Source organism: Nostoc mirabile CHAB5784, from assembly GCF_020829645.1.
Classification (GTDB): domain Bacteria; phylum Cyanobacteriota; class Cyanobacteriia; order Cyanobacteriales; family Nostocaceae; genus Nostoc; species Nostoc mirabile.
The window spans coordinates 1-57,671 of record NZ_JAIVFS010000042.1 but is presented as its reverse complement, the minus strand read 5'-3'; the positions used below and the strand labels follow the sequence as shown (position 1 = coordinate 57,671).

General features: G+C 42.9%; 45 protein-coding genes, 1 tRNA gene and 3 pseudogenes (1 of these 49 running past the window's edge). 18 read left to right on the top strand and 31 right to left on the bottom strand.

Translation table 11 applies throughout. From position 1 onward, the window contains the following. The 5 genes from LC653_RS24330 to topA all read right to left on the bottom strand — a co-directional run. A protein-coding gene (locus LC653_RS24330) for an HD family phosphohydrolase (RefSeq protein WP_229497291.1) crosses the window boundary here: on the bottom strand, nt 1–1,498 show its 5' portion. The gene continues 1,193 nt to the left of window position 1, outside the view; 1,498 of the gene's 2,691 nt are visible here — the first part of the coding sequence; the start codon lies at nt 1,496–1,498; its stop codon lies off the left edge, out of view. A 160-nt stretch (nt 1,499–1,658) separates the two neighbouring features. Then, entirely contained in the window at nt 1,659–2,600 is a 942-nt protein-coding gene (locus LC653_RS24325) for an ADP-ribosylglycohydrolase family protein (protein WP_229497290.1), read from the bottom strand. Between the two features lie 204 nt (nt 2,601–2,804). After that, nucleotides 2,805–3,254, bottom strand: coding sequence for a type II 3-dehydroquinate dehydratase (aroQ, locus tag LC653_RS24320; RefSeq protein ID WP_229497302.1), 450 nt, complete (start codon nt 3,252–3,254; stop codon nt 2,805–2,807). Between the two features lie 22 nt (nt 3,255–3,276). Continuing rightward, nucleotides 3,277–3,417, bottom strand: a complete 141-nt coding sequence (locus LC653_RS24315; protein ID WP_167407621.1) for a hypothetical protein — start codon at nt 3,415–3,417, stop codon at nt 3,277–3,279. 257 nt (nt 3,418–3,674) lie between these two features. Continuing rightward, nucleotides 3,675–6,326, bottom strand: coding sequence for a type I DNA topoisomerase (gene topA / locus LC653_RS24310; protein WP_229497289.1), 2,652 nt, complete (start codon nt 6,324–6,326; stop codon nt 3,675–3,677). A 488-nt stretch (nt 6,327–6,814) separates the two neighbouring features. Here topA and LC653_RS24305 point away from each other — a divergent pair, with 488 nt between their 5' ends. Both LC653_RS24305 and LC653_RS24300 read left to right on the top strand, forming a co-directional pair. Further along, nucleotides 6,815–7,108: a DUF8820 family protein gene (locus LC653_RS24305; protein ID WP_193866988.1), complete on the top strand. Its 294-nt coding sequence runs from the start codon at nt 6,815–6,817 to the stop codon at nt 7,106–7,108. Beyond that, nucleotides 7,095–8,129 (top strand): DUF6745 domain-containing protein, encoded by a 1,035-nt coding sequence (locus tag LC653_RS24300; protein WP_229497288.1) that lies wholly within the window; start codon nt 7,095–7,097, stop codon nt 8,127–8,129. Before LC653_RS24305 ends, LC653_RS24300 begins: the two co-directional genes overlap by 14 nt. A 451-nt stretch (nt 8,130–8,580) precedes the next feature. Here LC653_RS24300 and LC653_RS24295 read toward each other — a convergent pair whose 3' ends face one another. Further along, a complete protein-coding gene (locus tag LC653_RS24295; protein WP_229497287.1) occupies nt 8,581–10,215 on the bottom strand; it encodes an iron uptake porin in 1,635 nt (544 codons plus the stop codon). 514 nt (nt 10,216–10,729) lie between these two features. Here LC653_RS24295 and LC653_RS24290 point away from each other — a divergent pair. From LC653_RS24290 to LC653_RS47960, 6 genes and pseudogenes are all read left to right on the top strand, one after another. Then, a complete protein-coding gene (locus LC653_RS24290; protein ID WP_308189134.1) occupies nt 10,730–11,677 on the top strand; it encodes a metal ABC transporter substrate-binding protein in 948 nt (315 codons plus the stop codon). A 92-nt stretch (nt 11,678–11,769) separates the two neighbouring features. Beyond that, nucleotides 11,770–12,546, top strand: coding sequence for a metal ABC transporter ATP-binding protein (locus LC653_RS24285; protein WP_229497285.1), 777 nt, complete (start codon nt 11,770–11,772; stop codon nt 12,544–12,546). Nucleotides 12,547–12,612: 66 nt separating this feature from the next. Continuing rightward, complete coding sequence (locus LC653_RS24280; RefSeq protein WP_229497301.1) at nt 12,613–13,482, top strand: metal ABC transporter permease; 870 nt, start codon at nt 12,613–12,615, stop codon at nt 13,480–13,482. Nucleotides 13,483–13,556: 74 nt separating this feature from the next. Further along, nucleotides 13,557–13,629: transfer RNA gene (locus LC653_RS24275), tRNA-Phe, on the top strand. Nucleotides 13,630–13,816: 187 nt separating this feature from the next. Next, nucleotides 13,817–14,971 (top strand): site-specific integrase, encoded by a 1,155-nt coding sequence (locus LC653_RS24270; RefSeq protein ID WP_229497284.1) that lies wholly within the window; start codon nt 13,817–13,819, stop codon nt 14,969–14,971. Between the two features lie 24 nt (nt 14,972–14,995). Beyond that, nucleotides 14,996–15,106 (top strand): annotated as a pseudogene (locus LC653_RS47960) (IS5/IS1182 family transposase); the annotation flags it as partial. Nucleotides 15,107–15,497: 391 nt separating this feature from the next. Here LC653_RS47960 and LC653_RS24260 read toward each other — a convergent pair. Further along, nucleotides 15,498–17,225 carry an Rqc2 family fibronectin-binding protein gene (locus LC653_RS24260; protein ID WP_229497283.1) on the bottom strand — a complete coding sequence of 576 codons (1,728 nt, stop codon included), beginning with the start codon at nt 17,223–17,225 and terminating at the stop codon, nt 15,498–15,500. Between the two features lie 685 nt (nt 17,226–17,910). Here LC653_RS24260 and LC653_RS24255 point away from each other — a divergent pair. Next, complete coding sequence (locus LC653_RS24255; RefSeq protein ID WP_229497282.1) at nt 17,911–18,231, top strand: hypothetical protein; 321 nt, start codon at nt 17,911–17,913, stop codon at nt 18,229–18,231. Between the two features lie 1,606 nt (nt 18,232–19,837). On the opposite strand, the pseudogene LC653_RS24245 reads toward LC653_RS24255, so the two are convergent. Then, nucleotides 19,838–21,070 (bottom strand): annotated as a pseudogene (locus LC653_RS24245) (glycosyltransferase family 4 protein); the annotation flags it as partial. Between the two features lie 679 nt (nt 21,071–21,749). Here LC653_RS24245 and psaK point away from each other — a divergent pair. Further along, a complete protein-coding gene (psaK, locus tag LC653_RS24240) occupies nt 21,750–22,010 on the top strand; it encodes a photosystem I reaction center subunit PsaK (protein WP_229497280.1) in 261 nt (86 codons plus the stop codon). A 392-nt stretch (nt 22,011–22,402) separates the two neighbouring features. Here psaK and LC653_RS47445 read toward each other — a convergent pair whose 3' ends face one another. The 5 genes from LC653_RS47445 to hemN form a co-directional block, all read right to left on the bottom strand. Further along, nucleotides 22,403–22,747 (bottom strand): hypothetical protein, encoded by a 345-nt coding sequence (locus LC653_RS47445; protein ID WP_372478216.1) that lies wholly within the window; start codon nt 22,745–22,747, stop codon nt 22,403–22,405. Nucleotides 22,748–22,847: 100 nt separating this feature from the next. Then, on the bottom strand, nt 22,848–23,588 hold the full coding sequence (locus tag LC653_RS24230; protein ID WP_229497279.1) for a DUF3891 family protein: 741 nt from the start codon (nt 23,586–23,588) through the stop codon (nt 22,848–22,850). Between the two features lie 505 nt (nt 23,589–24,093). Next, entirely contained in the window at nt 24,094–24,786 is a 693-nt protein-coding gene (locus tag LC653_RS24225; protein WP_229497278.1) for a manganese catalase family protein, read from the bottom strand. Between the two features lie 195 nt (nt 24,787–24,981). Next, nucleotides 24,982–25,200: a GlsB/YeaQ/YmgE family stress response membrane protein gene (locus LC653_RS24220; protein WP_229497277.1), complete on the bottom strand. Its 219-nt coding sequence runs from the start codon at nt 25,198–25,200 to the stop codon at nt 24,982–24,984. 799 nt (nt 25,201–25,999) lie between these two features. Continuing rightward, the gene (gene hemN / locus LC653_RS24215) at nt 26,000–27,382 is read right to left on the bottom strand and encodes an oxygen-independent coproporphyrinogen III oxidase (RefSeq protein WP_229497276.1); all 1,383 of its coding nucleotides are present in this window, start codon (nt 27,380–27,382) and stop codon (nt 26,000–26,002) included. A 401-nt stretch (nt 27,383–27,783) separates the two neighbouring features. Here hemN and acsF point away from each other — a divergent pair, with 401 nt between their 5' ends. Continuing rightward, nucleotides 27,784–28,860, top strand: a complete 1,077-nt coding sequence (gene acsF, locus LC653_RS24210; RefSeq protein ID WP_229497275.1) for a magnesium-protoporphyrin IX monomethyl ester (oxidative) cyclase — start codon at nt 27,784–27,786, stop codon at nt 28,858–28,860. Between the two features lie 595 nt (nt 28,861–29,455). Here the strand turns inward: acsF and LC653_RS24205 are convergent. The 4 genes and pseudogenes from LC653_RS24205 to LC653_RS24190 all read right to left on the bottom strand — a co-directional run. Then, nucleotides 29,456–30,421, bottom strand: a complete 966-nt coding sequence (locus tag LC653_RS24205; RefSeq protein ID WP_229497274.1) for an MvdD family ATP-grasp ribosomal peptide maturase — start codon at nt 30,419–30,421, stop codon at nt 29,456–29,458. Between the two features lie 84 nt (nt 30,422–30,505). Further along, entirely contained in the window at nt 30,506–31,510 is a 1,005-nt protein-coding gene (locus LC653_RS24200; RefSeq protein WP_229497273.1) for an MvdC family ATP-grasp ribosomal peptide maturase, read from the bottom strand. A gap of 175 nt (nt 31,511–31,685) precedes the next feature. Beyond that, nucleotides 31,686–31,973 carry a microviridin/marinostatin family tricyclic proteinase inhibitor gene (locus tag LC653_RS24195; protein WP_229497272.1) on the bottom strand — a complete coding sequence of 96 codons (288 nt, stop codon included), beginning with the start codon at nt 31,971–31,973 and terminating at the stop codon, nt 31,686–31,688. Between the two features lie 424 nt (nt 31,974–32,397). Continuing rightward, a pseudogene (locus tag LC653_RS24190) lies at nt 32,398–32,562 on the bottom strand (transposase); the annotation flags it as partial. Nucleotides 32,563–33,206: 644 nt separating this feature from the next. Between LC653_RS24190 and LC653_RS24185 the strand changes: the two are divergent. After that, nucleotides 33,207–35,450: a DUF1796 family putative cysteine peptidase gene (locus tag LC653_RS24185; RefSeq protein WP_229497271.1), complete on the top strand. Its 2,244-nt coding sequence runs from the start codon at nt 33,207–33,209 to the stop codon at nt 35,448–35,450. Between the two features lie 786 nt (nt 35,451–36,236). Here LC653_RS24185 and LC653_RS24180 read toward each other — a convergent pair. The 7 genes from LC653_RS24180 to LC653_RS24150 all read right to left on the bottom strand — a co-directional run bounded on the left by LC653_RS24180 (nt 36,237) and on the right by LC653_RS24150 (nt 41,466). Then, the gene (locus tag LC653_RS24180) at nt 36,237–36,416 is read right to left on the bottom strand and encodes a hypothetical protein (RefSeq protein WP_229497270.1); all 180 of its coding nucleotides are present in this window, start codon (nt 36,414–36,416) and stop codon (nt 36,237–36,239) included. 57 nt (nt 36,417–36,473) lie between these two features. Beyond that, nucleotides 36,474–36,641, bottom strand: a complete 168-nt coding sequence (locus tag LC653_RS24175) for a PIN domain-containing protein (RefSeq protein ID WP_229497269.1) — start codon at nt 36,639–36,641, stop codon at nt 36,474–36,476. Between the two features lie 126 nt (nt 36,642–36,767). Beyond that, entirely contained in the window at nt 36,768–38,246 is a 1,479-nt protein-coding gene (locus tag LC653_RS24170; RefSeq protein ID WP_229497268.1) for an amidase, read from the bottom strand. 262 nt (nt 38,247–38,508) lie between these two features. After that, nucleotides 38,509–40,485, bottom strand: coding sequence for a pentapeptide repeat-containing protein (locus LC653_RS24165; protein WP_229497267.1), 1,977 nt, complete (start codon nt 40,483–40,485; stop codon nt 38,509–38,511). A gap of 40 nt (nt 40,486–40,525) precedes the next feature. Beyond that, complete coding sequence (locus tag LC653_RS24160) at nt 40,526–40,813, bottom strand: hypothetical protein (protein WP_229497266.1); 288 nt, start codon at nt 40,811–40,813, stop codon at nt 40,526–40,528. Between the two features lie 222 nt (nt 40,814–41,035). After that, nucleotides 41,036–41,251, bottom strand: coding sequence for a hypothetical protein (locus LC653_RS24155; RefSeq protein WP_229497265.1), 216 nt, complete (start codon nt 41,249–41,251; stop codon nt 41,036–41,038). After that, nucleotides 41,248–41,466 (bottom strand): antitoxin family protein, encoded by a 219-nt coding sequence (locus LC653_RS24150; RefSeq protein ID WP_229497264.1) that lies wholly within the window; start codon nt 41,464–41,466, stop codon nt 41,248–41,250. The genes LC653_RS24155 and LC653_RS24150 overlap by 4 nt, the downstream gene beginning before the upstream one ends. Nucleotides 41,467–41,638: 172 nt before the next feature. Here LC653_RS24150 and LC653_RS24145 point away from each other — a divergent pair, with 172 nt between their 5' ends. Further along, the gene (locus LC653_RS24145; RefSeq protein ID WP_229497263.1) at nt 41,639–41,818 is read left to right on the top strand and encodes a hypothetical protein; all 180 of its coding nucleotides are present in this window, start codon (nt 41,639–41,641) and stop codon (nt 41,816–41,818) included. 234 nt (nt 41,819–42,052) lie between these two features. Here LC653_RS24145 and LC653_RS24140 read toward each other — a convergent pair whose 3' ends face one another. The 3 genes from LC653_RS24140 to LC653_RS24130 form a co-directional block, all read right to left on the bottom strand. Then, nucleotides 42,053–43,609 (bottom strand): acyl-CoA synthetase, encoded by a 1,557-nt coding sequence (locus LC653_RS24140; RefSeq protein WP_229497262.1) that lies wholly within the window; start codon nt 43,607–43,609, stop codon nt 42,053–42,055. 110 nt (nt 43,610–43,719) lie between these two features. Continuing rightward, nucleotides 43,720–44,700, bottom strand: coding sequence for a magnesium transporter CorA family protein (locus LC653_RS24135; protein WP_229497261.1), 981 nt, complete (start codon nt 44,698–44,700; stop codon nt 43,720–43,722). 678 nt (nt 44,701–45,378) lie between these two features. After that, nucleotides 45,379–47,439: a serine/threonine-protein kinase gene (locus LC653_RS24130; protein WP_229497260.1), complete on the bottom strand. Its 2,061-nt coding sequence runs from the start codon at nt 47,437–47,439 to the stop codon at nt 45,379–45,381. A gap of 460 nt (nt 47,440–47,899) precedes the next feature. On the opposite strand from LC653_RS24130, the gene LC653_RS24125 reads away from it, so the two are divergent. Next, nucleotides 47,900–48,196: a hypothetical protein gene (locus LC653_RS24125; protein ID WP_229497259.1), complete on the top strand. Its 297-nt coding sequence runs from the start codon at nt 47,900–47,902 to the stop codon at nt 48,194–48,196. Here the strand turns inward: LC653_RS24125 and LC653_RS24120 are convergent. From LC653_RS24120 to LC653_RS24105, 4 genes are all read right to left on the bottom strand, one after another. Further along, entirely contained in the window at nt 48,145–50,037 is a 1,893-nt protein-coding gene (locus LC653_RS24120; protein ID WP_229497258.1) for an aspartate kinase, read from the bottom strand. The genes LC653_RS24125 and LC653_RS24120 overlap by 52 nt on opposite strands. Before the next feature lie 448 nt (nt 50,038–50,485). After that, nucleotides 50,486–51,457: an N-acetyl-gamma-glutamyl-phosphate reductase gene (argC, locus tag LC653_RS24115; protein ID WP_229497300.1), complete on the bottom strand. Its 972-nt coding sequence runs from the start codon at nt 51,455–51,457 to the stop codon at nt 50,486–50,488. A 50-nt stretch (nt 51,458–51,507) separates the two neighbouring features. After that, a complete protein-coding gene (gene glpK / locus LC653_RS24110; protein ID WP_229497257.1) occupies nt 51,508–53,016 on the bottom strand; it encodes a glycerol kinase GlpK in 1,509 nt (502 codons plus the stop codon). Between the two features lie 571 nt (nt 53,017–53,587). Beyond that, the gene (locus LC653_RS24105; RefSeq protein WP_229497256.1) at nt 53,588–55,534 is read right to left on the bottom strand and encodes an APC family permease; all 1,947 of its coding nucleotides are present in this window, start codon (nt 55,532–55,534) and stop codon (nt 53,588–53,590) included. Between the two features lie 278 nt (nt 55,535–55,812). Between LC653_RS24105 and LC653_RS24100 the strand changes: the two genes are divergently transcribed. The 4 genes from LC653_RS24100 to LC653_RS24085 all read left to right on the top strand — a co-directional run bounded on the left by LC653_RS24100 (nt 55,813) and on the right by LC653_RS24085 (nt 57,504). Further along, nucleotides 55,813–56,001, top strand: coding sequence for a hypothetical protein (locus tag LC653_RS24100; protein ID WP_229497255.1), 189 nt, complete (start codon nt 55,813–55,815; stop codon nt 55,999–56,001). Between the two features lie 620 nt (nt 56,002–56,621). Beyond that, the gene (locus tag LC653_RS24095) at nt 56,622–56,840 is read left to right on the top strand and encodes a hypothetical protein (protein ID WP_229497254.1); all 219 of its coding nucleotides are present in this window, start codon (nt 56,622–56,624) and stop codon (nt 56,838–56,840) included. Beyond that, nucleotides 56,833–57,144: a type II toxin-antitoxin system RelE family toxin gene (locus tag LC653_RS24090; RefSeq protein WP_229497253.1), complete on the top strand. Its 312-nt coding sequence runs from the start codon at nt 56,833–56,835 to the stop codon at nt 57,142–57,144. The genes LC653_RS24095 and LC653_RS24090 overlap by 8 nt, the downstream gene beginning before the upstream one ends. A gap of 174 nt (nt 57,145–57,318) precedes the next feature. Further along, entirely contained in the window at nt 57,319–57,504 is a 186-nt protein-coding gene (locus tag LC653_RS24085) for a hypothetical protein (RefSeq protein WP_229497252.1), read from the top strand. The last annotated feature ends 167 nt before the right edge of the window (nt 57,505–57,671 follow it).

The following is a 57,671-nucleotide window of genomic DNA, read 5'->3' as shown; positions in this document are numbered from 1 at the left end:
TTACCAACCCTGGCACACTCAAAGTCAGCAATAACACCAATAAGCGATCGCGTTGTCGCAATTCGTAATCGATATGCCGTTCTACCCAGACAAAAATGCCAATGGCGATCGCAATAACACCTGCTAACTTCACTAAGGAATGCCATTTTACCTCCCGGCGAACTAGGTGATAATGCTCCAGCACCTTAAAGTTCCATGCAGTAATCTGCGCTCCTTTTCTGACAATCACCTGGCCATACCGTACCTTCACCATCACGGGTGGCACTCCAGCAGCAGCCTTTTGAGCATATTGTCTGGTTTGTTCTTCATCTTTTTGCAGATTCGGCTTGAGTACAGCTAACAACAGGTTCTTTGCCAAAGATTCGGCGGATTCTGGTACAAAGGACTGCAATTGTAAACTCACCGCATCCTGTAAGATATTTTTTGGCAGTCCTTGTGGGATGCCTTGGGTGAGAATCCGCTCTGCACTCTGATGGATTCCCATTTGTGTTTTTTCCCATTCCCCATCTGACAAATCCAAAAGTAGGGATTCCTCGTATACTACCTCTGGGGTAACACTCTCTAACTGTAAAAGTTTGGCAGTGGCTTGGGTGTATCTTTCGCGTGCTTGGGAAATTTGGGCAATCACTAAAGACAAGTTTTTCTCAGAAGGTGTGACGCGGTAAGATTCTAGTTCTGCTACTGCTTGAGTAAAGTCAGTGTTTTGAGAAAAATCAACAGGCTTTGTCTTCTGTGGCGTTGGTGTCTGATTGGGTGCAGCTATAGATGATCGACGGGATGAGGCGGCGGTTTGTCCTGTTCCTTTCTTATGCTGATTTTTAGTATTTTCTACAGCTACTAGCAGTACTTGCCATTCCGACTCAGGACAAGAACGGAGGTAACGCTGGGTAGAGATGGACAAAACTATAGGATCAAAAAAAGGAAAAGCTCCAGCAACGGCGCGAATTTCGTTGCCATTATCTAGAAGTTGTTGCAAATTTTCGTTGATTTGTTGGTTCATTCGCGCATCAACCATCAACACTTGTAAGGATGTTTGACTAACGGCTTGGCGCTGTGATTCTGTTTTTTTTTGATCTTCGATGCTAGCTGTGTAAGGCGCTGTAATCGTTTGGGGCGCGGGATTTCCTACTTGGAGTTGAGTTTGGTTGTATAATTTATGCCCCATAACGCCAGTGAGGGACACTAAAGCGATCGCTAAAATTACCAAGGAACGCTGTTCATGCAGCCAATCTAAACAGACTACATAAATACTACTCTTAGTTTTGACCGATTTTGTTTTTGACTGGAGCGCTCTTCCTTGTTTTCGGCGCTCGCTTTTATCGTTGGTTTTTGATAAAAATAAGATTATATTCTTCAGGATAGTCCTTAAAAGTTCCCTTCTATGGGTTTTGCTTTTGGGACTTCTCATTAACTTTCCCTTACGGCGTAGTCCTTTGTACTGTCGCCGCCAGTTAGTCAATTGCTGGGTTAAGAACTGCAAAAATTGCTTTATTTTCATTATTTCTGCCTGTAATTGCTGACTTTGATGGCTCAAAATAAGACAATCATCAGGGAAGTTTGATTTGCGCCAGTTGCAACTACGGTGGCGGGCGCTAATTACAAATTACGAATTACGAATTACGAATTACGAATTACGAATTACGAATTACGAATTATTGTTAACGCGACCGAATAACGCGAGGAGCTGCGTAAACTGAAAGTAAAGCCACCTCGCATCCTTCCTCTGTTAACTCCCTTGGATTTAAGGCAATATCATACACTCCTGACCACACCGCCACAAATGCATCGATCAATTTTAACATTTGGGAAAAGCTAGTTAGTCCCCATATTGGAGAATTCCTTTGCAAGAGCAAGACTTGCCAATTTACGGGAATTGCGCTTATACCGTTATATGCTCCTGATAAAGCACCAGTAATTACACCTGTAGCCTGTAAGCTTAGAGGCGTAGCATCTTGCACTTTAGAATTGCCATTGTAAGTAGCCCGCAAAACTGCCAGACGAAAGTCTTCCAAGGTACTCAAAAAGCAGTAAAATGCAATAGCAATAGTGTTACTGAGTTGTTCTTCCCTAGCAAACTCAGCTTGCGCCCTTGACAATCCCGCCCCTTGCTCTAATAAATTCTGAACTATTAATAATTTTTTTGGTATTGATGTCGGTGTTTCTGTGAGAAAAGAAATTGTTTGTGGGATGAGGGTTAGAGGGTTGAGTTTTTCAGTTAAGGCAAGAGCGATCGCATATCCTACTGCTAGTGTTCCATCCCTTACTACTGGGTCATCATCCCAGATTTTTAGGACATGCAGCAAGTTTTGTCGGAGCTTAATTGGATTTTCGTGAAAAAAAAGTGCTACTGGTAGTGTCGCAAGAATTATTTTTATCGATATGTCATTAGTTGCTGCTAAATGAAGAGATTCTTGTTGCTGACGCGCTATCCAATCATCTAAATCTAATCTACCCAACGCAATCAAACTCTCAGTACCTAGAACCGCCATTCTGCCCAAATCTAGGTAACTCTGAGACTGTATATCAGCAGTGGCTAAACTTCCCCCCAGGAATGCTCCGAGTAAAGTACCTCTAAACCGACTTATAGGAGAGTAACGCATAAATTATGTAGTTAAAACTGAGGAGTGAGGAGTTAATGAAATATTGCTAATTCCTAACTTTACTACCAACTAGCAATTCCTAACTCCTAACAGACGCGATTAATCGCGTCTCTCTTGTACAGACGCGATTAATCGCGTCTCTCTTGTACAGACGCGATTAATCGCGTCTCTCTTGTACAGACGCGATTAATCGCGTCTCTACTCCTAACTCCTAACTCTCAAATGATTCACCAAAGCTTGTAAGCCCAACAAGTAACTTTGTCCGCCAAAACCACTTATTTGCCCGATCGCTACTGGGGCGATGTACGAATGATGGCGAAAATCTTCCCGACGGTAAATATTACTCAGATGTACTTCGACTGTGGGCAAGTTAACAGCCGCGATCGCATCTCGCAATGCCACACTTGTGTGGGTATATGCCCCTGCATTAATCAAAATCCCATCATGTTGTCCTAATGCGCCATGAATAGTATCTACTAAAATTCCTTCATGATTTGACTGCACAGAAAAAACTTTCGCCTGTAACTTGAATCCCTCTTCTTCTAACAGGCGGTTAATTTCAGCTAGAGTCAAGGCACCATAAATTCCTGGTTCTCGTTGTCCTAGCAAATTTAAGTTTGGCCCATGCAGTGCCAGAATGCTTAAGGGTTGCAACGTCGAGTTGAGCACTTTGAGATTAGTGGCGACGACGCGAGCGATCGTTCACAGGAATCGGAATCAGTTCCGGTTCCGGTTCTGCCTCTGGCCCTAACAGGCTCTCAATTAGCCTCCGTGCTAATTCCTTAACCTTTTCCAGCACCTTTTCTATATAATCCATGAACTGACCGCTCCTGAGATACTACCTCAATTTTTGATTAACAGGTACGCAGAAAATGGCATATTTTCGCACCTCTGGCTTCCAAACGGGCTGATACACAATTCCCTATTTGGGACATAAGCCACTTCTAAAATTTGGCATTGTGTTTTCCCTTACTTTTTAGAGTATCACACTTGCACCTACCGAACTGCATCCTATCAAGGATGGATATCAAGGGTCAATAGTTAAGGATCGGACTTTGGACTCTTAACTTGCAATTAACCTTCTGTCCCCTTTTTTTTCGTAGCCGTCGTTGATGACTTAGCAGTTGACTTAGATTTGGAACTCGTTGATTTACTCGTTTTCCGAGTCGATTTTGCTGTCGATGCTTTAGCTGACAACAAGTTCAGCGCCTCAGGTAGGGTTATATTTTCTACCGTTTGACCTTCTGGGATACTCACATTAGTTTTGCCATGCTTGATGTAAGGGCCATAAGGGCCATCGTAGATGTTAATTGTTTCTCCATCATCTGGATGTGTACCCAATTCGCGTAAGGCTGCCTTGGACTTGCTGTTGGTGGAACTGCGTCCCTTTTTTGGCTCAGACAATAATTCCAATGCACGTTCTAAGCTAATTGTCAATACATTATCAGCAACTTTCAGGGAACGGTAGTCTTTCCCCTCCTTACCTTGGTCATGAACCACATAAGGGCCAAAGCGCCCCAAACTTGCTTGGATTTTGCCGCCAGTGCCTGGATGAACTCCTAATGTCCGGGGTAGTGCCAACAGACCAACAGCCATTTCCAGGGTAACGGTTTCTGGGGTGACACCTTTGAGTAGGGAGGCTTGTTTCGGTTTGGGGTTTTCGTCGGTTTTGTCACCCAATTGGACATAAGGCCCATAAGCACCAATTTTCACATAAATCGGTTCGCCAGTTTCGGGATGCCGACCTACCTGGTCAGGCCCTGTGATTTTTTGTCGCAGCAATACTTCTACCTGTTTGGGGTCGAGGTCGGCTGGTGTCAGGTCTTTGGGAATTGAAGCGGTGATAACTCCGTCACCATTTTCGACTTCAATGTAGGGGCCATATTTCCCAATGCGGACTTTGGCATCTAGATTCTCCAGTTCTACAGTCCTAGCTGTGGTGGCATCAATTTGACTTTCTCGTTCTTTTACCAGGGTTTCCAGCCCTTTTTCTCCCAGATAGAATTGCTGCAAGTAGGGTAGCCATTTTGCTTCACCTGTGGCAATGTCATCAAGGGTTTGCTCCATCTTCGAGGTGAAACTGGGATCAACGATGTCCGGGAAATGTTTTTCCAGCAAGTCGGTGACGGCGAAAGCGGTGAAGGTAGGAATAAGAGCGTTACTCACCAAATGGGCATAACCCTTATCAATGATGGTGCCAATGATGCTGGCGTAGGTACTGGGACGACCGATACCTTCGCTTTCTAAGGTTTTTACTAAAGTTGCTTCGGTGTATCTAGCTGGCGGTTGGGTTTCGTGCCCAACTGCTTCTAAGTCTGTACAATTCGGATGATCTCCCACCTTTAGATTCGGCAAAATCACTTCCTGGTCTTCCAGTGCTGCTTCTGGGTCGTCTGAACCTTCGACGTAGGCACGTAAGTATCCTGGAAATTCAATCCGTTTGCCAGAAGAACGAAATCCAGCATCCTCGACTTGCAATTGCACGGTAATTTGAGTTTGGCGAGAATCAGCCATTTGACAAGCAACAGTCCGCTTCCAAATCAGATCGTAAACGGCAAGTTCCCGACCGCCCAAACCAGTTTCTTGAGGCGTGCGAAAACTGCTACCTGCTGGACGAATTGCTTCGTGCGCCTCTTGTGCGCCTTTAGATTTGGTGGTGTATTGCCGAGGTTGGGGACTGAGGTATTGTTGACCGTAGAGCTTTTCTACACAACTCCGAGCAGCTGCGATCGCTTGATCTGACAAATGTACCGAATCTGTCCGCATATAGGTAATATACCCCTGCTCGTACAAATTCTGGGCAACCCGCATTGTGTCACGGGCTGACAGGCGCAGCTTCCGGTTAGATTCTTGTTGCAACGTCGAGGTGGTAAACGGTGGCGACGGTTTGCGCGTCACTGGCCGTTCCTCGATGTCAGTAACACTCCAGGTTTTCCCAGTTAGGCGTTCCTTGAGGGCTACCGCTTGGTCTTCGTTGAGCAACAAGACATTGCGACCTGCGGTAATTTGTCCGGTCGTTGCGTCAAAATCGCTGCCGTTAGCGATTTTGGTTCCTGCCAGTGTTACCAACTGGGCAGCAAAGGGGGGTTTTTCCTTTGAGAAACTGGCTTTCAAATCCCAGTACGTACCCTCATGGAAAGCGCGGCGTTGGCGTTCCCTAGTGACTAAAAGCCGCACGGCTACAGATTGCACTCGCCCAGCAGATAATCCCCAGGCGATTTTTTTCCATAGCAGTGGAGACAGGGTATAGCCCACCAGTCGATCTAAAATCCGCCGTGTTTCTTGGGCGCGAACCAACTGCTCATCGATATTGCGGCAGTTTTTCAGAGCTTTTTTGATAGCCTCTTCGGTTATTTCGTGAAACACCATCCGTTTAGTCAGAACTTTCGGCTTCAGCAATTGGTATAAATGCCAACTAATGCTTTCGCCTTCCCGGTCTTCGTCCGTTGCCAGAATCAGTTCATCTACATCTTTGAGGGCTTCTTTAAGCTGGGTGACAATTTTCTTTTTGTCTTTCGGGACAACATATACCGGTTCAAAGTCGGCATCCACATTTACCCCTAGCTGCGCCCATGATTCCCCTTTGACGGCAGCGGGAATTTCACTAGCCGACTGGGGGAGGTCACGCACATGACCCATAGACGCCTCCACCCGATAGCTTGATGGCAGGTAGTTGCGAATGGTACGAGCTTTGGCTGGAGATTCGACGATGACGAGAGTTGACATGGAAATTTCAATAAAAAGAAGAGCTACTAAGCTAAACAGTCAAATTGAGGTAATTTTTGCAAATTGTCAAGATAAAAGGTCACGCTTAGGGCGGTGATTTAATCCTCACATAAACTGCCTGCTTGGGAGAAAATTCGCTGAACTTATTGCCCAGTCTATCCCAGAGGTTAGGGCAGGGAAACGCTGGGTGTGAATTTCCAGCTATTTCAATCTTTAACTTATCTAACGCATAATTGGCGACTACAGTTTTCAAAATCTCATTGGGGAATGGGGAGTGGGGAGTGGGGAGTGGGGAGTGGGGGATGAGGGAGCAGGGGGAGAAATCAATTCAAAATTCAAAATTCAAAATTCAAAATTAAAGAACTTCTGCCTCCTGCCTCCTACGCCCAATGCCCAATGCCCAATCCCTAAGAGCTTGTGCCAAAATTAAACCAAACTTGAGAGCAAAAGCGAAGTGGGGTTTGTACCCATGCCAGGAAAGCAAAACTATGAAACCGATTCGTCAAGGTGATGTAATCTTACTGCCTGTGCAGCAAATTGAAGGACAAAAAATACCTCACTTAACTTTGGCAGAAGGCGAAGTTACGGGGCATAAGCATCGCATTACTGAGGGAAACGCAGAATTATACGAAAAAGATAGCACACTCTATTTGCGTGTGTTTTCAGAGTCGGCATTGCTTGCCCATGAGGAGCATAAAGCTATTTCTATTCCCCAAGGTGACTGGATGGTGAAAATTCAGAGGGAATACGAGCCTGAAGGTTGGCGATATGTCGCTGATTGAAAAGTTAACGCCTGAGCAAGAGGCTTTGATTCCAGTTTATCGCCAGAAGTGGAGAGCGATCGCACTTTCAACTGAGCGAATTGATCGGGGAAAAGCGGCGGAAGCGGTAAAAGCTGGGTATATAGCAATTCGTAAACAAGAGCCTGAAATTATTTTTTGTGATAGTCCGTATGCTGGTCTAAAAATTGTTATTCAAAGACAATTAAAGCAGCGATTAAATACTGAATTCTACCAGCAGTTATTGTACGAATTTAGAAATGAAGTAAGCGAACAACTAGCATATCAGCTAGACAGCCAAGTTATGAACCAAATACTTACGATTGTACCACCAGATTTAAACATATTGGAAGACATATTAAGAGGCGAATTAAAAATTCAACTTCAAGAGGCAACTAATCTTCGTAGTCCTTGGTTTAAAGCTCAATTATATTCGTGCGCGTGCAGTTACTTAGATTTTTATATTTCGGTCTTAAATTGCTCTTACAACCAAATAAAATGGCAAGCTTTGCAGTCGCTACTAAAGTATTGTAGCTGGATTTTGCCTTACGAAAAAATTTGTATAGTATGCGATCGCCCCCTTCATTTGCGCTTCGACAATCAAAATCGTCTCCATGCTGAGGGCGAACCCGCGATTGAATTTATTGATGGATATAGCCTCTACTCTTACCACGGCGTAACTTTGCCTGGAAAATATGGTAAAATGCACCCGCAGCAATGGCAATCTCAGTGGCTTTTATCGGAGGAAAACGCCGAACTACGACGAGTGTTAATTCAGGGTATTGGTTACGCCCGAATTTGCCAAGAATTACAAGCTATCGAATTAGATTTTTGGCAAGAATATACTCTACTAATAATAGATAATGATGTAGATGAAGAACCAATTTACTTATTAAAAATGACTTGCCCCAGTACAGGGTTTATTCACGTCTTGCGAGTTCCACCGAATATAAACTCAGCGCGTGAAGCAATTCGCTGGGTAAATTGGGGAATAGAACCAGAAGAATTTGCTGTGCAAACATAATTGCTTAAAGGACTTTCACCATTTAGAACCCAATACAGTTCAGTTAGCGTCAAAAACCATAAACTGCTCCCGGTTGGGTTGTAGCAATATCCCCGTAGGGGCAGGGCTATTTCATTCTCCGAAAAGCCCGCCTCAGAATGAATTCTGAGTCTAATAGCGAAAGTAATCTTTAGATGACTGAGAAAAGGTTCTAGTCCGTTTTAACGGACTTTAGCTAAAAGCCAAAGAACTTTAGTTTTGGGCGGTTTATGTATACAGGACTTACGCAAAGTCTACGAATTCTCGGCGCTCTTGGCGTCTTGGCGGTTCGATAAATTAAGCTTTTTAGCAATTTTTGCGTAAGTCCTGGTATAGAATGAAATAGCCCTACCGTAGGGGTACGAAGTGAAACCCTCACACAAAACAAAAGACGCAAATGTTAAATTTGCGTCTTCTTTGGAGATTTTGAAAATTAGAAACTGAATGTAGTTCTCAGTGTGCCAATAACAACATCATCGTTGTCATTGTTATGATCTGGGGATGTTAACCAGATGACTCCTGGGGTAATGGTGATATTGTCACTCAGCTTATACTGGTAGAACCCCTCAAGATGATAGGATGTATCAGGATCACTATCCAATCCTGCGATGTTGGAGCTTGTTACTTTCGGCTCCACACCAGCGATGATACCTGCTAAGTTACCTTCTTTACCAAGGTCGGGAAAGCCGAGAGTGACGGCATAGTTCCAAATGTCAGCCTCTCCACGGTTCCCATTTAATGTGCGGCTGTTGGTGTATCCAGCCCAACCACCCAAGACTATGTTATTAGTGATGCCGATGGATGCTTGGACACCGTAAGAATTACTGGAAAATGCTACTTCCTCTTCCGGTAAAGCCTGGATAGTTGCTATATTCTGAAATGTTGCCGCATTGCTACCAGTGAGTAGTGGCTGATTGTAAGAATTGATGTAAGTTAAACCAATAGTAATGCGATCGCTTGGTTTAACAGTCAACTGTGCTAGCGCACCGTAAGAACCATTAAACAAACCATTATTGGGGGTAGGGTTATTAGCTGTACCACTCAAATACCCTAGACTTAGTGCCAATTTGTCACCGAACTCGTGCGTTACTCCCAACCCCGCGCCGCCTATCTGATAATAAATTGGGTTGCGTGTACCAAAGGTGGACAAAGCACCAAAAGCACCATCACCGTCAAAGAGATTAACAGTACTGGTCAGGTCATCTGCTGCACCTGCGTTGGCAATAGCGATAACCTCTGTTCTTTCGCCCAACGGAAATCTGTAGAACAGTGCATCTATAGAAGCATTATTATTAGCTTCTGCACCACTATCACCACTGGCAAAAAACAAGTTACCCTCTAGGGTGTTAATGTTAGGGCTAACAATATTATTAGTTTGGATTCTGGTGAACAGCGTATCTTGTCCTGTGAAGCTGGTCACAAGTTCTATCCGCGCCCGTACCCCTAAAGTTGTATTCTCGTCTGTAATTTCCTCACCGTTGACTGTATTTCCTGACAAAACATCACTGACGACTGCGACAACTTGTCCTTGCAGTTTGGTTGTGGTTGAGAACTGATTCGCCTCTAATTCAGCAGTGCGTGCTTCGACTGCATCTACACGACCTCGGAGTGTCGCTAGTTCGGCTGAAAAATCTTCTTGCAGCTTTTGTAATGTGGCTAAATCTTGTTTGTTAAGTAAGTCGCCAGTGGCTGTAGCAATAAGTTCGTTAACCCGATCGAGGCAAGCATTCAAACCAGCCGCAAACTCATATCGCGTTAATGCCCGATTACCACGATAAGTGCTATTTGGGTATCCTGCAATACAGCCATAGCGCTCAACTAAGGATTGCAACGCTTGAAATGCCCAGTCGGTGGGTTGTACGTCGGAAAATTGAGACACGGAGGTAACTTGCGCCATTGGATGAGCTGGCGCTATGTTCGTAGCTCTTGTATCTGGATTAGCTGAAACTTGCGGTTGATTGATTTCAGACTTACCCGATGTTTCACCTGCAAATGTAGCAGTATTAAAAAATAGTATGACACCGCAGACTGCTGGACTAACTAGCAGATATTTCCAGAATTTTTGCATTTCTCTCCTCACACTGATCTCCAACTCACACCCAAACCACGTTTTTTTAAACGTGTATTTTATGAGAATATTTCTCAGCAATTTTATCAGAAGTAAGCAACCTTTTTAACAAAAAAAGTCAAGAAATCCTAATTATTCAGGGAAAACTAATAGGACTTACGCAGTGAAAACCTGAAACCTCGATCCCCCCTAACCCCCCGATAAATTGGGGGGGATCTGAAAAGCCCCCTTTTTAAGGGGGTTGGGGGATCTCTTCTGCGTAAGTCCTAACTAAATTGCAGAGGGCTGTACCGTCTGAAAAAGTTTTGTTGTTACTCATTACACAGGAAACCCAGAATGATATTATGTACCTAAAATGAGAATGAGAATTATTATAGTATAAAGTTGTCAATAGGAATTATGACAGAGGCAGAGTCAGCATCCGTTTTGAGGAGAAAATACCGTGATTGTGAATTGGAGAGAAATTAGAACAGGCAGGCAAAGAAGCGGCATCTTGCCCATAATTGCTTTGCTGATGTTGTCAATGGCTGCTGGCTGTAGCCAATCGAATCCGAATCAGGGAACAACTTCCGAACAGTCGCCGCAAGCACAGGAAGCTGCCTCTACCCCATCGGTGCAGCCGGGAAAAACTAAAGTAGTGACAACATTTTTGCCGATATATTTGTTTACTAAGGCAGTAGCTGGAAATGTGGCAGATGTAGAAATTCTAGTGCCACCTGGTACGGAGGTGCATGAATACCAAGCGACACCACAAAATGTCAAAGCGATCGCTACTGCAAATGTGTTAGTAAAAAATGGTTTAGGTTTGGAGGAATTTCTGGAAAATACTGTCAAAAATGCCCAAAATCCCAAATTAGCCGAAATTGATGCTAGTAAAGGTATTAAACCCTTAAATGAAATTTCACCCGTTGTAAAAACGGCCCAAGAGGAAGAAGACCACGACCATGAACACGTCCAAGGTAATCCTCACGTTTGGTTAGATCCAGTTTTGGCAAAACAGCAGGTAACTAATATTCGGGATGGATTAATTGCTGCTGACCCAGCGAACAAAGCAACTTATGAGGCGAATGCTGCGACTTATATTAAAGAATTAGAAAGTTTAAACAGCGAATTTCAGCAGACTTTGCAGAAAACTCCTAGTTGTACCTTTATTACCTTTCATGATGCATTTCCATATTTAGCTCAACGCTATAACCTCAAGCAAGTTGCTGTGGTACAAATTCCCGAAGATCAACTTTCACCAACGGATGTGCAAAATGCAGTCAATGCAGTGAAAAAGTACAACGTTAAAGCTTTATTTAGTGAACCAGGAGTAGATAACAAACTTCTATCTAGCCTCTCCAAAGACTTGAAGTTAACTTTGCGTCCTCTGGATTCTCTGGAAACTGGCGAAACAGATCCACAGCATTATTTCAAGGCTATGAAAGCTAACTTGCAAACTCTGCAAACGGGATGTAAATAGGTTTGTCATTTGTCAGTTGTCCTTTGTCCTTTGCAAATGACCAATGACTAATGACCAATGACCAATGACCAATGACTAATGACCAATGACCAATGACTAATGACATTGCTATTTTGAAAGTAGAAGGATTAACTGTCTATCAAGGCAACTATCTAGCTGTTCAAGATGTTTCTTTTGAATTATTGCCAGGAACAGATACAGCCATCGTCGGCCCCAATGGTGCTGGTAAAAGTACTCTGGTAAAAGCGGTTTTAGATTTGATCCCTCGAAATGCTGGCACGATTGAAATTTTAGGTCGTCCAATTGCAAGGCTGGGGCGTTTACGTCACCTGTTAGGCTATATGCCGCAAAACTTCATCTTTGACCGTAGCTTTCCCATTTCTGTCAGCGAGTTAGTAGGACTTGGATGGGACAAGGAAGCGAAAAAAGGGGATTTATTTTTCTCTCGGCTGTGGAGACAAGACCGAGAAAAATCGGCAGCAGTAGGAGAAGCTTTACGGCGAACGGATGCTTATCATTTACAGCATCAAGCTATTGGTACTCTTAGCGGTGGTCAACTCAAGCGGGTTTTATTGGCTTATTGTTTGGTAATGCGTCGCAAACTCTTGGTACTAGATGAAGCCTTTGCTGGTGTTGATGTGCAAGGTTCAGCAGATTTTTACGCTTTGCTAAATGAATTAAAGCGGGAGGAGGGTTGGACGGTATTGCAAGTTTCTCATGATATTGATATGGTAAATCGCCATTGCGATCGCGTGCTTTGCCTGAACCAAAGCATTGTTTGTACTGGTAAGCCAGAAATTGCCCTTTCACCGCAAAACCTGTTAGCAACCTACGGCCCAGGTTTTAGCCGTTACCAGCACCAACATTAAAATAATTCGTAATTCGTAATTCGTAATTCGTAATTAAACTCCCAGAATTAGTTAATGTCCATAAGTATGAATTTCTTCAGTGATTGTCAGATAGCAAGGCTTGCGATCGCCAGTAGCAATGACTTGGTAAGCTTGTTAACATTCCCTTTTATGCAGCGTGCGATCGTCGGTGCTGTGTTAATGGGAATACTTGGCGGGATGTTGGGTAGTTTTGTCACCTTGCGCCAGTTGTCCTTTTTCAGCCACGCGGTTGGTCATGCGGCATTAGTAGGTGTGGCGTTAGGTGTGCTGCTACAAATAAATCCGACTTGGATGCTGTTACCTTTTACCTTGGTTTTTGGGGTTATTGTCCTCTACTTTATCGACAAAACCGACTTAGGTAGTGATAGCGTCCTTAGCATAGTGCTATCTGGGGCATTAGCGATCGGTGTGATTCTCACTAGCCTAATTAAAGGATATCGTGGCAACTTGATGGCTGTGCTGTTCGGCGATATTCTAGCGATCGATACCACAGATTTGATTTTGACGCTGCTTGTACTTGTGGGAGGTAGCATATTTTTACTATCAACCCTGCAGCAGCAAATTTTATTGACCCTTAACCCCGATGTAGCGCAAGTTCAAGGTATTCCTGTCCAGTTGTACCGCTATGTCTTTGTGGTCTTGCTTTCACTCGCCGTTGCTGTAGCAATTAAAGCTGTCGGCGTTTTACTGGTGAACGCCTTTTTGGTGATTCCCGCCTCCACCGCCAAACTGATGAGTCACCACTTTAGCCGCTTTCTAATCATGTCGGTGATAGTTGGTTCCATTAGCAGCATTGCTGGCATCATTGTGTCAGGTATTTTCAACTTTGCTTCTGGCCCAAGTATTGTTCTTGTTCAATTTCTGCTATTTGTAGCCGTTTTCATCTGGTTTAAGTTGAGGTTAACAACTGCATAAATATTTTTCTCCAGAGACTTGCTATATTCTTGGATGTTTGCTACATTAATTAATCGTGGCTCACAAAAGCCCCAGCCGGGATAGCTCAGTTGGTAGAGCAGAGGACTGAAAATCCTCGTGTCACCGGTTCAAGTCCGGTTCCTGGCATTAGATTAAACCCCTTGAAATAATTAGATTTCAAGGGGTTTGTTGTTTGTAGTTACTAGCTTATGTAGAACTACTATTGTAACTTTGACTTAAATTTTGGACATTTTTGGATACCTTTAGATAGAAAATGGGTGTAAAATGGGTGTAAACAAGCTAGAGCAGAGGAATAATTACACCTAATAAACCTATGTTCTCCAAAACTCCTACAGGGCGGGCATCTAAGGGTTCTGTATCTATCCTTAACTCTAATGATCGGTTACAGTTGCGATTTAGATATAAGAGCAAGCGTTACTACATCTCTACTGGTTTAGCGGATACTCCAAGTAACCGAAAATTGGCTGAACTTAAGGCATCTGAGATTGAGAAAGATATACTCTGTGAGCAATTGGACTTAACTCTAGAGAAGTACCAACCTCAATCTGTGCTAAGTACGATTACACCCATTACACCCATTAAGAAGCCCAAACCGCAGTTAGATCAAATTTGGGATAAATATAGCGAGTTTAAGAAACCGCAAATTAGTCCTAGTACCTATGCTAAAGACTTTGGCAAGCATCGAAATCACATCGCTAAGTTACCAACGCGATCGCTAGATGAAGCATCGGCTATTTTCGACTATCTATTGGCAAATTTAACTCCAGATGCCGCAAAGCGTTGTTTGACTCAATTCAAAGCTTGCTGTAATTGGGCAATGGAAGAGGGTTTAATCGAGAGTAACCCTTTTACTGCTATAAAAATTAAAGTACCATTAGGTGCTACTGAGGAACAAGATATTAATCCCTTCAGTAAAGAAGAAAGAGATTTAATTATTCGTACTTTTGCTGGCGATCGCCACTATGGTCACTACACTAACTATGTGCGCTTCCTTTTTTATACAGGATGTCGTCCATCAGAAGCAGTTGGATTGAAATGGAAGCACATTACAAATAGTGTGATCCAGTTTCGGGAATCTGTTGTTGTTTCTGAAGAAGGTTTACTCCTCAAAGATGGACTGAAAACCCAAAGAAAACGAGATTTTCCAATTAATTCAGAATTACAGTCGATTTTAGATGAGATTAGACCTGAAGAAGATAATCCCGAATCACTGGTTTTTCCCAGTCCAAAAGGGAAATTTATCGACCATCACAACTTTTCTAACCGTGCATGGAAGGCAATCTTAACCAAATGCAGCGTCCTTTATCGCAAAAGCTACCAGACACGACATACCTTTATCAGCTTATGTGTAGAATCACACATTAACAGCACAGCGATCGGTAGATGGACTGGAACTTCGGCAAAGATGATTGACAATCACTATGGTGCAACTAACTTTACCAATCTTAGACCACCTGAACTTTTCTAAACGGAATTTAGAAATTAATGATGCTGGCTCAATTGGTGTCGGCGTTTGAGTCAGGACTATGAACGTCTTCCTGAAACCTCAGAGACATTGATCTATATTGCCATGATTCGTATTATGGTCAGACGACTGGCATGATTTTTAACTAGTTTCGACTTTCAAAACATCCTGTAACTATTAAGATGCTCAAAAAATACTCAAAGTGCTTGTATTGAGATATCGCATAAGCACTTAAAAAACAAAAAGACCAGCCTCCCACAGCTGGTCTGGAAAATTTTTTTGCGTTGTCTTCTCAAGAGAGTTAAAACCCAATTGCGCGTTCCCAAAATGCAACGGGCAACTTTTCTTAACAATATTGTAACAGTCAACACAGATTTTTCGTGAAACTTCATCAAAAAAAGATACGAACAAAGCTTAAAAGCTTCTATCCATCAGGATAATTCAGCAAATCACAGGGTAGAAAAGGAGGGGAGTAGGGAAGCAGGGGAAGCAGGGGAAGAATTCTTAATTTTTGACAAATGACAAATGACTAATGACTAATGACGATTTGTGGTTTTCCCCAGAGGATGCTCTCTTGCTTGTAAATTGCAATTCCCGGTTTTGCTCCTTTGGGTTTGTAGACGTGTTTTAGCTGAGTGTAAACTACTGGGACTTGATCGCTCTGACGGGCGCGACTGTAGTAGGCGGCAAGATTAGCTACAAATTGCAAATCAGCTTCTTCTGCAACAGCACCGGGTTCTAGGCGTAGTAGCAGATGGCTCCCTGGAATTTCTTGAGCGTGGAACCATAAGTCATAATCCCCGGCTACACGAAAGGTCAATTGGTCATTTTGGCGATTGTTGCGACCGATTAATACTTCAAAGCCGTTGGGGGTAAGGTAACGATGAAAGTTGGTGCTGGGGGGTTCATTGGCGCTGCTCTTGCGGTATTCTGGATCTTCTAGATACTTTTGCCCAATCAACTCTTCGCGGATTTCTTCTAAAGCTCGCAAATCTTCTGCTGTTTGATAGGTGTCTATTTGGCTGATCGCAGCTTCTACTTGTTCTAAATACTCAATTTCTGTCTGCACTTCTAACAGTAGCGGTTCCACGGCAGCACGAGCGCGTTTGAGCTTTTGGTGCTGTTTGTAAAGACTTTGGGCATTTTGGACGGCATTTTTATCTGGCAACAGAGCGATCGCTACTGGCAAATTTGTATCAAAATCAGCAAGGATAATTTCTTTCATCCCCGGTTGCCAGTTTTGCAGGTGAGCCATCAATAAATCAGCTTTCTGTCGATACTCATCAGCTTGATCTGATTGCTGCAAGCGCGTCTTAAAGGTTTGAGCCTTATTCCGTAATTTCGCCAGAATATTATTCAATTTCTGACTCAACTGATGGCGCAATTGTAAAAATAACTGTTGGTCAATTTGGTTACTGTAGTAGTGGTTGAGTAACTCCTGGATATCTTTGACGTTTTCAACTGCACCCCAACCCATTACAGTGTAGCCATCTTTTGTCCAAGCGGGTTGAAACTTACTGGAATTCAAAGCTTGCAGCCATTCTTGCCAACGTTCAAATAGCCGTCGCCAGTCGTCGGGGTTGAGAGTATCGGTGGATGTTTCTGGTGCGATATTTGCTTCTAGCAGCATTAATTCCAGTAGTGCAGCACTCAAGCCACTATAACTTTTCAGCAATTGCCGCTTGATTGCTCCTGGCACTAAACTTACCCGTTCTTGCCAACGTTCTTGGGATTCGTTCAAACTGGGGACAGTCCCAGTCAGTTTCGGTGGTGTTTCATAAGGTTGTCCGGTTTGGATGGGACGGACACTAGATTGTTGCTGACTGACTTGATGGGCAGCAGTGATAATTATATTGTTGGCATCGGTGAGAATGACGTTGCTATACTTGCCCATGATTTCTGCATAGACATGATATAGGGCGGTTTCTCCAGGACGACGGGCAAATTGCAAATCAATAACACGCTCCCAAGGGGCGATCGCTTCAATAGCTACCAGTGCTAAACCACTCAATTGGTGTATTAATTGTTGGCTAAAGGTAAAGGTATCTGGCGATCGCGGTGGTGGATCGCCGATACAAATATGTGCAGCTTGGGGATGCCAAGAAATTTGTAGCCAATCTCGCTGTTTCAGGGTGCGTAATGCCATAGCAATCGTGTAGCGATCGCGCTGGTAAACCTGTTCTAAGCGTGATGGTAGCCAGTTAGCGCGGATTTCGCTACAAGCAGCTGTGAGAGTGGTAAAGTCAACTGGTTGCAAAGCGATTAGTTATTAAGATTCAAATGGTAGCGATCGCTATGCTTTTATCTTCGTTTAGTCAAAGCATAGCAGACCTCAACTATCATAGCGGTTACTTGGTTTGATGATAGCTGCGAATAAAAAAACGCAGAAATATTATCATCAGATAGACTTTTATGCTTAGGTGACAAGTGAATTTTTTATACAGTTTGTTTTTAGTGAAGAGTTTTCCTAGCTCAAGCGATCGCTGCCAAAGTTAAACCCAAAGTACTATCAGTAGTTATAACTGCTTTAATTTGATCAGCAAGATTGGATTGTGTAGGTGCTGTACCAGTACATGCGATTGTTGTAACATAAGAGCGAAAATTATAAGTTCATCTTACAGAGGTATACACTTATGGTTACTAACGGCATCAATTTGGCAGGAAGTCTTAGTGAATTTATCACAGCTATTAAGAGCCGTTCGGATGAAGGATTAAACTTAGTTGATGTTGAATAGGGCGATGGTAAGTGGTTTGGGGTTTTTCAACAAGATTCTGGTGCTAAGATTTATAGCAGCGCAAGTAGTCTTGGTGAATTTACAACTGCTATTGAGAGCCGTTGGGATGAAGGATTAGACTTAGTTGATGTTGAATACGGCGATGGTACGTGGTTTGGGGTTTTTCAAGACCAAGCAGGTGATAGCGGTTATAGCACCGCAAGTAGTTTGAGTGAAGTAAAAGTTATTCCAGGATTAGAGTTAGTTGGTGTTGAATACGGCAATGGTATCTGGTTTGGAATTTATAAATACATATTAGCTTCTACTACTTATAAATATACATCTAATCTTAATGACTTTACAGCTACTATTCAGAGCAGTGGGAATGAAGGATATGAGTTATTTGATGTAGGATACGGCGATGGTATCTGGGTTGGAGTTTTTGAAAAAACTATATCTTCCACGCCTGTCCTGGGTAATATAGATCCACGGGTTAATTATTTATCAACATCATACTCTAACGGTATTTATGTGGGTGCAGGATATTAGCTGCGTCCCAGTGAAACATTTGCCCTTACTGTTAAGCCTTCGCCATAGCTTCGCTTAGAGCGAGTGTCGTCGAGCCTCACCCCCGAACCCGAAGGGCTTGCCGCAGGGTAGGACGCAAAGGACACAAAGAAACAAAGAAGTTAAAAGGGTTTGAGGCAGCCTCACCAATAAATGGTATAAGTTATATCATGTCCGTTCAAATAACCGTCATTGCGACCGTTCGCGCAGCGTCTCCCTTAGGAGAAGGGAAGCAATCCCAAAAACGCAAGTGAATTGCGTCGTTTCACTTCGTTCCACTCGCAATGACATATTACAGCTATTTTCAGGTAAATAGACCACGCGGTAGGGGCACAGCATTGCTGTGCCCTTACGACAGATGTGGTTGAAATACATGAAAACTGCTGTAAGGGTGATTTCCCGGACATAATATTATATCTTGCACATGCCCACTTTCCCGCCAGAGAATAAATTCTCTGGCTAATAGCGCAAGTCCACTTAAGTGGACTCTAATCATTATTGAGTCTTCTTTAGAAGAATGCAAGCTAGTAGCCTCAGAATTGATTCTGAGGCGGTTGTTGAGACTGGTACAAGTCTGAGCTAGGACTTATATCCCACCTTCCGCACCCGCAAGTGTCACAAACGGAAATTACTGAGAAAAAAAGGCAAGCAAGAATAAAAATAGACATATTTAGACAAAAAAGACATTTGAGCCGCCATGAATCACCAAAAAAGACATCAAAGTCTATTGTCAATAAGGAGCAATAAAAACTGATGGCGAATAGATTCGGATGAGATAAATAAATGAAGATATTAAAGACTGAAATCATAAATTGGAATAATGAATTGAAGTGACCAAACTAGATTTTTGACATAGTAAATTAGAGCTATAAATCAGTTTTTGAATCTAACTTAGTTCTTATGTACTACCATGTCAGCTTTTTGTTGATCTGTGACAGTTAGGGTGCGGAAGGTGGGTTATATCAAGTTCGGCAAATCACTTACGATATGTCATTGCGAATGCAACGAAGTGGAATGAAGCAATTCGCTTGCGGTTTGGAGATTGCTTCACAACGTTTGCAATGACACTAATCAGCCGAACATGATATTACGCACGAGTAACGGAAAACGAACCACAGAGAAGCCAGTGCGTTGGGCGGGTTCCCCGACTTGAAGCAACTGGCGCGGCGCAGAGAAGCCAGTGCGCCCTTGCGGTTAAGAGACTTGTCCCTTGCGCGTCTCCCCTTGGGAGAAGCAACTGGCGCGTCACGGAGGAATGAGAGTTTGAGAGGGTTTTTGCGTAAGTCCTATGAGCCAAGTAATTTCCACTAATTAAACTAATAATGGAAATCACTCAGCCTAGAGAAATATTTAGAATAAATGATTGAGTAATGGTGAGTGAGGACTAGGAAAATAAAATTATTGCTTACTTCCGAGTTACCCATTCACCAGTATTTGTTACGCAAGAGAATTATTTAGTAACCAAAACTGGCTGTTTTGCTGTTGACTGCACTAATTCGACTGTTGACTCCACTAGTTCTTTTGCTGTTGACTGCACTAATTCGGCTGTTGACTCGATTAGTTCTTTTGCTGTTGAGGCTACTGTTTGTGGCTGTAACAGTTGGGTGTAAAGTTCACTCAGTTGATGTGCTACACCATCCCAGCTAAACTTACTTTCGACGCGCTTTCTACCAGCTTTACCTAATTCATCTCGCCATTCTGGATTTAAAAGAATTCGGTCAATTGCAGATGCAAAGGCATCTACATGTTGTGGTGCTGCCAATAAACCAGTTTCTTCATTAACTACAGTAAACTGAAGTCCTCCGACATCACTTGCTACCACTGGTGTACCGCTTGCCATCGCTTCGATAGCTACCAGTCCAAAGGGTTCGTAGTGACTGGGAACAACGCAAACATCAGCAGCTGCGTAATAAGTTGGCAAAATATCTTGACTCAGACGACCAGCAAAAGTGGTAAAGTCACTCATCCCCAATTCGCTGACAATTTGATCAATGCGATCGCGCTCAATGCCGTCGCTGTTACCTGGAGTACTACCACCACCAATAATTAGCTGGAGATTCTTGGAGTCACGTAGCCCAGACTGGTTTACTGCACGCACCAAGGTTTCTATCCCTTTGCGTTGGTCAAAACGCCCTACATATAATACAACTTTGGCTTCTTTATCAATTCCCAATTCAGCCCTGGCTGCTTCTCGTGCAATGGAGCCAAAGCGCTGAATATCTGTACCGCAGGGAATGATGTCGATATTGCCTTTAGTGGAAACTAGCGATCGCATGTGTTGCTGTTCTTGCGGACTTGTCGCCACAACTCGCTCTGCTTTTTCCAACACGTCTTTTTCCACTGCTAATCGCACACTAGCAATCTGAGGAATATTATCTATGGTGTTATACTTAACCGCTCCTAATGAGTGGTAGGTGTGAACCTGTTTACTATGTTGGATTTTCTTTAACTGCATCCCCACCCAACTAGAGAGCCAATAGTTAGTGTGAACTAACTCGTATTTAATGCCATTTTTTACTTGAAATTTGAGGAAATTATCCACAAATTCTGGCAGAAATTCAAAAATCTCATCTCGCGGCACAAACTCAAGGGGGCCAGCTTTTAAACGAATAGTGCGGCAATTGTCGCTGTGTTCAACAATTGAGTCTTGCTCCAGACTCACTTTGCGAGTAAACATATCAACTTGCCATCCCAGGTGCGCTAGTGCTTCACCCACGTTACGCACATAAACATTTTGTCCCCCAGCTTCTTCTTTCCCTATTTCAATCGCCGGGTCTCCGTGGACGGAAATCAAGGCGATACGTTTTTCGGTGGTATTCATAGTTTGTGTGTTGCTGATTTTAACAAAGTTTTAAGCTGTTCCAAACTCGTGTATAGCACACTTGCCCGAATTGTTTAGGAACTTTGATTAATATTGATTTTAATTTACTATGCCTAATATTTTTTTACATCTTCTGCCAGAAGTATACTATTAGATTAAATACAACAAATATTTAATTTCTTTAGATATAGAAAAGTTTTATCTTTAAATTTCATACTTTTGATAGATGAAAATTATATTTTTTATATATAACTTATAAAGTTTATAAAAATCAAAATGGCTGAAAAGGTTGTAAATACGTACTTTGAGCTTCTATACTTTCTCTTTTTCAATTCGGATTGCGCTATTAATTCAGAATATCTAATCCTTTTGATAGAGAAATATTATAGTTCTTGTCTTATTTGTGCAGATATAATCCCATAGATACATACATTAGTGTGAGTTTGACGAAGCGAAAAAGCAGCCGCACGCACAGCTTCTTGTAGAGAAAGTAGTTCAATAAATTAAGCTTTTTGGCGATTTTTGTGTAAGTCCTGAATTTATCCCGTTGAACTCACGTTGTATTAAGTAGTGAGAATAAGTGTTAAATATTGATGCAAAATCGGGTACTTTCTGGAATTTGCTTCGGAAAGTCTCAGATTATATTTGCAATCATTTATAAATTTCAGGAGCAAATCAGGTGTTTACTTCAACCTTACTCGCTGCCGCAACCACACCTCTGCAATGGAGTCCTACCGTTGGACTGATTATAATTCTTGCCAATATCGTTGCCATTGTCATTGGCAAATCTACCATCAAGTATCCCAACGCAGAACCAAAACTACCCTCAGTCAATTTTTTAGGTAATTTTGGTTTGCCAGCCCTTTTAGCAAGTACCGCCTTTGGTCATATCTTAGGAGTGGGCGTTGTCTTAGGGCTGCATAACTTGGGAAGAATTTAGGTTTTTACCCAAATTAGCCTTTATTCGATGATTCTTTTGTCTCCAGCTTTGAGCCAGAGAGTTAGTTCTCTGGCTCTTTTTTATTGAATACTGAGTTATAATGTCTTAAATAGTGAGTGCAATTATATAACGTGAGTTCGATGAGCTAAAGAACGGCAGGAGGAAGGGCCGGTAATACCAAGTGAGCCTTTTAGGGAATGAAACAGCCCTGCCTTTGAGGGAAGTCAAAAGTCAAAATGAAAAGTCTTTTTGTTATCTCAAATAGGGATGAGTTCACGCTTCAAGTCAACGCCACTAATTGACATCAAAACCACGGCTTTCTAACACTTGAAACATAGGTATCCAATAGACTGCTGTTGATTGCATTGCTACCGTTTCAATCCCACACTGCTTTAACCAATCAGCCATTGCATATACAGCAGTTTGCAAGTAAATGAGGTACTTTCAGCGATCGCATTTGTTACTTCAGCTACCGTATTTGTTACTTCGGCGTTCGCATTTGTTATTTCGGCGAACGCATTTGTTACTTCAGCGTTCGCATTTGTTACTTCGGCGTTCGCATTTGTTATTTCGGCGTTCGCATTTGTTATTTCGGCGTTCGCATTTGTTATTTCAGCGAACGCATTTGTTATTTCGGCGATCGCATTTGTTATTTCGGCGATCGCATTTGTTATTTCGGCGATCGCATTTGTTATTTCAGCGATGCTTGGGGATCTTGCTACGCGTAGCGGATGCACCAGAAGACGTAGGCACGGCCATCGTTTCCATTCTTTTGTGGTTGTAGTTTGAAAACACGTTCTAGTTCTAACCTTTGTCTTTTTTGCAGCTGTGTGTAATCTAACTCTTAACGAATGTCCACTCTAGTACCTTGATGGGAGCTTCTTGTAGTGCTTGAGTTAGTTCGGCGCTACTTTCAAATTTTACTTGGGAGAGGTCGCAGGCTTCGACGTTGACCGTGAATTTATCGTCTTGGAAGGGCCAAGGCTTGACAACAACCAAGTTATCGCTGCGCTGCATGATGTCATAGCGCTGACCTTCAGGGCCCTTGCTAATTTCTAAAAACCGCTCATCCTCAGGTAGTTCTTGCTGACATAAGATGAGAGAAAGGCGATCGCACCATTGCATAAATGCATAGGCTGCATCAACTTCTTCTTTTTCGATGCCCAGTTCTTTGGGCCAACGTTGCTGGTTTTGCAGTTGCTCATCTAAAATTTTGTCTAATTCTGGAAACTGACCCCGGCTTGACTCATTTAAACGGCTGATGTGCATGGAAATTAGTAGAGCCACCCACCGTCCCCGGTAGCGAGCATTCTTTGCCAGATCGGCCAATTTATTAATACCAATCTCTGCATCCTTCTTTGTGGAGAGAGTGAAGTCCTTTGGCGCCCCCGCTTCAGTAAGAATATCCTCTTCCCACTCTTTTTCTAGATCATCGTGATGGGAAATTGCAGCAACGGTTTCATATAACCTTGCTGGCGCATCTTTGCGCCGCCATTGTCCCGCCAGTTGAGCTGCTAACAAAGCATGAGCGCGGTGATAAATAACTTCCCAACCATTTGGCGTAGCGTTGACAATCACAAATCAATCTCCTGATTCTTAGTTTTAATTTTGAGTTGAATTAATTTCTGAATTCAGAAACGTCGGGGTAGATTTGAAGAGGCGATCGCTCCGACTTCTTCAGTGTGGCTTAATTTCAATATCGCACAGAGATATGTATCCAAAGCGCGTGTTGCATCTAAATCAATATCAGCAAATACTTATCGGCTTAGATTCCCGACTTCTCTAATACCAATTCTATATAAAGATGCGCTTAATTCGACCCCCCTGTAGTCCCCCCGATGCTTTGGGGGGACGCCGAAGGCGGGGGTAAATATGGGTGCAGCTTCACAGAGAAACGGTATAAGAAATCGGGAATCTTGTTGTTCACGAATGATTTAAGATTGCTTTAGGTTGGATAAAGCTAAATTCTCCCTCAAAAAACCCCTGATGTAGACAAACAGTTTAACTATTGCTAAAGAAGGTGGGCAAACAGCCCACCTAATAATTGGGAGTTTTCAAGAAGCTCTAACTGCAATCTATGAAATTAAGAGTGACTTTCTAGCGGATTCGCAACATATTTAAATGTTGGTTCAGAATTCCAAGGGCCACGCTCATCTTTACCATTACCATCTGTAGATAGGTTGTAGTAAAGAGCAACAGTTTCATCTGGCTTAATATTACCAAAGAACGGATCTGTCAACTTACCCAGCGAATCTAGAGCTTTCATAAACATCTGGGTATGAGAAATTTCTCGTGTTAACAGATGCACTAAAGTCTCTTGGGTTCCTTTGTCAGTTGCCAACTTAATTAACTCTTCGTAAGTCTGACGAGCGCCAGCTTCAGCTGCAACGTTAGCTCTCAAATCACGCACTACATCTCCGCCTTCATTCAAGTAACTTGCAGTCCAAGCATTACCCTGACTATCTAGAAAATGAGGCCCAACCCCTCGGATTGCAAACAGAGTACTCTTATAAGCCTCTGTTTGATCCACATTTTTGGTATGAGCTTCGATGAGTTTACCAACCATTTCTAAATGGCTGAATTCCTCGATCGCAATGTCTTGGAGCATGTCTTTAATTCCAGCATTCTCAACATGGAATGATTGAACCCAATATTGAAGTGCTGCGCTAAGTTCTCCAGTAGCTCCGCCAAACTGCTCTAAAAGCAACTGAGCAAAACGAGGGTTTGGTTCAGTAACGTTAACTGCATGAATAGGCTCTTTTTTGTGAAAAAACATAGATTTACACTTCCCAAAATTATGATGTTCTCCAAAGGATCGGCTATTTTATTGTCTCCTAGTATTTTCCCAGACAGAGCTAATTTAATGTTTGATAGCTTCTCAAACTGGTGAACTAGAAGACTGATAAAATACAGTAGTGATGTCAGTGTTGATAAATGCCAATCAGCGATTAGGCATTGCTGCTTATTGTGATTAATCCCATAGATAAATAGCAACAATTGCGCCGAACACAGCCACTAAAATACCAGGAATTAAACCAGCGCCAGCCGCAGTAATTTGCAGAGTTCCTGTTCGTAGCAAGGTAAACAGACTTCCACCGACTAAAGCACCAATGATACCCAAAATCATTGTGGAGATAAGTCTGCCGCCTTGATAGCCAAGATAAATAGCTTTAGCGTAAGCGTAGCCCACCGTTGGCGTACCACTTGCCTACGGCACGCTCCGCGAACGTGGAAGCACGCTACGCGCAGCGTGTCGCAGACTAGCCTCTCCAAGAGTTGGCATCGCACCTGCCAAAAGTTATAAAACTATCCAAGCAATAATACTCATAACTGCCTCAACAATCTCACTTGTCTCTAAGTTATCAACTCTGACTGACAATTCTTTCTACCACATGGGATAAATGCTAAATCCAAAAGTTAGATAAAAAACTTTACATCAATAAATATTTGAATGAAAATTTGCATTTTTTATTTTTTAGCATAAAAATGCTAAACGAAAGTTTTGCCAGATAAATTAGGAATTATTCAATACATCAGTCTAGACATAATTTGCTGTAAAAATAGGCACTGAAAAATTAATCAATTTATTATATCTATCTTAAGTAAGATGTCAAAATATTATCTAACTTTTTGGAGATGCGTCAAAATCTAGCTCAGACGAATTTATAACGGTTTCGTTAGCATTCATCATTGATTATCTTTAATTACAGATAAATAATTAACCAAGATTTTTGCAAAATTTTTATTTCAAATCTCAATGACCTGCCTAAATGATAATTTTTATCATCAAAGGTAATAGCTTTGTGATAATTAGTAATAGTTTATTTTAAAATTCAGATTTTCCCAAGAGTTTATTATATTTCACAGCACAGTTTGCTCACAATAATTACTTTAATAATTGCAACATATTAGATAGATTCCCTCAATCGTTATTTTCAAGGTAAATTGAGGGGATAATATCTATTTTGCCAAGATTTGCAAAAGTGGTATCAAATGGCGCGTGAAAATTTTGTCTCTTGCGTTCTGGTATGAGTATCAAATATAACGGCAATATTTCTGACAAGTAATCTCCCGATATCTGTAATCTGGATGTGATTTTTTGATAAACTAACTAGACCATCGGCTTCTAATGGTTTTAACGCCTCTAATTCCTCAGAGAAATATTCATCAAAATTGATATCATATTTGTTTTCAATATCTTGCTTATGCAACTGAAAGTGAGACATAATGCCCATGATCACATCCCGTCTGATGATGTCATTTTGAGTAAGCTTAATACCTTTACTAACAGGTAAAGCACTCGCTGCAACTGCCTGATAATAATCCTTTAATTCTTTGTGGTTTTGAGCATAAGCATCTTCTAGCATACTGATGGATGTAGAACCAAAACCAAACAGTTCTGTCTGGGCGTGGGTAGTGTAGCCCTGGAAATTGCGTTTGAGAGTACCATTGCGTTGAGCGATCGCTAGTTCATCATTAGTTTTAGCAAAATGATCCATCCCAATAAATAGATATTGGTTATTCGTCAATTCTTCAATGGTCATTTTCAGAATTTCTAACTTTTCCTCTGCTGGGGGTAGCGCCTCTTGAGGAATATTTTTTTGTGTAAGTTTAATCCACGGTATATATGCAAAGTTAAAGACAACAATTCGGTCAGGATCTAACTCAACAGTTTTTTTCAACGTCTCCCGAAATGTCTCGCGGGTTTGATAAGGTAAACCATAAATAAGGTCTACATTCACACTTTCAAACTTAGCTTCTTTAACCCAACTCATGACATCAAATAGCATTTCTTCTGGCTGGACACGATTTACAGCTACTTGAACTTGGCGATTAAAATCCTGAATGCCAAAACTAATACGGTTAAACCCAATTTCTCTCAGAAAGAAAATGTAGTTTTTATCTATATAACGAGGATTAATCTCAATTGAGATTTCTGCTTGTGGATCGATGTTGAAATGGCGATTGATGTTTTTCCATAAAAATTCTATTTGGTGACGATCCAAGTAATTAGGAGTACCGCCTCCCCAGTGGATTTGCAGCACCTTTCTGTCTGGATCGATTAAAGCTGCGGTGTTTTTAATGTCTTGAACCAAAGACTCCACGTAAGGTTTGGCAATATTCTTGTTGTTGGAAATTACCGTATTACAGCCGCAGAAGTAGCAAGCACTTTGGCAAAAGGGGATATGGAAATATAGACTCATAGAAGTTTTGCGTTGGTTCGAGGCTGCGATCGCGGCCTTAAAATCAGTTTCAGTAAATGTTTCGCTCAACTCTGTAGCAGGCGGGTAACTGGTGTATCTAGGTGCGCGAGTGTCGTACTTTTGAATCAAATCCAGATCAAACTTGACACCAGGTAATAGAAAAACCATTGAGTTGCTTTCCAGTGAATGTATGAGGTGAAGGGCAGGCAGGGGGAGCAGAGGAGTAAGAAGGGGGAAATAACCAATGCTTAACGCCTAATGACTAATGACAAATGACTAAGCCGATGTAGATCCCAGCTATTTTTATTTCTCCTAAGATTATTTAACTATTAATTTATATATAACTATAAAGATATTAGTATTTATTTATGTTTTTCTGATTTTCACCCTTAGACACATCCTAGTTGAGTAGTAACAAAACTGATTGTGCAATAAGCATTTAAACTCTCCTGAAACAACGGGTAATAAGTTTATTTCTCACAATTTACTCTCAATAATTTAACTGATGTCTATAAACAACTATTTATGCTTATATAACTTTTAAAGGATGAAATAATCAAAGGATTCTTATGGTTAAGTCTCTGGAAACCCGCGAACCTGAGTTGCTGAAACCAGGTGTAAAAGCACCTGTTCAGGAAACATTATTAACACCACGGTTTTATACTACTGACTTTGAAGCTGCGGCGCAGTTGGATATTTCGTCCCAGGAGGCTGAGTTACTGGCAATTGTAGAGGAGTTACGAGCTGACTATAACCGTCATCACTTTGTCCGTGATGAAGAATTTCAGCAGTGTTGGGATCACATTGATGGAGAAACGCGCGTTGCCTTTATTGACTTTTTGGAACGTTCCTGCACTTCAGAGTTTTCTGGGTTTCTGCTGTTTAAAGAGTTATCGCGCCGTCTGAAAAACCGCAATCCGATTTTGGCGGATGCTTTTAATTTTATGGCGCGGGATGAAGCACGCCATGCGGGATTTTTAAATAAGTCAATGGCAGATTTTAATCTTTCCCTGGACTTAAGTTATTTAACCAAAAATCGCACTTATACCTTCTTTCCGCCAGAGTGGATTATTTACACAGTCTACCTATCTGAGAAAATTGGCTACTGGCGCTACATCTTGGTGTATCGCCACATGGAAAAACATCCAGAACACCAAATTTATCCGCTATTCCGTAAGTTTGAAAGTTGGTGTCAGGATGAAAATCGACATGGAGATTTCTTTAAAGCACTGCTGCGATCGCAACCTCAATTATGGAACAATTGGAGAGCTAGATTATGGGTGCGTTTCTTTTTATTGAGTGTTTTTGCTACTCACACATTGACAGTATTTGAACGCGCCACGTTTTATCAATCTATTGGGATAGATCCGCGCGAATATAATACCAGAGTCATTCAAGAGACAAATAACACCGCCGCGCGGGCATTTCCCCTGATTTTGAATACAAATCATCCAGAGTTCTTCCGGCGGTTGGAGAAGTGTTCTGACCTTAATCTGAAACTAGCAGAGATTAATAACAGCAATCGCTCACCAGTTATCAAATTCTGCCAAAAATTACCCTTGATAGCTTCCATTGTTGGGCATCTATTGCAGACTTTCCTAATCAAACCCGTTGATGCTGAATCATTGAGAGGGACAGTTCATTAACTAGTAACTACATATAAGCTAAACCACATCTAGTTTGCATATCTAAAATTTATATAACTCTTGTGGGGTGGGCATCTTGCCCGCCGCAATGATGCAATTTAAATGTGGAACAGCTTATCAACTGAATCACAAGTCTTCTTTGGGAATCTCTTCACTCGAATTCTATAAGTTATATCTTGCACTTGCCTCCTTTCCCGCCAGAGAATGAATTCTCTGGCTAATAGCGCAAGTCCACTCAAGTGGACTCAATCCTTATTCAGCCTTCTTTAGAAGATAGCCCCAGAATTCATGATAGTGCTGGCGAATTTGTAGGGAATCTAACCCATCAGCCCCATCTTAATTTCTTTAATTTCAGTGCGTTTAAACGCACTTTAGCTATTAGCCCGCAATTTATTGCAGGGCGGGAAAGCAACGCAAAACCAAGATTTTAGGGATGGGGAGTTTAACCCCTCGCAAATTGACCAACAGTATCATTCATTCTGAGGCGGTTGTTGTGGCTGGTACAAGTTCTGAGATAACTAATTGCATACTTTTCACAGCTACATATTTTAATACCAATTCTCTCTAAATTTTGAGTAGATAGCTCCTGCCCCCTTCAATTTTGTAGAACCTGTGCGATCGCCTCAGAAATCGGTAAGCCAGGACAGCGTTCTAACCAGAAAAACTCGCCAACTGGGTTAACCTCAAGAAATACATGACGACCATCAGGAGTTAAAATAATATCAATAGCTCCGTAGTTCAAACCAAATTCTGCCATGAGTTTGAGCAGTTTCTCTTCCACATCTTCAGGCAGAGTATATGGTTCCCAAGCGTCGAGTAAGGCAATTCCCTGTTTGCGCCAATCGTAACGCGCCTGATCCAGAGCTTGAGAATCAACCGCAGCCGTCAGCACACGTTTGCCTACAATAATTGTCCGCAATTCTAATGCCTTGGGGATTTTTTCTTGAAATGTCATTGGGCAGAAACGTAATCCATCGAGGTTGTCCAGATCCTCAAATGAAATTGGATTCGTAAACACAACTTTTTCTCGTCCTTGTTCATCGTAAATAGCGAAGGAAGAGAGCATCTTTGTAATTATTCCCTCCTTACACTCTTGGGCAAATTGCTTTACTGCCACTGAATTGTTTGTAGTCAGAGTACGTGGCGTATCTAGACCGATCTCTCGCGCTATTCGTAATTGCAGTTGCTTATTTTCGGCTCGGCGAATATTTGGCAGAGGGTCGAGATGGAAGCCCTTAATACTGGCAATCATTCCCTCAATGGTAACGCGAGATTCTTTGAGTGAGGCTTGTCTGAGTTGCTTGTCCATCGAGTCGGGAATTCTTGACCCAATTGCGATGCGGCGATACCAAACTGCTGACACTTCACTCAAATCTAATGTCTGGTCTTCAACGCTTAGAGTAACTCGCTCACTTTTAGCATAGTAAACATCTAAGGTGATTTCTGTGGGAAATCGGTCTGTGTCAAAACGAAATGCTTTCCCACCTTGGGCTTCAATTGCCTGAATAACTAGAGGAATACTTTCGTTGTCTTGGCTGTGAGTAATGATTAAAACAGTCACGTCGCTTCGCTCCGAATTAAAAATTAAAAATTAAAAATTAACAAGTTCCTAAATTTATAAAAGCTGTCAGTTGGTTGTGAATTTTTAAGTAAGAGCATTTTGCTTAGGATTTTGTGAAAGTAGTGCATCTGCGATCGCATCTGCGATCGGATAATCCAAATCTCTCTCCAGCATCCCCCACTCTCCTGTAGGATTAATTTCTAAAAAAACGTATTCCCCTGATGGCGTTTTAATGAAGTCAAATGCTCCAAAAATCAGTCCAAACCTTGCCATAAAAGCATCCAGGCAACGGATTAGTTTATCAGGTAATTGATATGGTTGCCAGGTAAGAGCCTCTTTTGTTCCATGTCGCCAATCTTGGGTGGATGCTGCATACTCAGAGGCATCCAGTGCGCCGACAAAGAGATTACCATTCACATACACTGCGCGTAGTTCTAGCTGTTTGGGGATTTGTTCTTGAAACACAACTGGACAATAGCGCAGTGTTTCAGCATCAAGTAAGTCTTCTTCTTTAACGGCGCTGGTATACATGAAAAAAGAGGAGGCTTGCATCCCATAAGAAAGAGGTCTGAGTAGCTTGGCAACCATTTTTCCTTTAACTTCCCTAAAAAACTCTCGTGTTTGTTGAGGATTGTTGGTGACGATAGTCCAAGGTATGACAAGACCAACTTCCGATGCAATTCTCAGTTGGCGTAGCTTGTTTTCAGATGCACTGATCCGTTGTAAATCATCCACCCAGGTAGCTCCCCTCAAACTGTCCCAAAAGCCATCTAAGACTGCGAGTGATTCACTAGAACAGGCTGCTTGGAATTGTGGAGCTAATTCTTTACCTAAATCAGGTTGCCAGATACGTCGCATCCATACTGCTTGCACTTGCTCGGTGTTCAAAGAGCGAGTGCCATATTCCAGTTTATGATTGCTCCCAGAGTTGCTGAAATTCGCCTCGATTTGTACTGTCATCGGAAACTTATCAGTATCAAGGCGAAATGGCTGTGCGCCTCGTTTTGATACAGCTTCTGCAACTCTATCTATTGTGAAGTAATCACCACTATGGGTGATTAATAAAACCACATCACGGTCAACGTGCATAAAATATCTTTATTAGATTCTTGTATTATCAACTATTAAAAAAATAAAGCATTAAAAAAATGAACTTAGTTTTAATGGGAAGCCAACCCCTAAATGGAGTTGGCAAAGCTAACAGTCTTTTTATTCTAAGAATCTTGTTCAAAACCGCATCTCTGGTGTACTCAAAAGTATGCAGTTATTCTATTGCCACCACATGATCATCGCCGTCTGAAGGGTACTTCTGAGTAACAGCGTATTCATCACTATCAGAGGGAGCCTTTTTCGTTACTCCATCTTCTTGATCAGATGGGAACTTCAGAGTTTGGACTAATTCATCTTTCTCCTTCTTGGTTACACCACAACTTCCACCGCCAATCCCTTCTGATTCTTTATCAGATAGGTCTTCAAAGCTTTGCCCTTCTAAAAATCTGGCAAAGAAGGGTACTGCTTGTGAATTTAGTTCTTCTGGTTTGTTTTCAGACATAATTTTCTCCTACAGTTAAGTAAAAATAAATTTACCCCACATTCCGCACTTCAAAATGTCACATCTTAATACTTCAATAAATATTACAAATAACTGTTAATATCATTAAGTATTCACACTGCTATTTTTTAGGCTTTTGGCGACGCCGATAGCGAGTCTTGTCTGCGACACGCTCTTGCGTTCGAGCGTCATAGCCTGTCGTAGACATCGCTATTCAACTACCATTAGCCCAAAGTTTGTAATTTTGGCATATTACAAAACGATGTGCGGAATGTGGGATTTACACTGATCTCGATAATACTACATAGTGTTTTCTCTATGTAGGCAAAAATTTCATTTTGAAACTATTTGTAACATTTAAGTAAATATATCGCTTTTGCCGCTCCTTTATCAAAAAAGGCAGAAGGCAGCTATGTATACTGCATCAGCCCCTCTGCTGTGACCGAAAGGGAATACCAAAATACCAAGTTAATAAACTTTGTAATTTAAAATTTTCAAAGTTGTGAAAGCTATAGCTTAATATTTTAATTAGCTTGAGTTTATTATTAATTCCTTCGTAAGGACTCAGGTCAAAATAATTCGTAATTTTATAATTCGTAATTCGTAATTATTACCCCCCGACTTCAGTCGTGGGCCTAATTGAGGAATAAATTTATTTGTCTCCATAAACTTTAGTTAATTGCTCTGTACCTTTAATTACGAATTACGAATTACGAATTAGTAATTATTTGGTCATTCATCCCTGGTAGGTTAATTATTTGCTCTACAGGAAATCTTATCACTAGCATCCTAAAACCTAATTTTTTATATTTTAATTACATATTAAACATTCTTACCCCAATCTTAAAAAGCTAAAAATATCTACTCCGTAAGACTTTGATGGATTATGAGATAATTTTATTCCATAAATTCAATAAGTTTTCTCTTTTTTACATAAAGGGAGCGATAGAAAAGATTTAACTTAATCTTATCCTGATTTTTATTTGTTCTTAGTGGTTTCAATACTTTTAATGCAATATATTTTATTAATCAGTATTAAATTTTCTATAAAAACCCGATTTAATTTTTGAAAAGCTTGACTGCTGATAGCTTTGGGTGACGTAAATCAGAGCTAAAGTGTACTTAAAAATATTAATACCGGACTCTTAGTAGTTGTATGTAATATTGTCAAAACAGGTTTAAGGATTCAGCCTGACTGTTTGGTATCCTACTCACTAAACCAGGATCAACTTTATGTATCGATTCGAGATCACTGCATACACGCAAACGGGTGAATCCATCGGCCTTGTCGGTTCGACTCCAGAGTTGGGACTGTGGGACATCATGAAATGTGTCCACCTGCGTACAAGTGGCGATCGCTATCCTTTATGGTGGACAGATGAAATTGACATTCAGCAGCCTTTATCGGGCGATGGACAGAGAGTTGAATATAAGTACGTACGTCTCGATGCAAACGGTAATGCCCGATGGGAGAGCTTACTAGATACAAATCGCTGGATTCCCATTTATCCTAACAATCATTCCAGCACAATTATTGTGGATGATGGCGCATTCGGTTATTTACAACCTTACCCCTTTGGACACCTTGAGGAGCCTGCTGTCAAAATGCCCGTGGAGGAAGGGGCTGAAAGGCTCAAAATTGTAGTAATTGGCAGTTCCGTTGCATTAGGTCATAAAGCCTGGTTTTTGAAAGGTTGGGTTTGGCTGTTGGCAGAGGCTTTACAGCAAAAATATGGGCATAAACTCGTGAATGTGTCGGAAGTGGGGGCGAATGTCAGCAGAACGATCGCTCGATTTGGCTCAGTTATCACCCCAGAACAACCGGATATCGTAATCATTGCCCTGTCTCTGGGCAACGAAGGGTTAGCCTACTGTCCCCCTCACGAACGACGAGCAGTACAGCGACGGTTTGAAAGTGGCTTGCAGCAGCTTGTGAAAATGACGCGCGACATCGGAGCAATTCCAATTCTGGGCGGTGTCTATCCCAATGGCAATTATTCCCAGGAACATTACTGGCTGATCCGAGACACACACAACCGAATGCTAAGTTGGGGCGTGACTGTACTAGATTGGTTGGCAACTGTGGATGATGGGCAAGGACGATGGAAAGCAGGGATATCGTTTGACCAGGCTCACCCGAACACTATCGGTCACAGCCTCATGTATCAGCAGATCGACCAGCACCTCTTCGATATCGACAAAGGCAAATTAGCAAAAGAAAAACAACGCTTCCGGCAACCGAACGAATTCCCCATCTACTTTGATAATGGGGGCTTTCATATCTCTGTCTGTATCGAAGAGAAGCGTTTACGGATCATTAACCCATCACAATACAGCTATACCATCGCTCCCTATTGGCAGGAACTACAAACTGCACTACAAAGTAAGGCTGGATTGATACCGGGTATCTACATTGCGAAAGATACTCAACCAGGGACGCTCCCCTTCTTTGCTGTAGAGGATGGCGCGATCGCAACTACAATAAACATTCCCCCTGGTGCCGACCTAGAATATAGCGCTGCCTTCAATCTCTTTTCGCCGAACAACGTTTTATTCTATGACGGGCATCTGGGGATTTTGCAAGCGGACGAACGCCACCTCTGGGTAATCAACGAATCAGACAACGAGTACAACATCCAGCCAATGTGGACGGAGGTTTGCAACGCACTTAAAGCTATGCCATCGGGTGTCTATGAAGATCCGCTTTATCCCGATGCCCCCTTTCGCACGATGATGATTGGCAAAGATGGGTTAGAAAGCCGGGTGAAAGCAGCACCTAAGTCTGCGGTGCTGTTCCAATACAAATGTAAGTTATCGGATATCAGCCGTGTGGCAATTCTTCCCCTTGGCGATCGCTGTGCCGTCCGCATGATGCTATATAAAATGGAGTACGATGGCCCCGCTTTTCCCTTTGATCTAACGCGCACCACTAATATTGCAGATGTTGCGGATGCGATCAAACATGGTTTTGATGATATGTGGAATCCTGCCTTTCTGCACTACAGTCCCGATGCAGGCAGAATTTACCACAGTAAGTGGTCAGGTTTATCCTTTGCCCATGAAGTCGAAGAGACAGACGACCCAACGAGCGATATGTCTCCTGTCCATGAACGGATGCGCGTTCGGTACACGGCACGGTCTGAAAGGTTTTGCTACGCACTGCGGCACTGCGATAAAGTGCTTTTCGTCCGCACAGGAATTAGCGATCGCGGTGGTGTGATAGATTTAGTCAACAAGCTGCAAAAACAATGCCAGGGGAAACCATTTCATCTGTTGCTTCTTTCTCCCCAAAGCGATGATGAGTTTTTAAACCTTCCCAATGTGCTGCACTATAATGTCGAGTTTAATCCCGATCGCATGTATGACGATTTGGGACACTGGATGTACTGCACAGAGGTGATGCGAGGAATTCTGGAATCCCTTGGGGTATCTAGCAAAAACCTCTTCTGGTGTCCACCCAAAATACCGAAGGGGTGAGAAACTGGGTAGAGGCGCTCGCATTTGCTATTTCGGCGAACTCATTTGTTATTTCGGCGAACTCATTTGCTATTTTGGCGACTGGGTTGTTTGAGTTTTTCAACTTACCGGGAGTTGGTTATATAGCCGTAGTCACATAGGTTAGGACAGTGTTGATTGCTCAAAGGCTTGAAAAAACTGGGTTTTTACTCAGCACTCAGCACTCAGCACTCTGCTATAACGCAATACGCTTGGGTTAGCCCCAAAAACCATAAACTGCGTAGGTTGGGTGGAGGAACGAAACCCAACATTTTCGCGGGTTTGTTGGGTAACACTTAAGTTCTACTCAACCTACGATTATCCTTAACTAAAAACCAAGGAGCGCCGAGTTCGGCTTTAGCTTGATCTGTGTAGCTTTTGGCGTTGCATATTTGCGGGATGATTTTGCTAGTTTTGTGGGATGGGCATCTTGCCCGTCCCTTGTATTTCAGGGCGGGCGAGACGCCCACCCTACAAGAATCATCCCTTGATTCAGCAACGCCTAGCTTTTCATAGGGGACTTCCAGAAAATAAATTATCCAATTTACTCAGATAATATTTTTCTTTCTCCCCCTGCTAAGAGCTAATAGCCCCCCTGCCTACACCGCGATAGGATATTTTTTTAGTTGGAAGTCCCTAGTTCAGACTCCCTAGCTTGAGATTTGTGTTTAGCTACCAGATAGTATTCTCAAAAATCTTGTACGGCATAACATTCCCAATCACCCCAGATAAACCGCAACACCCAACAGATAACTTTTAGCTAGTTGCCTATTGCGATTTGCTATGCAAACGATTGCGTTGTTTGAGTGGCTGTGAAATGATCTGCCGATTACTTACAGCTTGTTTTTGTCGCAAATCATCACAAATTGCTTGTAAATCGTAGTTGAAAGCCTTTGCATGTTCTTCTCTAATTCTATAAATCTCTTCAAGAATTTCATCTTTCCACATATCTACTCTCCCATTAGTTCGTAGGGTGTACAAAGGGTTGGCAACTCGTATCCGGCATCAAGAGTGATTTGGGCTAGCTTCTTCTGGATTTGAGCTAAACTGATCGCGACGTGTGTCCCACCATTCCCGTGTAGCTTCTAAATTAGCCATCAGGATCAAGTTGTTACTGGGTCTAGCAGTTAAGTAGCCAACAATACTGGTTTCGATGTAAACAGTTTCGCTCATCTGGTATTAAGCTGTTAACTTTCTCATGTTATCCGAAGTCAAAAACCATAAACTGCGTAGGTTGGGTGGAGGAACGAAATCCAACCGTATTGGGTTATAACGGTGAAGTTTAATTGCTGCCATTCCTCAATAGCCCAATGGATGGCGAAAATCACCAACCACTTTGTCAAGTTCTTGAGCGATCGCCAGCAACTCCATCTCGCGCCATCGCTTTCCCACAATTTGCATCCCAATCGGTAAGCCATTGTGAGTTTGCCCAATAGGAATTACCACCGCAGGATGACCACTGAGATTAAATGGTATGGTGTAAGCTCCATTTGCCACCAGATGAGGATAGGATTTGCCCTCAATATCAATGGCGCTCCAAGCCGGACGATGGGTAAATGCAGGAGTTGCTGTCACAGGAGTGAGCCATACATCCCACCCTTCTAAAGCTTCATCGATTTGAGTAATGAAGCTATCGCGCTCGGTAAGTGTCTCGAAATATCCTCTGAGGCTGGGATTCAAAAGTTCTGGGAGAAAGCTGCTGAAATTTCCCAATTTTCGGAGTTTTTTGTCGCCTTGAGTTGCGGTGCGAAAAAGTAACTCTAAGCTGCGTAGCACATTATAGCGATCCTTGGGTTGGGCATAGTTGTTGATGTATGCTTCCATCCGTCCGTAGAGGTTCCACACTGTCGATAAATCAAAATCTTTGGGAAGCCAGCGTTCAACATGAGTACCTGCTTGAGCAAGTTTTTGCACAACTGTCTGTACTGCACCTCGAATTTGGGCAGCAACGGGAACCTCTACCCATTCATCAATCCAAGCAATTTTAAGATCCTGCAAAGACTTGCCAGATGGAGTATCAAGGGGAAGCGGTGGCACATCTGGGCGACGCAAATCTGCACCAGCGATTAGTGAAAAACAAAGGCGAATATCTTCGAGCGATCGCGCAAAACAGCCAATAGTCAACATTTGTCGCAAGCATAGCGGCATTCCCGGTACTTCAGGGATACTTCCGGCGGTGGAAATACGGCGATCTGTTGGCTTTAAGCCATACACACCACAGAAAGTTGCAGGCTGGCGCACGGAACCCGCAATATCGTTGCCTATATCTAATGGTGACAGTCCGCCTGCAACCGCAGCAGCACTGCCTCCAGAACTGCCACCTGCTGTGTAGTCAAGATTCCAGGGATTATTTACCCGTGGAAACAGAGAATTTGTACTTTGAAAATCACCAGCCAGTTCTGCCATGTTCGTTTTGCCCAGGATCACCGCTCCTGCTGCCCGCAGCCTTGCGACAACTGTGGCATCCTGTTGAGGAATGTAGTCTTTGAGAGGAATGTAACCTGCTGTGGTACGGAGTCCTACTGTTTCAAAAATGTCTTTGATCGTCACAGGGACACCGTGCAGAGCGCCCCAGTGTTCTCCTCTAGCTAGGGCTTCATCTGCAAGCTTTGCTCTGGTACGAGCATTGTCTTCGTCTAAGGTGCAAATTGCATTCAGCTTTGAGTTGTGTTTAGAAATCTGCGCCAGGTAAGCATCAAACACTTCGACAGCAGAGACTTGGCGATCGCGAATCATTTGAGCAAGTTGATGGGCGGGTAGAAAAACTAAGTCACTCATAGGTCGATTTCACCTCATTTGTCAGATTCTAAGGTTTGATCAAGTTAATTATATTTACTTAAATTTAAGAATTTGGTCTGTATTAGACTCAACTGCAAACCGCTATGGTGTGTTGCATCTCCAGGACTTACGCAAAATCATGAAAAAACGAACCGCATAGACGCAAAGCGGCTTCCCGTAGGGTAGGACGCAAAGGACACAAAGGAATAAGGTTTCAGAGAGTTATTGCGTAAGTCCTAATCTCAACAAGAACAGCGATAAATTATCCCAAACCGAATAATTTAGAAATTGCAGGCAATAATTTATTACCAGCTTCCACCAGTGAAGCAACAGCAGGTAAGCCTGTGAATATCCCTTTCAACATTGTGATTGCCGTTTTTGCCGTCTTTTGTTTGGTGGATTCTTGGGGATTTTTACCCGCTTCTGCTAAAGCCTTCACCTGTTCTAGCGCTTCGGCTTTCTCTTCTTCTGGTAAATATGTGGATTGTATGATTGCATCTTGCAACTGCGACAATAATTCTTTAATTCCAGGTTTCTCGGCATCGGTTGCATCAGGTAACTGATTGAGGGCAATACTCACGTTACCGCTAATGGTTCCTAGATTAGCAATAGAATTATTGCCAGCGATACCGCTAACATTACTGCTACCTTCAATATTGATGCCACTGATATCTGACATATTGGTATCTCCTTGTGTATAAAATTTCGGCTGCCCAAGTGCAGTTGTAATCATATTTTTTAAATCACTAACATAACTATCTTTTTCTATCAGCAATAATTGTTGACTCTGCGATAAAGCTTTAAGTTGATTATAGCCATCAAAATATTCTGCACTCAGTTGAGATTTATCGCTACCTGCGGCGGTTTTGGCTCTGAGCAAGATTTTATCATCGCCGCGTTTCTCCATTGCCACGATTTCTAACTGAGCTTCGGGATGGTTTTCGGCGAGGTTTTTGAAAGCTATGCCAATGGCGCGAGGGTCAACGCCTTGATTATGGTAAAGGTCGAGGGTGTCAAAAATTGGTTTGATAAAGTCGGCAAAATCTCCGTCTGCAAATACCTCTTGTTTATTATCAGGTTTGCGGAGAGGGTCGGGGTCTTCTTTTGTAGGTAAGCGCATGAAGACATACTCACACCTCACCCCATGCAAGTTAGTTGTATTTGTAATGCCCCAATCTTCGATGAAAGCTCCGGTGAGAGTTGCACCTGTTAAATCGGTTGCGTCTAGTTGGGTTTGCTTGAGCTTTGCTCTTGACAAATCGGCATCTTGCAAATTAGCTTCACTGAGATCAGCGCCGATAAAGCTGGTATCTGCTAAATTTGCTGATTGTAAGTTGATACCCCGCAGGTTTTGACGGTCAAAGTTTTTGTCCTGTCCCTGTCCTGTAACCAGCAGTTGACGTACTTGTGCATTCTGAAGATAAGTTAAACCAGGACGAACACGGTCAAGCATTTTGGCTTGATGCCAACGGCTACAGATAAGGATAGTGTTTCGGAAATCTGTACTTTTGAGCCTAGCTTGGGTGAAATCAGCATTGGTTAAATTAGCGCCACGAAAACTTGTACCTCCTGTTGCAGCAAAGGCGATCGCGATATTACGAATCAAGGAGTGCTTTTCGTCTCCTTTCATGGCTCGCCAAGCGATGTAAATGCTCAGTAACGTTCCGGCGACGGCGAAGGCGAAGGCGACAGCTCCGGCGAAGCCGAAGGCGACGGTGAAGGCGACGGCGAAGGCGACGGCGAAAGCGAAGGGGACGGCTTTGCCAACGGCGAAGGCGAAGGCGACGGCGAAGGGGACGGCGACGGCGAAGGGGACGGCGAAGGCGAAGGCGACGGTGAAGGCGACGGCGAAGGCGAAGGCTCCGGCGACGGTCAAGGCTCCTAAACCAGCTACTACTCCTTGGCGAATTGTGAAGAAGAAAAAGGCAATTAATACGATTAGGGCACTCCAGCCGGCAATCTGATTCTCTAAGCTGGAATCAAATATTAGTGACACCAAATAACCGTTTAAAGCCCATAAAAATCCTGAAAGTCCCAACAACAGCCACGAGACAAGGACTAGTAAAATTGCCCAACGGCGTTGCAGTCCAGCTTTGGCGTGGCTGAAGTTTGCTCCTGTCAGGTTGGCGTTGGTAAAGTTTGCCCCTCGGATGTCGGCATAGCTAAAGTTTGCACCCGCAAGGTCTTGTCCTTTGAAGTTGCGTCCTCGAAGATTTTGACCGGAGAAGTCTAAAGCCATGTTCCACCCCTGTACATTCAGGAATAGTTAGATATATTTGTTAATTGAGCCTCAGAAGGTCAACATTGAGCCTCAGAAGGTCAACATTGAGCCTCAGAAGGTCAACATTGAGCCTCAGAAGGTCAACGTCGAGCCTCAGAAGGTCAACGTCGAGCCTCAGAAGGTCAACGTTGAACCTCAGAAGGTCAACGTCGAGCCTCAGAAGGTCAACGTCGAGCCTCAGAAGGTCAACGTCGAGCCTCAGAAGGTCAACGTCGAGCCTCAGAAGGTCAACGTCGAGCTTCAGAAGGTCAACGTCGAGCTTCAGAAGGTCAACGTCGAGCCTCAAAGGCTTATTTTTGCACTTTTTATTAAAACGCGATGTGCGACTTAATATTCTGACCTCTCTCCAAACCTCTCTCCTTTTAGGAGAGAGGCTTTGATTTTTGCTCCCCTTCCCTTGTAGGGAAGGGGTTGGGGGTTAGGTTTGAGAGAAAGTCGCACAATGGCCTATTAAAAGCGTTCGCTTCTGTCATGAAGCGTGAGCCAGCCCCATGTATCAATAAAAAGCTTAGTCGCCATAGAGTTCTTCATCTAAGTTGGCAGCCAGAGAGCCGTGAGAGACTGCACCGATGAAGCCTACAAGGGGATCGCTGCTTTGGGTGGGTGGGTTGGATGCTGGTGATTTTAGAGTATTTGCAAGTTGTTGAACATACTGCAACACGTCTTTTAAGTGCTGCTCTGGCAGTTGTTCAATTGCGTCAAAGATAGCTTGTTTAGTTGTCATGGCAATAGCTCAAATTCTTGATGAATCACAGCCTGCAACTGCGCTGCTTCTTCGTCGCTGATAATGCCTGCAAACTGTAACAGTGGATGGGTTAGAGTCTCTTGGTACTCAATTATGATTTTAACTTTGCTATGTTCTGCCACACCTGTTAGTGTTTGCAGTGGACGGAAAACTCCATCTTCATATATTGCTTCAATAGTTTGAGACTCTGGCATACGGTTTTGCAATTTAATTCTTACTCAAAATTCGGCGTTGCATATTTGCGGGATGATTTTGCTAGTTTTGTGGGATGGGCATCTTGCCCGTCCCTTGTATTTCAGGGCGGGCGAGACGCCCACCCTACAAGAATCATCCCTTGATTCAGCAACGCCCAAAATTCTATAGCTATTGACAGGTGCGATTTCTGTCATTTTAGCGATCGCCTACCTGATCTTAGTCCAACTGCTGGACTACCGCGACATGAAACCCGCTCCTATCAACCAATTTGACCAAGCACCTGCGTTAGCGATCGCGCAGCGTTCCGAAGGAAAGCTTACCAAAGGTATCGCTAGCAGGTTAATAAAATAACGCAAACATAAATAAACCCCTTTAGAACCTCGTTTCTAGCCTCTGGCTGGAAATGCTGCTCATTGGGCTGCTGCCGCGAGTCAGAGAGGCGGAGCCTCAAAATAGGCATTCCCAGTCGGAGACTGGGAACGAGGCATTAGTCCACGGAGGTGGACTTTGTTTGTGTAGCCGCGAATTCTATTCGCTAGGGGTTAAGTTTACTTATTGCGTAAGTTCTAATATTTACGATCGCTATCAGCAAAATAACTCAACCACTGTCGGCTTAGTCACTTTCCCCATAGCGTTGCGTGGTAATTCTTCAACTATCAAAATTTGGGTTGGCACTTTATAGACTGCCAATCGCTCTTTTGCCCAACTCCTGAAAGCTTCTAACGTTAAAGGTTGTGACCCTTGCAATACTAACGCCGCACACACCCGTTCACCCCACTCTAGATCGGCAACCCCAACCACTGCACATTCCTGAATATCTGGATGCGATCGCAATACTTCTTCAATTTCCAAAGCTGAAACTTTATACCCTCCGGTTTTGATAATATCCACACTCATCCGTCCCAGAATTCGGTAGTTACCATTCTCAACTACGGCGGTATCTCCAGTACGGAACCAGCCATCTTGGAAAGCTTTGGCGGTTGCTTGGGGGTTTTGCCAATATTCTATAAACACTCCAGGCCCTTTAACTTGGATTTCTCCTGGTGTTCCTGCTGGAACTAACTCTCCGTTCTCATCTACTAATCTCACTTCAACTTCAGGCAGAGGCTTACCCACATATCCAGACAACCGTTCACTGTGTAAAGGGTTCGATAACGCCATCCCAATTTCAGTCATCCCATAGCGCTCAAGCAGAAAATGCCCGCTAATGCTCTGCCACTTTTCTAAAACTTGAACTGGTAACGCTGCGGAGCCAGAAACCATCAGGCGCATTTTCGCACAGCCTTCTGACATACTTTTTTGGCGTTCCTTAGAGGCAGCTTCCCAAGCAGCAATTAGTTTTACATAAATTGTTGGTACTGCCATAAATAGGGTTAAGTTACCGTCACAAATTCGGTTCCAAACGGTTTCGGCATCAAACTTGCTCAACATCTGGCACTCCGCGCCAGCCCATAAAGCACAAGTTAGTACGTTAATAATCCCATGAATATGATGTAGTGGTAGTATGTGCAAAATGCGATCGCGCAACGTCTTTGCAGGAGAATCATCCGATGTCCATTCCCAAGCGGTAATTAAGCTAGTCACTTGCGCTTGAATATTTTGATGGGTTGTAACTACACCCTTGGGTTTACCTGTTGTACCGCTAGTGTAGAGAATTAAGGCGCGTCTTGTGATATCTACCTCTGGGAGCGGAACAATATTAGATGGGAGCGTTTCTGAGGTGAGGATAAATCGCAAATTGTGTGCTTGGGCGAGCGATCGCAATATACCCTCAAAATTAGGATGAGCAATAATAATCGATGCTCTAGAATTGGTAATTACATACTCTAATTCTGGTCGCGGGTGGGAAATACACAGAGGTACAGCTATACCACCAGCACGCCAAATTCCCCATTGAGTGGCTACATACTCAAACCCAGGCGGGATGAGAAAGGCAACTCGCTGCTCCTGTAAATCTTCTGCATTCTTAAGAAGACCTGTTGCTATTTGACTGGAAGTGTGCAGCAAATCTCGATAGGTAAATGCTCCATCCGTTGTAGCGTTGGCGCAGCCTCTCTGCTGAGGCAGACGCCTCGCGAACGGAACGAGAATCGCTGTTTTCTCGTTGTGTTCTTCAGCACGAATAATTAATGGGAGATTCACGTTTATTTACCGATTTAGGGTTGATTCAGTCTACTTATAGAAAGCATATAGCAATGCCAAACGAGAGGTAAATTTTACGATTCCACCAATAGTCTGTAACCTGAAAGACGTTACAACCAACGTTGTTTTTTAGCATAAGCAATACTACCAATCACAATTAATGCCATAACGCAGATCACAGCAGGATAAGCCCAAGGTTGCTCTAATTCCGGCATATATTTAAAGTTCATGCCATAGAAACCAGACATAAAAGTAATTGGTAAAAATATAGTCGAGAGGATAGTCAAACGATTAATTCGTTCACCGGTTTTGCTAGCAATATTATCGCGTTGAATTTCCATTAATTCTGACATCCAGGCTCTCAACGCTTGATATTCTTGCCAAAGTTTATCAACGTGATGAACTAATTCTTGATTGAATAGTTCCTTCACTGGTTGGGCGATCCATTGGAAATCTTCGTGATCCATAATAGCCATAAGTGACTTGATGCTTTGAAAATTACGGCGTCCTGAACGAGTCGATTGCCTCATCGTGGCAATTTTTTGATATGTTAATTCATCACCAGAATTATCTAAAACTTCATCTTCTAAATCATCAAGTTTTATAGAAATATAGTCAAATACAGTATGGTAATTATTCAAAACCTCTTGAAAAATGAGATAAAAAACATAGCTAATTCCTACCCTTTCAATCTCTGTAGTTCGTTTTTGCAGATTATTCGCTAGAATACTTAAAACTTTTAATTCAGTGATTTCAAAGGTGATAATAAAATTATTTCCTAGCACAATATTGCCACGAGCAACCTCAAACTCATGATTTTTTATTTGAGGAGTTAGGATTTCATAGCTGTCAAATAAACAATCTTCTACGTCTTCATCAACTCCTACAGGCGAATGGTTGAAAATCATATTAACACGAGATGGATTAAGGCCAAAGTGCTTAATAATTTTGGCCGTTCCCGTGCGATCGCGGAAGTAAATACAGCGCAACCAAATATTGTGAGAACTATCGATTTGTTTCAGTACCGTATCGACATGATTGCTGGTAAATAATTCCAGGTTGTCTGGATGAAAAGTGAGGAGAGTTAGCATATAGCCATCCTAATTGAGTCGTAAGAAAATACTATGACTCATGTTGAGCAATAATTTATTTGACTACAAGGACACATAACAATTCAAAATTCAAAACTTGTACTGAGCGGCGTCGAAGTATTCAAACATTTTAGACATTTTATATCATGTCCGCTTGATTACTTATTAAACCCGAAGAACCCCACCCCGCCAAAGCTGTGCTTTGTCTCCCCTCCCCGCAGGCTCTTAGGGGTTGGGGGTGGGGTGTAATGATCGTGGTTAGCATAACTATTTATGCGGACATGATATCAGACAGGGATTTAAACTCCAAATGAAACTGATCGGAGGCGGAGTGGCTCCGACTCCGCGCTACATGTAGATGTAGGGGTCTTAAACCCTTTAATTCACGAGAAAATGTCAAAGCTTACGGTTTCTGACGGTGAATAGACATATTGCAATCCGCTTGGTGTTATATCAGGTTCGGTTAAACACTTATAATATTTGTAGGTTGGGGAGCCACTGCGCCCTTGCGGTTTCCCGACTTGAAGCAAGTGGCGTTTGAGGAACGAAACCCAACATTTTATCCTTGTTCATGTTGGGTTTCACTCCCGTTCAACCCAACCTAAATTGATAGATTTTATTACAAGTAATCCGACGTACTTGATATTAGTGATATTTTACCCCGGAAGATCCCCTAGCTCAATTTTTTTCTCTTTTCCCAGATTTAGGGCGGGTAGCTTTCGCTGGTACTGACTTATTTTGTAGAATTGCAATTTCCCTTTGTGCATCTTGATAACTATCTTTTTCACCTTGCTGTTGGAATAGTTTGGCAGCTTTTTTGAAATCCGCGATCGCTCCCTGTTTATTTTTCTGCTTGGTGCGAATCACGCCCCGGTTGTAGTAGGCTAAGGCATTGTTAGGATTAATTGCGATCGCTCGTGAATAATCTTGATTTGCAGCTTTTTTATTTCCCAGTTCGAGATAGGCGTTACCACGGTTGTTATAAGCTGCTACATCATTAGGATTTAGTTTTAGTGCTTCGGTATAATCTTCAATGGCGCCTTTATAATCTCCGAATGAAAAGCGATGAATACCTCTGTGGATGTAAGCTGCACTAAATTTAGGATCAATCTGTAAAATAGTGTTGTAATCTTCAGTAGCTTCGAGGTTATCTCCCAGATCGCTGTAAATATCACCACGATTAAGATAGGCTTCTATGTATTTGGGATTGATGTTAATTGCGTCCGTGTAATCTTTCAGCGCTGCATATTTTTGTTTATTAATAGATTGAGTTAAACCCCTTTGATAATAAGCTTTAGCATCACTAGGATTAATCTTAATTACTGTATCAAAATCTTGGATTGCTTCAAGTCTTTGTCTGAGGCGACGGCGAAGAATTCCTCGTTGCAAGTAAGCTTCGGTATACTGAGGCTTGAGAGCGATCGCTTTGTTAAAATCTCCAATTGCTCCTTTATTATCCTTCAGTTGAGTACGGGCTAACCCCCGGCCATAGTAAGCATAAGCATCTTTAGAATTTAACTTAATCGCTTGGGTATAGTCTGCAATCGCTTCTTTGTACTTGCCTAATTCAGACAAAGCAAATCCTCGGTCAAAATAGGCATTAGCATCTTGAGGGTTGAGCAAAATAGCTTGGCTAGAATCTGCTTGTGCTTGCTCGTAGTCTCCTAATCGATAATAAGCATCGCCTCGCCTATTATAAGCCAGAGCATTTTTTGGATCTAATTCAATAGCCTGATTGAAATCTTCAACTGCACCTTCATAGTTTCCTGCCTCATATTTATTGACTCCCTCTTGGTATAATGTCTGTTGAGCATCACTTACAGGTTTTAGCGACCTCAATTGCCATGCTCCAACGCCAAGTATGATACAGCCAGCTACCCCCGTCAGAACTAGTAATAATTGTTTATGATGGTGTTTTTGCTGATTGTGATCAACATTTGTTATCTTTTTCAGGTCGTCTAAAACTTCGGTAGCATATTGATAGCGTTTACGATAGTCAAAACGCACCATCTTATTAATAATTATTGCTAATTTTCTGTTAATTTTTAGGTTTTTGTTATACCAAACGATTTCATCTGTCAGCCGATTTTTCTGAGTTCGCAAGTTAGATATTTCGTTTCCAGATAAACCTAGAAGCGCTGCGATCGCAACGATACCTAAAGCATATATATCGCTGTTGTATTTGAGATTGCCGTTAACTTGTTCTATCGGCATATATTCCAGATTGTTAACGGTATTAGTTATGGCTCCATTAAAAGCGCCAAAGTTAACCAAAACTAACTTTTTGTCTGATTCACGGCGAATAATATTTGCTGGTTTAATATCCCGATGAATCACGCCATCGCTATGTACAATCACCAAAATTTCTAATATCTCTGATAAAAGACTAATTACTTGGTCTTCCCTCAGAGGTTGCCCGGGGATAATTTCATTAGTTAAAGAATTGCCGGGTATGAATTCTTGGACTATATAGAATTCTTCATTCTCTTCAAAATAAGCAATTAGCTTTTGAATTTTCTCGTGTTTCTGTCCTAGTTTTTCTAAAGTTGCTGCAAGACTCGCAACCAAGCGGCGTAAGATTGTTAAATTTTCAGGATTGCTACTAGCAGGACGTAACTGCTTTACTAGAAATTGGCTGCCAGGAAAATTAACATCTTCAGCTAGATACGTTTTCCCCTTTTCACCATCATTAAGAATTTTTAGTATTCGATAATGTCCATTTAGTAAATGACTATTCATTAAATAATTCGTAATTCGTAATTCGTAATTCGTAATTAAGTTTTGTAATGGCGATTTAACGCCAACACAAAACTTGCTTTTTTATTGAACCGGGGGACTTAAACCCACGGAACTAGTTAATATAAATATAGTATTATAAATTGTTTGATTATAGCTTACGTGTTATTACTGTTGAACTTTAGATATAAAGATTTATTTATTTTAAAGAATATCATCGCATCGCAGAGGAAGAGGGTGGTATCACCCAAAAGCCGCTCAAAAAACTTAATTTAGTTTGTTGTGGTGAAAGCCAGATTTTGGAAATATAGCGGTTCTCGAATGGAAGCAATACACTTTGACCTCACTTCCATTCCTCTCTCCTAAAAGGAGAGAGGCTTTGAATTTTATTCCCCAACGCTAGTAGGGAAGGGGCTGGGGGTTAGGTCTGTATTGCACTCAACCCAGAAGCGCTATAGTAGCCATGATGGAACAATGGCATCCCAAAAATAGACAGTATATCGCATTGTCAGCCAAAACAATCGCATTGTCAGCCGAAACAATCGCATTGTCAGCCAAAACAATCGCATTGTTAGTCGAAACAATCGCATTGTTAGTCGAAACAATCGCATTGTTAGTCGAAACAATCGCATTGTCAGCCGATGTATCAATAATGCAAGGAGAAAATAGTTATTCTCTCCTGTGCATAGAAGGAATTAGAGCCAGGTTTTACGCTGGTACGACAAATTTCTCACTACCAGCCAGTCCAAAAGCAGCATGAATGACTTGCAAAGCTTTAACACCTTGCTCTTGTGCCACAACACAGCTAATTTTAATTTCTGAGGTGGCAATCATTTGAATATTAATTTGGTGTTCGGCTAACGCTCGAAACATTTTAGCAGCTACACCGGGTTGTCCTACCATACCTGCACCTACAATACTTACTTTCGCGATCGCACTATCTAAAACAACTTCACCCCATCCTAATTCTGCTGCTACTTGGGTAAGCATTTTTTTTGCACTTTCTCCGTCTATCCGCGACACTGTAAAGGCAATATCTCGTCTGGGAACACCATCAATCACCCGACAGCGCTGAGATTGGATAATCATATCAACGCTGATATTATGTTGCGCTAATAATCCAAACAACTTCGCCGCCATCCCCGGCCGATCTGGCAATTGGCGAATAGCAAGACGCGCTTGGTTCAAATCGAGAGCGACACCACGAACGGGAGAAGTGGGGAGTGGGGAGTGGGGAGTGGGGAGTGGGGAGGATAAAAAAATTAATTTATTTTCCCCTGCTTCCCCTGCTCCCCCTGCCTCCTCTGCTTCCCCTGCTCCCCCTGCTCCCTGCTCCCCTGCCTCTATTTCAAAGGCGCTGCGGAGTGCGTTGACGGCGCGATCGCATTCGGTTGCATTGACTACGCAACTTACTTTCACTTCGCTGGTGGAAATCATCTGGATGTTCACGCCTGCTTCTGCCAAGGTGGCGAACATCTTTGCAGCTACACCAGGACGCCCAATCATTCCTGCGCCTGCGATACTGACTTTGGCAATGTTATGTTCTACCATTACCTCGGCTTCGTCAGATTTGGGGTTAGATTGACTCCTCAGTGCTGGGGCGATCGCTGCTGCTACTGCTTCTGCCCGTTTTAATATTGGTGTGGTGACCGTAAAGGCAATGTCATTACTGTTACCTTCATGAACTGACTGAATAATCAAATCTACGTCTACTTTTTGCCGAGAAATTTCGCCAAATAACCGTGCTGCTACGCCTGGTTTATCGGGTACGCGCAACAAAGCCACCTTTGCTTGATTGGTGTCAAATTCTACAGCATCCACCGGACGGGCAATTTCTAGATTGATTAGCGATCGCCCTTGGGGTTTGGCTGATGTTACCCAAGTACCGGGGGCATCCGTCCAGCTAGACCTAACTACTAGGGGAACACCATAGTTCCGAGCAATTTCCACAGCGCGGGGATGCAGCACTTTTGCCCCTAAGCTAGCTAATTCCAACATTTCATCGCAGGTGATGTCATCCATCAACTGGGCTTCGGCAACTAAGCGGGGGTCTGTAGTTAAAATCCCTGGAACGTCTGTATAAATTTCACAAAAATTGGCTCGTAATGCGGCTGCGATCGCCACCGCCGAAGTGTCAGAACCACCACGCCCCAAAGTTGTAATTTCCATTTCTCCGGCGTTGGATGTGCCTTGAAAGCCTGCTACTACAACTACTTTACCTGCATTTATGTGGCGAGTTAGGCGAGTAGTTTCAATGTGCAAAATCCGAGCGCGGCTGTGTTCGGCTTCGGTAACAATTCCTACCTGAGCGCCAGTCATAGAAATTGCGGGTTGTCCGAGTTCCTGCAAAGCCATACTAAGTAAGGCGATGGTGACTTGTTCTCCAGTGGAAAGCAGCATATCCATTTCCCGGCGGTTAGGATTTGAAGAAATTTCATTAGCGAGTTTGACGAGTCCATCGGTAGTTTTGCCCATTGCCGAAACCACTACGACAAGCGAGTTTCCAGCTTTAACAGTTTTGTAAACGCGTTGTGCAACAGCTTGAATACGTTCGACTGAACCGACAGATGTACCACCGTATTTCTGAACTATGAGCGCCATAACTTTTTTTTAATCAATTGTGCCTGCTTTCATCAACGCTTCCGCCTGGTCAGGAAGCCTTCAAGGCTTATCAGTTATATAGTTTACTAAATATTGGGCAGAATACAATACGCTTGGGTTAAGCATTTTTTCTCTTCTCTCTGCTTCCTCTGCGCCTCTGCGGTTCGTTTTTTTATTTATATTTCAATACGCTTGGGTTAAGGCTAGCACTACTTTGTCAAAGTCGTTTTTTTTTACGTAGACGCTGCATCGGCTTGCCGCAGGCTACCACAGAGGCAATAGAGTTGCCAGTGCGCCCTTGCGGTTAAGAGACTTGTTCGCGCAGCGTCTCCCCTTGGGAGAAGCAACTGGCGCGACACAGAGAGAGAAGAGAGAGAAGGAAAAATTGCTTAGTCATTAAACATGGAGTAAAAGTCCTATTGCTTTTTCCCTATTTTCCAACACTCTTTCATAACAATCCCAATTCTTCTGGAAAGCCTAGCATGATGTTTAGGTTTTGGATTGCGGCTCCCGATGCGCCTTTGCCCAAGTTGTCGAGACGAGCAACTAGCAATGCTTCTTTGGTAGTGTCATTGGCGAATACAAAAACCTGAACAATATTGGTGCCGTTCATTGCAATCGCATCCAAAAATATTCCGTCTCGCAGCAGAGTAAAATCTTGGTATGGAGCAACCTGCACAAATTTTTCACTTTGGTAGTAGTTAACAATTGTTTGATGAATAACCTCACCTGATGGTGGATTATCCAAAGTCCCCAACGGCAAAGCCACTTGAACCAGCATCCCTTGCTCAAAATCCCCTACTGCCGGTACGAATAGCGGCGGCGATGCTAACTCTGAGTAATAATGCATTTCCTTGACGTGCTTATGTCCAAACTGCAAACCGTAGATACCGTAAGGATAAAGCGACTCTGAGCCAGCCTCCTGTTCGTGGAAGGTATGGTATTGTTTTATGAGATTCTTTCCGCCACCAGAGTAACCTGACACTGCATTAACGGTGATGGGAAAATTACTCTTTAAAAGTCCCTTGGCAATCAACGGACGGATACAGGCTAAAAATCCTGTGGGATAACATCCTGGATTGCTGACAAACTGAGCGCTGGCGATTTTCTCTCGCTGTCCTGGATTTAGTTCAGGAAAGCCATATACCCAGTTATTAGCTGTGCGATGGGCACTACTGGCATCAAGGATTTTAACCGTAGTACTACTTACTAAGCTAACAGCTTCGCGGGCTGCGTCATCAGGTAGGCAGAGAATGACAACATCGACGGCATTGATTAGTTTAGCTCGCTCAGTTGCATCTCTACGTTTAGATGCCTCAATGCTAACTAACTCGATATCATCCCGTTGATTGAGGCGTGAGTAAATTTGTAAGCCTGTGGTTCCCGATTCCCCATCAATGAAAATCTTAGGTTTAGTAATCATGCGTTCAGCATCCTTAGATGTCAGTGGTATTTTAAGGCAGCTATCAGTTATTCCCAAGCGAGAGTGCGTTTCACTGCCTTTTGCCAAGTAGCAAAGTTGGACAATGGGGCATCGCTCCCCGGCTCAAACACACGTTCAATTTGCCGTTGCTGCACCAGCGCTTCATAGCTCTCCCAAAATCCTACAGCTAAACCTGCTGCAAATGCTGCACCCTGAACGGTCGTATCGCGCATTATCGGCCGTTCAACTGGAATACCTAATACATCAGCCTGGAACTGCATCAGAAAATTATTCTCGCAAGCACCACCATCTACGGTTAGTCGCCCAACTGGAGTACTGCTAGATGCATTAATTGCTTGCACCACCTCCAGAACTTGATAAGCGATCGCTTCCAACACGGCGCGAACTAGATGCTCTGGTTGTACACTGGCGGTAATGCCGAAAAAGGCTCCCCTCGCGCTCATATCCCAGTAGGGTGCGCCCAGTCCACTAAATGCAGGCACAAAGTAGACTCCGCCATTATCTGTTACCTGATTTGCCATTGCTTCACTTTCAGCAGCAGTTTTAATCAGCTTCAAGCGATCGCGTAACCATTGAATACAAGCTCCACTAGTGAACATACTACCTTCTAAGGCATAGCCTACATCTAAAGTTCCCCTTAGATTTGCTTGTGTCCATGCCACCGTGGAAATAAGTTGATGGTGCGAGCGCACAATTTGATCGCCTGTATGAGCAACTAAAAAGCTACCAGTCCCGTAAGTACATTTCATTAAACCGGGGCGATCGCAGCCATGACCAAATAGAGCAGCTTGCTGATCCCCCAAGATGGCAGTGATCGGAATTTCAGCGCCCAACAAAGTAGCATCAGTAACTCCAAATACTCCTAAACTCGGCTGAATCTGGGGCAAAATATGCGCTGGAATCTGAAATAGTTCAAGTAATTTCTCATCCCAGTCACATGTTTTGAGATTCATTAACATTGTCCGACTGGCGTTGGTGTGGTCAGTAGCATGGATGCCACCTGTGAGGTTCCACAGCACCCAGGTATCAATAGTGCCTGCTAAGACATTGTTCAGGTCAACATCTGTAAACTTGTCTAATAGCCACCTAAGCTTAGTAGCAGAAAAGTAGGCATCAATGATTAATCCGGTGCGATCGTAAATTTCATTAGCATAACCTTGGTCTTGTAACTGGTGACAAAGGGGAGCAGTGCGGCGATCTTGCCAGACGATCGCTCTATGGAGTGGTTTACCAGTAGTTTTATCCCAAATCAAACAGGTTTCGCGTTGCACAGTTAGTCCCAAGGCTGCGATCGCGGATGGAGCAATCTGGGCATTGCCAATTGCGGTTTGCATCACCCAACATGTATCCTGCCAGATTTGTTGAGGGTCATGTTCTAACCATCCGGGCTGAGGATAATACTGAGTTAGTTCTTTGTATGCTTGCCCAACAATCTTGCTGTCTGCGTTAAACACAAAGGCACGGTTGCCTGTTGTACCTAAGTCCAGTGCTAAGATGTAGTCCGATGATGGAGTTGTGTTGCCAAGTGTGTGCATAGCTGCTTTGACATGCTGCGTAGGCGATTTTAGCAATACACGTCAAATTTAGATATACATTATTTTGGGTACATTTTGAATTCCTTGTTGGGATAGCATTGGGCTTACATCCCAGATCCTTCACAACGTTGCAAGACGTTGTGCATTTTAATTATTGTAAGTAGATCGACACAAAAAATCATTATATAAATGCTGCAATCGAGGGAATATTACACACAACTTCACTCTAGCCGAATCCAGATAACACAGATACTCGTAGGGACACGGCATTGGCCATGCGTGTCAACTTAACGTTAAAAGGGCGGTTATAAACCGCACGCCAGTTGCAACAAGAGTGGCTCGCCGCCCAACGCACTGGCTTGTCTACACGAGACAAAACCTGCCTCCGTGGGTTAAGCAATCAAAGATTTTGTATTAGTCCACGGAGGTGGACGAGAGCGAGAGTGCCGCGAATTCCCTGAGCCAAGGCAAAAGTAGACACCAATGGGCATTGGCGTGTCCCTACCCAGTACCCATTTAAATAATGAGAGATCGCTATAAATTTTTTCTTCCCCTGCCTCCCCTTTCTTCCTCACCCGCCGACATGAACGCCAGGACGCTTATGGGGATTCTTTTCAGCCCGACGGAGTACTTCACGGGTGACTACAGCAATATCACCTTCCCCAAACAAGATAAAACGCAGTAAGTATTGTATGGGGTTGCCCTCAGCCCAGCCGAAGTAGGCATGGGGAATCTTACCTGTTTGGTCACGAATATAAAGCAGTAAAGCCGCGATCGCATTAGGTACTGCTGCACTCTCAGCCCGTAAGATGCGATAATCACCAACTTGCACCCCTTTTACATTGATGATATCCGCAAACTCCGAAGCATCTAATACCTGAATCTCTAGAAAAAGAATTGGATCGTCAAGTGGAATATGGTTGTCCTCGCGCACTTCTTTCTCTTTTAAAAAATACTCTAGGACATCACCCGTATTCAAGCGATTAGCAATTAGCCGTATTGCTCCCTGGCTCTCTTCGGCAAGGAATTGGCCAGCAAGTTCGTCAACTTCGATCCGCTCTGCTCGCAGTTCTGTTGAACGCCAAACACGAGAAACCAGCGAGGTAAAAATGATCGTACCGATGAAAAAACCAGCGATCCTAATGCCTTCTGGTCTTTCGATGATATTGACAATAGTGGTATATAAAAATAACAGTGTGATAATGGCAAAAACGAGTCTTGCCCGCTTCTGTCTGTGACGGTGGGCTGATAAGGTTACGGCAAAGGCGGCTGAGGTAATTAACACAAGCACACCAGTTGCATAAGCCCCACCTTGGGCTTCCACATTTGCTCTGAAGATAATTGTGACAACAAAGGCGATCGCTGTGTAGACTAACACTAAAGGTCGCGTTGCTCGTGCCCAATTGGGTGCCATGCCATAGCGTGGTAAGTAGCGAGGCACAATATTCAGCAACCCTGCCATTGCAGATGCACCTGCAAACCACAAAATGGAAATAGTACTTAAATCGTAAATTGTGCCAAAGGCATCGCCTAAATGTAGATGTGCCAGGTAAGCAAGGGCCCGTCCATTGGCTTTCCCCCCAGATGCAAATTCTGCGGCTGGAATCAGTAAAGTGGTTATAAAGCTGGTGGTAAGTAAAAAGAAGCTCATAATTAGAGCAGCACTAGTAAGCAGCTTGCGTGTATTCCGAATCCGCCCTTTGGGATGGTGCGGAGTGTTGTTGTTGCTACCTTTTACCAGGGGCATAACGGTTACACCAGTCTCAAAGCCTGATAATCCCAGCGCTAGCTTGGGGAATATAAAGAGAGCTATGCCAAGTAATATTAAAGGGTTGGAATCGCGGGCAAAAAGTGCAGTCTGCCAGTTAGCGATCGCTTCTGGGTGAGTTAAAATCTGATAGAAACCGACGCTAACGATAATGAAGTTTAACAGCAGATAAACTCCCACCAAAAAGACTGCAATCCCAATCGCTTCTCGGAAACCTCTCAAGAAAACTGCGCCTAGTAATACAACTAATATCAGGGTGATAGCGATCGTCTGATTGTGAAGCCAATGTGGGATAAGCGGATTTTCGATAATATGGGCTGTGGCATCAGCAGCTGACAAGGTAATGGTAATAATAAAGTCAGTTGCCACAAAGCCGAGTAAGCATAGCACAAGTAATTTGCCTTGCCACCAAGGGAGCAAACGCTCTAACATTGCGATCGACCCTTCACCATGAGGGCTTTCGGCAGCAATGCGCCGATAAATTGGCAATGCTCCAAAGAGCGTCAGCAAAACTAGAATCAGGGTAGCTACAGGAGAAAGAGCGCCAGCCGCCAGTGCTGCAATCCCAGGTTGATAGCCAAGGGTTGAGAAATAATCTACACCAGTTAAGCACATCACCTGCCACCAAGAATGCTGGCGATGTGGTTCTTCCTTGCGGTAAGGCCCTTCTTTCTCTCGTCGATCTTCTTCAAGCAACCAGTGGATTAACTGGCTACCGAGCCGTTTTGTTGAAACAATAGATTTATCCATCAAATACGGTTGTGTTGCAATCGGCTTTGTGATTTTTAAGCCTTTGTGGTTTATTAAAATTTTCAACTACAAAGGTATAGCACTATTATTGTATGTTAAGCATCCTGTCCGATTTGCAAAATATATCGTAGCTATTGGCAGTAATCTGGCCTATGAAGATCAATTGCAGCTTCTGGTATGGAAAGAATCAATCTTGTAACCGTATATTTTGGGATTAAAGCTTTTGCAGCTTCAAGCTGCATCAGTTCTAAAAAAAGGCGCTGCTAAATAAGGCAGTATTGCAATTAACAAATCTGCCCGTAAAGTTTGTTGAAGAAACCACAGAAAAAGTTACTCAAAAGGTTATTGATGATGCAAATAGCCAAGGCGTGAAACTAGCATTTAGCGTGGTATATCCCATTGTGGCGGTAGCTGTTGTGGACCAAGTAAAGAATCCACCAGTAACAACACCAACACCAATCAATTGAAGAAGGTGTAGACGACGAGGCAGATGGTGAAAGAATCAGAAGGAGACCAACAAGAAATTCTAACGGCTTTCGATTGAAAGAAACCCGCTTGTAGAGGTTGAAATATTACACCTTGTTACTCAAGGAAAGTATCTCGGAGGTTTTGAGTGCAAAGCCTAGGCTATGGAAACACTTGGCACTCATGCAAAGAAGCAAACTAAGTAGGTGGGCGCTAAAAAATATAACTAGATTAAGAAATGTAAATCGCTTAAAAGCTGATATTCAAAGCGTTTCTGGCGCTTTACATAAATTTACACAGTTTGGTTTAATTGTGCCTACTTACTTACACATTAAGAATTTATTACCGGACATATTATATCATCGAGATTTAACTTGCATGATAATAGCGGCTATTCGGCGTCGCACTTTTGATGATAGGGTTAAAACAGGCGATGTCTACGATGGTCATGTAGCTCTGTCGTACCACTTCGTGGATCTTGCTACGCGCAGGGTCTGGTAGAGAAGTGCGGGCTATGACGCTCGTTGCGCGGCATCGTCTCCCCTTGGAAGAAGACTCGCTATAGGCGTCGCACTTCTAACGGTATATATAAAGCAATTTCTGCTAATTAATAGAGGTAAAAATGGAAACTACAACCAGAAAACAAGCTTTAATCAAAGCTATTTATGAGCGATTAGAACAAGCTTATGAAGACACTTTAGAAGATGTCATAGAACTTTTAGACATTCGCAAAGCAGAAGACCAAGAGGATATTAAAGCCTTACATGAAGGACGGGAAGATATTAAGAAAAATGGTCCTATTTCCTGGGAGCAAGTTAAACGAGAATTAGCCAGTGAATAAGTATAAAATTGAATTTTCTAATGCTGCATCTAAACAACTTAAAAAATTACCTATAAAAGTACAGACAAGGATACAAATAAAAATCGATGAGCTAGCCGATAATCCCCGTCCTAACGGGGTTATTAAGCTAGAAGATTCGGACAATGGTTATCGAATTCGAGTCGGCAATTACCGAATTCTCTACGATATTTTTGATGATGTGTTATATCATGTCCGGCTAATTAGTTACAGTTACCACATCTGTGCAAAAATCGGAAAACCCTCTTTCCCCCTGCTCCCTGCTCCCTGCCCCCTGCGGTCTTAATGATAAGTCTTTAACCGGACACGATATTATTAGTGGTCAGTGTTGTAAGAGTAGGGCATCGTAAAGACGTTTACCGCGACGAATGAGACAGCAACATTAACAGCAGCAAAAAAGCTATATATTCATACTCTCGCTTCATGCGATGTCTACGACGGGCTATTCGGCGTCGCACTTTTGGTGATAGAGTTAAAACAGGCGATCGCCCCGATAATATTCATAGTTCCGGTAGAGGCGATCGCATTTAATACTTTACTACGCGCGGTCGCACTTATGGTGATAGGGTTAAACCAGGCGATCGCCAGAGCGAATATTCATATTATTGTAAAGGCGATCGCAACTCATATAACCTCTCTACCTTGATTTAAACGGATTCACAATTTCTAATTGACCAGCTACTATTAACTGGAGTTTAGACTAAAAGCGATATGAGAGAACGCAAATCAAATGGAATTAGAGATTAAAAATATTATCTTGTCAGCCTCAAAGCATCCGCGACCTTTAACAATTCTGTAGTATATCTGCTCCAG

What these genes read in the sequence shown, in the direction of transcription:
- hemN (WP_229497276.1), bottom strand. Translation starts at nt 27,382, where the DNA reads ATGGTTTTTCTATTACCTGGTGTCAAGTTTGATCTGGATTTGATTCAA.
- LC653_RS24105 (WP_229497256.1), bottom strand. Translation starts at nt 55,534, where the DNA reads ATGGATAAATCTATTGTTTCAACAAAACGGCTCGGTAGCCAGTTAATC.
- LC653_RS24180 (WP_229497270.1), bottom strand. Translation starts at nt 36,416, where the DNA reads ATGTGGAAAGATGAAATTCTTGAAGAGATTTATAGAATTAGAGAAGAA.
- LC653_RS24305 (WP_193866988.1), top strand. Translation starts at nt 6,815, where the DNA reads ATGAAACCGATTCGTCAAGGTGATGTAATCTTACTGCCTGTGCAGCAA.
- LC653_RS24300 (WP_229497288.1), top strand. Translation starts at nt 7,095, where the DNA reads ATGTCGCTGATTGAAAAGTTAACGCCTGAGCAAGAGGCTTTGATTCCA.
- LC653_RS24280 (WP_229497301.1), top strand. Translation starts at nt 12,613, where the DNA reads ATGAATTTCTTCAGTGATTGTCAGATAGCAAGGCTTGCGATCGCCAGT.
- LC653_RS24095 (WP_229497254.1), top strand. Translation starts at nt 56,622, where the DNA reads ATGGAAACTACAACCAGAAAACAAGCTTTAATCAAAGCTATTTATGAG.
- LC653_RS24195 (WP_229497272.1), bottom strand. Translation starts at nt 31,973, where the DNA reads ATGTCTGAAAACAAACCAGAAGAACTAAATTCACAAGCAGTACCCTTC.
- LC653_RS24125 (WP_229497259.1), top strand. Translation starts at nt 47,900, where the DNA reads ATGATGGAACAATGGCATCCCAAAAATAGACAGTATATCGCATTGTCA.
- LC653_RS24170 (WP_229497268.1), bottom strand. Translation starts at nt 38,246, where the DNA reads ATGAGTGACTTAGTTTTTCTACCCGCCCATCAACTTGCTCAAATGATT.
- LC653_RS24185 (WP_229497271.1), top strand. Translation starts at nt 33,207, where the DNA reads ATGTATCGATTCGAGATCACTGCATACACGCAAACGGGTGAATCCATC.
- LC653_RS24225 (WP_229497278.1), bottom strand. Translation starts at nt 24,786, where the DNA reads ATGTTTTTTCACAAAAAAGAGCCTATTCATGCAGTTAACGTTACTGAA.
- LC653_RS24175 (WP_229497269.1), bottom strand. Translation starts at nt 36,641, where the DNA reads ATGAGCGAAACTGTTTACATCGAAACCAGTATTGTTGGCTACTTAACT.
- LC653_RS24295 (WP_229497287.1), bottom strand. Translation starts at nt 10,215, where the DNA reads ATGCAAAAATTCTGGAAATATCTGCTAGTTAGTCCAGCAGTCTGCGGT.
- topA (WP_229497289.1), bottom strand. Translation starts at nt 6,326, where the DNA reads ATGTCAACTCTCGTCATCGTCGAATCTCCAGCCAAAGCTCGTACCATT.
- acsF (WP_229497275.1), top strand. Translation starts at nt 27,784, where the DNA reads ATGGTTAAGTCTCTGGAAACCCGCGAACCTGAGTTGCTGAAACCAGGT.
- LC653_RS24120 (WP_229497258.1), bottom strand. Translation starts at nt 50,037, where the DNA reads ATGGCGCTCATAGTTCAGAAATACGGTGGTACATCTGTCGGTTCAGTC.
- LC653_RS24155 (WP_229497265.1), bottom strand. Translation starts at nt 41,251, where the DNA reads ATGACAACTAAACAAGCTATCTTTGACGCAATTGAACAACTGCCAGAG.
- LC653_RS24150 (WP_229497264.1), bottom strand. Translation starts at nt 41,466, where the DNA reads ATGCCAGAGTCTCAAACTATTGAAGCAATATATGAAGATGGAGTTTTC.
- LC653_RS24135 (WP_229497261.1), bottom strand. Translation starts at nt 44,700, where the DNA reads ATGCTAACTCTCCTCACTTTTCATCCAGACAACCTGGAATTATTTACC.
- LC653_RS24130 (WP_229497260.1), bottom strand. Translation starts at nt 47,439, where the DNA reads ATGAATAGTCATTTACTAAATGGACATTATCGAATACTAAAAATTCTT.
- LC653_RS24165 (WP_229497267.1), bottom strand. Translation starts at nt 40,485, where the DNA reads ATGGCTTTAGACTTCTCCGGTCAAAATCTTCGAGGACGCAACTTCAAA.
- LC653_RS24315 (WP_167407621.1), bottom strand. Translation starts at nt 3,417, where the DNA reads ATGGATTATATAGAAAAGGTGCTGGAAAAGGTTAAGGAATTAGCACGG.
- LC653_RS24285 (WP_229497285.1), top strand. Translation starts at nt 11,770, where the DNA reads ATGACTAATGACATTGCTATTTTGAAAGTAGAAGGATTAACTGTCTAT.
- LC653_RS24325 (WP_229497290.1), bottom strand. Translation starts at nt 2,600, where the DNA reads ATGCGTTACTCTCCTATAAGTCGGTTTAGAGGTACTTTACTCGGAGCA.
- LC653_RS24290 (WP_308189134.1), top strand. Translation starts at nt 10,730, where the DNA reads ATGTTGTCAATGGCTGCTGGCTGTAGCCAATCGAATCCGAATCAGGGA.
- glpK (WP_229497257.1), bottom strand. Translation starts at nt 53,016, where the DNA reads ATGCACACACTTGGCAACACAACTCCATCATCGGACTACATCTTAGCA.
- LC653_RS24270 (WP_229497284.1), top strand. Translation starts at nt 13,817, where the DNA reads ATGTTCTCCAAAACTCCTACAGGGCGGGCATCTAAGGGTTCTGTATCT.
- LC653_RS24200 (WP_229497273.1), bottom strand. Translation starts at nt 31,510, where the DNA reads ATGCACGTTGACCGTGATGTGGTTTTATTAATCACCCATAGTGGTGAT.